50 protein-coding genes and 2 tRNA genes (1 of these 52 only partly in view) are annotated in these 56,109 nt (G+C 67.9%); 33 read left to right on the forward strand and 19 right to left on the reverse strand.

The window, feature by feature from the left end; translation table 11 throughout:
* The 3 genes from ACOJTB_RS01975 to ACOJTB_RS01985 all read left to right on the forward strand — a co-directional run.
* Window positions 1-1,212: class I tRNA ligase family protein (locus ACOJTB_RS01975; protein ID WP_420100838.1), on the forward strand; the 1,212-nt coding region annotated here is incomplete at its 5' end.
* A gap of 159 nt (window positions 1,213-1,371) precedes the next feature.
* Complete coding sequence (locus ACOJTB_RS01980) at window positions 1,372-1,953, forward strand: YqaA family protein (RefSeq protein ID WP_420100839.1); 582 nt, start codon at window positions 1,372-1,374, stop codon at window positions 1,951-1,953.
* A 526-nt stretch (window positions 1,954-2,479) separates the two neighbouring features.
* Window positions 2,480-3,463, forward strand: coding sequence for a tetratricopeptide repeat protein (locus ACOJTB_RS01985; RefSeq protein ID WP_420100840.1), 984 nt, complete (start codon window positions 2,480-2,482; stop codon window positions 3,461-3,463).
* Between the two features lie 17 nt (window positions 3,464-3,480).
* Here the strand turns inward: ACOJTB_RS01985 and xth are convergent, their stop codons facing one another.
* Both xth and ACOJTB_RS01995 read right to left on the reverse strand, forming a co-directional pair.
* A complete protein-coding gene (gene xth / locus ACOJTB_RS01990) occupies window positions 3,481-4,260 on the reverse strand; it encodes an exodeoxyribonuclease III (protein ID WP_420100841.1) in 780 nt (259 codons plus the stop codon).
* Window positions 4,261-4,456: 196 nt separating this feature from the next.
* The gene (locus tag ACOJTB_RS01995; RefSeq protein ID WP_420100842.1) at window positions 4,457-4,885 is read right to left on the reverse strand and encodes a BA14K family protein; all 429 of its coding nucleotides are present in this window, start codon (window positions 4,883-4,885) and stop codon (window positions 4,457-4,459) included.
* 248 nt (window positions 4,886-5,133) lie between these two features.
* Here ACOJTB_RS01995 and ACOJTB_RS02000 point away from each other — a divergent pair, with 248 nt between their 5' ends.
* On the forward strand, window positions 5,134-5,709 hold the full coding sequence (locus tag ACOJTB_RS02000) for a TIGR00645 family protein (RefSeq protein WP_420100843.1): 576 nt from the start codon (window positions 5,134-5,136) through the stop codon (window positions 5,707-5,709).
* 106 nt (window positions 5,710-5,815) lie between these two features.
* Here the strand turns inward: ACOJTB_RS02000 and trpE are convergent, their stop codons facing one another.
* Together trpE and ACOJTB_RS02010 are read right to left on the reverse strand one after the other, a co-directional pair.
* On the reverse strand, window positions 5,816-7,336 hold the full coding sequence (gene trpE / locus ACOJTB_RS02005; RefSeq protein WP_420100844.1) for an anthranilate synthase component I: 1,521 nt from the start codon (window positions 7,334-7,336) through the stop codon (window positions 5,816-5,818).
* Complete coding sequence (locus ACOJTB_RS02010) at window positions 7,333-9,243, reverse strand: SurA N-terminal domain-containing protein (RefSeq protein WP_420100845.1); 1,911 nt, start codon at window positions 9,241-9,243, stop codon at window positions 7,333-7,335. The genes trpE and ACOJTB_RS02010 overlap by 4 nt, the downstream gene beginning before the upstream one ends.
* A 200-nt stretch (window positions 9,244-9,443) precedes the next feature.
* Between ACOJTB_RS02010 and tpiA the strand changes: the two genes are divergently transcribed.
* The 4 genes from tpiA to ACOJTB_RS02030 all read left to right on the forward strand — a co-directional run bounded on the left by tpiA (window position 9,444) and on the right by ACOJTB_RS02030 (window position 13,528).
* Window positions 9,444-10,205 carry a triose-phosphate isomerase gene (gene tpiA / locus ACOJTB_RS02015; RefSeq protein ID WP_420100846.1) on the forward strand — a complete coding sequence of 254 codons (762 nt, stop codon included), beginning with the start codon at window positions 9,444-9,446 and terminating at the stop codon, window positions 10,203-10,205.
* Window positions 10,206-10,374: 169 nt separating this feature from the next.
* Complete coding sequence (secG, locus tag ACOJTB_RS02020) at window positions 10,375-10,797, forward strand: preprotein translocase subunit SecG (RefSeq protein ID WP_420100847.1); 423 nt, start codon at window positions 10,375-10,377, stop codon at window positions 10,795-10,797.
* A gap of 154 nt (window positions 10,798-10,951) precedes the next feature.
* Window positions 10,952-12,580 (forward strand): CTP synthase, encoded by a 1,629-nt coding sequence (locus tag ACOJTB_RS02025; RefSeq protein ID WP_420100848.1) that lies wholly within the window; start codon window positions 10,952-10,954, stop codon window positions 12,578-12,580.
* A gap of 69 nt (window positions 12,581-12,649) precedes the next feature.
* Window positions 12,650-13,528, forward strand: coding sequence for a VOC family protein (locus tag ACOJTB_RS02030; protein WP_420100849.1), 879 nt, complete (start codon window positions 12,650-12,652; stop codon window positions 13,526-13,528).
* A gap of 88 nt (window positions 13,529-13,616) precedes the next feature.
* Here ACOJTB_RS02030 and mdoH read toward each other — a convergent pair whose 3' ends face one another.
* Window positions 13,617-15,803: a glucans biosynthesis glucosyltransferase MdoH gene (gene mdoH / locus ACOJTB_RS02035; protein WP_420100850.1), complete on the reverse strand. Its 2,187-nt coding sequence runs from the start codon at window positions 15,801-15,803 to the stop codon at window positions 13,617-13,619.
* The gene (locus ACOJTB_RS02040) at window positions 15,791-17,290 is read right to left on the reverse strand and encodes an OpgD/OpgG family glucan biosynthesis protein (protein WP_420100851.1); all 1,500 of its coding nucleotides are present in this window, start codon (window positions 17,288-17,290) and stop codon (window positions 15,791-15,793) included. The genes mdoH and ACOJTB_RS02040 overlap by 13 nt, the downstream gene beginning before the upstream one ends.
* Before the next feature lie 320 nt (window positions 17,291-17,610).
* Here ACOJTB_RS02040 and glmU point away from each other — a divergent pair, with 320 nt between their 5' ends.
* Window positions 17,611-18,975, forward strand: a complete 1,365-nt coding sequence (glmU, locus tag ACOJTB_RS02045; protein ID WP_420100894.1) for a bifunctional UDP-N-acetylglucosamine diphosphorylase/glucosamine-1-phosphate N-acetyltransferase GlmU — start codon at window positions 17,611-17,613, stop codon at window positions 18,973-18,975.
* A gap of 123 nt (window positions 18,976-19,098) precedes the next feature.
* Window positions 19,099-20,925 (forward strand): glutamine--fructose-6-phosphate transaminase (isomerizing), encoded by a 1,827-nt coding sequence (gene glmS, locus ACOJTB_RS02050; RefSeq protein WP_420100852.1) that lies wholly within the window; start codon window positions 19,099-19,101, stop codon window positions 20,923-20,925.
* A 23-nt stretch (window positions 20,926-20,948) separates the two neighbouring features.
* On the opposite strand, the gene mazG is transcribed toward glmS, so the two are convergent.
* On the reverse strand, window positions 20,949-21,785 hold the full coding sequence (gene mazG / locus ACOJTB_RS02055) for a nucleoside triphosphate pyrophosphohydrolase (RefSeq protein WP_420100853.1): 837 nt from the start codon (window positions 21,783-21,785) through the stop codon (window positions 20,949-20,951).
* Window positions 21,786-21,822: 37 nt separating this feature from the next.
* On the opposite strand from mazG, the gene arfB reads away from it, so the two are divergent.
* Together arfB and ACOJTB_RS02065 are read left to right on the forward strand one after the other, a co-directional pair.
* Window positions 21,823-22,242, forward strand: coding sequence for an alternative ribosome rescue aminoacyl-tRNA hydrolase ArfB (gene arfB, locus ACOJTB_RS02060; RefSeq protein WP_420100854.1), 420 nt, complete (start codon window positions 21,823-21,825; stop codon window positions 22,240-22,242).
* Complete coding sequence (locus ACOJTB_RS02065) at window positions 22,242-22,817, forward strand: regulatory protein RecX (protein ID WP_420100855.1); 576 nt, start codon at window positions 22,242-22,244, stop codon at window positions 22,815-22,817. The genes arfB and ACOJTB_RS02065 overlap by 1 nt, the downstream gene beginning before the upstream one ends.
* A gap of 58 nt (window positions 22,818-22,875) precedes the next feature.
* On the opposite strand, the gene ACOJTB_RS02070 is transcribed toward ACOJTB_RS02065, so the two are convergent.
* Entirely contained in the window at window positions 22,876-23,850 is a 975-nt protein-coding gene (locus ACOJTB_RS02070) for a Bug family tripartite tricarboxylate transporter substrate binding protein (protein WP_420100856.1), read from the reverse strand.
* A gap of 239 nt (window positions 23,851-24,089) precedes the next feature.
* Between ACOJTB_RS02070 and ACOJTB_RS02075 the strand changes: the two genes are divergently transcribed.
* A complete protein-coding gene (locus ACOJTB_RS02075) occupies window positions 24,090-24,578 on the forward strand; it encodes a class I SAM-dependent methyltransferase (RefSeq protein WP_420100857.1) in 489 nt (162 codons plus the stop codon).
* A gap of 6 nt (window positions 24,579-24,584) precedes the next feature.
* Here the strand turns inward: ACOJTB_RS02075 and sseA are convergent, their stop codons facing one another.
* Both sseA and ACOJTB_RS02085 read right to left on the reverse strand, forming a co-directional pair.
* Window positions 24,585-25,442 carry a 3-mercaptopyruvate sulfurtransferase gene (sseA, locus tag ACOJTB_RS02080; protein WP_420100858.1) on the reverse strand — a complete coding sequence of 286 codons (858 nt, stop codon included), beginning with the start codon at window positions 25,440-25,442 and terminating at the stop codon, window positions 24,585-24,587.
* 16 nt (window positions 25,443-25,458) lie between these two features.
* The gene (locus ACOJTB_RS02085; RefSeq protein WP_420100859.1) at window positions 25,459-26,175 is read right to left on the reverse strand and encodes an alanyl-tRNA editing protein; all 717 of its coding nucleotides are present in this window, start codon (window positions 26,173-26,175) and stop codon (window positions 25,459-25,461) included.
* Window positions 26,176-26,331: 156 nt separating this feature from the next.
* Here ACOJTB_RS02085 and ACOJTB_RS02090 point away from each other — a divergent pair, with 156 nt between their 5' ends.
* Window positions 26,332-27,120 carry an SDR family NAD(P)-dependent oxidoreductase gene (locus ACOJTB_RS02090; RefSeq protein ID WP_420100860.1) on the forward strand — a complete coding sequence of 263 codons (789 nt, stop codon included), beginning with the start codon at window positions 26,332-26,334 and terminating at the stop codon, window positions 27,118-27,120.
* A 15-nt stretch (window positions 27,121-27,135) separates the two neighbouring features.
* Here the strand turns inward: ACOJTB_RS02090 and ACOJTB_RS02095 are convergent, their stop codons facing one another.
* Both ACOJTB_RS02095 and ACOJTB_RS02100 read right to left on the reverse strand, forming a co-directional pair.
* A complete protein-coding gene (locus tag ACOJTB_RS02095) occupies window positions 27,136-28,587 on the reverse strand; it encodes a cryptochrome/photolyase family protein (protein WP_420100861.1) in 1,452 nt (483 codons plus the stop codon).
* A 175-nt stretch (window positions 28,588-28,762) separates the two neighbouring features.
* Window positions 28,763-28,837 (reverse strand) — tRNA-Asn (locus ACOJTB_RS02100).
* A 163-nt stretch (window positions 28,838-29,000) separates the two neighbouring features.
* Between ACOJTB_RS02100 and ACOJTB_RS02105 the strand changes: the two genes are divergently transcribed.
* The 11 genes from ACOJTB_RS02105 (at window position 29,001) to queA (ending at window position 36,919) form a co-directional block, all read left to right on the forward strand.
* A tRNA-Cys gene (locus tag ACOJTB_RS02105) sits at window positions 29,001-29,074 on the forward strand.
* Between the two features lie 205 nt (window positions 29,075-29,279).
* Entirely contained in the window at window positions 29,280-29,912 is a 633-nt protein-coding gene (locus ACOJTB_RS02110; protein WP_420100862.1) for a protein-L-isoaspartate O-methyltransferase family protein, read from the forward strand.
* A gap of 161 nt (window positions 29,913-30,073) precedes the next feature.
* Window positions 30,074-31,492: a TolC family outer membrane protein gene (locus ACOJTB_RS02115; protein WP_420100863.1), complete on the forward strand. Its 1,419-nt coding sequence runs from the start codon at window positions 30,074-30,076 to the stop codon at window positions 31,490-31,492.
* A gap of 190 nt (window positions 31,493-31,682) precedes the next feature.
* Window positions 31,683-32,252, forward strand: coding sequence for a PopZ family protein (locus tag ACOJTB_RS02120; RefSeq protein WP_420100864.1), 570 nt, complete (start codon window positions 31,683-31,685; stop codon window positions 32,250-32,252).
* A gap of 183 nt (window positions 32,253-32,435) precedes the next feature.
* On the forward strand, window positions 32,436-32,840 hold the full coding sequence (gene mce / locus ACOJTB_RS02125) for a methylmalonyl-CoA epimerase (protein WP_420100865.1): 405 nt from the start codon (window positions 32,436-32,438) through the stop codon (window positions 32,838-32,840).
* Window positions 32,841-32,843: 3 nt separating this feature from the next.
* Entirely contained in the window at window positions 32,844-33,236 is a 393-nt protein-coding gene (locus tag ACOJTB_RS02130) for a RidA family protein (RefSeq protein WP_420100866.1), read from the forward strand.
* The gene (locus ACOJTB_RS02135; RefSeq protein WP_420100867.1) at window positions 33,233-33,463 is read left to right on the forward strand and encodes a DUF1467 family protein; all 231 of its coding nucleotides are present in this window, start codon (window positions 33,233-33,235) and stop codon (window positions 33,461-33,463) included. The genes ACOJTB_RS02130 and ACOJTB_RS02135 overlap by 4 nt, the downstream gene beginning before the upstream one ends.
* Window positions 33,464-33,970: 507 nt before the next feature.
* Window positions 33,971-34,522 (forward strand): peptidylprolyl isomerase, encoded by a 552-nt coding sequence (locus tag ACOJTB_RS02140; RefSeq protein ID WP_420100868.1) that lies wholly within the window; start codon window positions 33,971-33,973, stop codon window positions 34,520-34,522.
* Window positions 34,523-34,532: 10 nt separating this feature from the next.
* On the forward strand, window positions 34,533-35,183 hold the full coding sequence (locus ACOJTB_RS02145; protein ID WP_420100869.1) for a hypothetical protein: 651 nt from the start codon (window positions 34,533-34,535) through the stop codon (window positions 35,181-35,183).
* Window positions 35,183-35,653, forward strand: a complete 471-nt coding sequence (locus tag ACOJTB_RS02150) for a peptidylprolyl isomerase (protein ID WP_420100870.1) — start codon at window positions 35,183-35,185, stop codon at window positions 35,651-35,653. The genes ACOJTB_RS02145 and ACOJTB_RS02150 overlap by 1 nt, the downstream gene beginning before the upstream one ends.
* 159 nt (window positions 35,654-35,812) lie before the next feature.
* Window positions 35,813-36,919: a tRNA preQ1(34) S-adenosylmethionine ribosyltransferase-isomerase QueA gene (gene queA, locus ACOJTB_RS02155; RefSeq protein WP_420100871.1), complete on the forward strand. Its 1,107-nt coding sequence runs from the start codon at window positions 35,813-35,815 to the stop codon at window positions 36,917-36,919.
* Here queA and ACOJTB_RS02160 read toward each other — a convergent pair.
* The 5 genes from ACOJTB_RS02160 to ACOJTB_RS02180 all read right to left on the reverse strand — a co-directional run bounded on the left by ACOJTB_RS02160 (window position 36,913) and on the right by ACOJTB_RS02180 (window position 42,995).
* Window positions 36,913-39,381 (reverse strand): glycosyl hydrolase 2 galactose-binding domain-containing protein, encoded by a 2,469-nt coding sequence (locus ACOJTB_RS02160; protein ID WP_420100872.1) that lies wholly within the window; start codon window positions 39,379-39,381, stop codon window positions 36,913-36,915. The genes queA and ACOJTB_RS02160 overlap by 7 nt on opposite strands.
* Window positions 39,382-39,383: 2 nt before the next feature.
* A complete protein-coding gene (locus ACOJTB_RS02165) occupies window positions 39,384-40,385 on the reverse strand; it encodes a DUF1839 family protein (RefSeq protein WP_420100873.1) in 1,002 nt (333 codons plus the stop codon).
* A 175-nt stretch (window positions 40,386-40,560) separates the two neighbouring features.
* On the reverse strand, window positions 40,561-41,481 hold the full coding sequence (locus tag ACOJTB_RS02170; protein WP_420100874.1) for an amino acid--[acyl-carrier-protein] ligase: 921 nt from the start codon (window positions 41,479-41,481) through the stop codon (window positions 40,561-40,563).
* Window positions 41,482-41,487: 6 nt separating this feature from the next.
* The gene (locus ACOJTB_RS02175; protein ID WP_420100875.1) at window positions 41,488-42,750 is read right to left on the reverse strand and encodes an acyl-CoA dehydrogenase family protein; all 1,263 of its coding nucleotides are present in this window, start codon (window positions 42,748-42,750) and stop codon (window positions 41,488-41,490) included.
* Entirely contained in the window at window positions 42,750-42,995 is a 246-nt protein-coding gene (locus tag ACOJTB_RS02180; RefSeq protein WP_420100876.1) for an acyl carrier protein, read from the reverse strand. The genes ACOJTB_RS02175 and ACOJTB_RS02180 overlap by 1 nt, the downstream gene beginning before the upstream one ends.
* Before the next feature lie 381 nt (window positions 42,996-43,376).
* Between ACOJTB_RS02180 and ACOJTB_RS02185 the strand changes: the two genes are divergently transcribed.
* Window positions 43,377-44,567 carry an acyltransferase family protein gene (locus tag ACOJTB_RS02185; protein ID WP_420100877.1) on the forward strand — a complete coding sequence of 397 codons (1,191 nt, stop codon included), beginning with the start codon at window positions 43,377-43,379 and terminating at the stop codon, window positions 44,565-44,567.
* Here ACOJTB_RS02185 and ACOJTB_RS02190 read toward each other — a convergent pair.
* Together ACOJTB_RS02190 and ACOJTB_RS02195 are read right to left on the reverse strand one after the other, a co-directional pair.
* Entirely contained in the window at window positions 44,537-45,805 is a 1,269-nt protein-coding gene (locus ACOJTB_RS02190) for a UDP-phosphate alpha N-acetylglucosaminyltransferase (protein ID WP_420100878.1), read from the reverse strand. The two genes, ACOJTB_RS02185 and ACOJTB_RS02190, sit on opposite strands and share 31 nt — an antisense overlap.
* 2 nt (window positions 45,806-45,807) lie before the next feature.
* Window positions 45,808-47,877 carry a GumC family protein gene (locus tag ACOJTB_RS02195; RefSeq protein WP_420100879.1) on the reverse strand — a complete coding sequence of 690 codons (2,070 nt, stop codon included), beginning with the start codon at window positions 47,875-47,877 and terminating at the stop codon, window positions 45,808-45,810.
* 448 nt (window positions 47,878-48,325) lie between these two features.
* Here ACOJTB_RS02195 and ACOJTB_RS02200 point away from each other — a divergent pair, with 448 nt between their 5' ends.
* From ACOJTB_RS02200 to ACOJTB_RS02230, 7 genes are all read left to right on the forward strand, one after another.
* On the forward strand, window positions 48,326-49,252 hold the full coding sequence (locus ACOJTB_RS02200) for a glycosyltransferase family 2 protein (RefSeq protein WP_420100880.1): 927 nt from the start codon (window positions 48,326-48,328) through the stop codon (window positions 49,250-49,252).
* The gene (locus ACOJTB_RS02205; protein ID WP_420100881.1) at window positions 49,249-50,775 is read left to right on the forward strand and encodes a lipopolysaccharide biosynthesis protein; all 1,527 of its coding nucleotides are present in this window, start codon (window positions 49,249-49,251) and stop codon (window positions 50,773-50,775) included. The genes ACOJTB_RS02200 and ACOJTB_RS02205 overlap by 4 nt, the downstream gene beginning before the upstream one ends.
* Complete coding sequence (locus tag ACOJTB_RS02210) at window positions 50,772-52,568, forward strand: alpha/beta fold hydrolase (RefSeq protein ID WP_420100882.1); 1,797 nt, start codon at window positions 50,772-50,774, stop codon at window positions 52,566-52,568. Before ACOJTB_RS02205 ends, ACOJTB_RS02210 begins: the two co-directional genes overlap by 4 nt.
* Window positions 52,565-53,599: a glycoside hydrolase family 5 protein gene (locus ACOJTB_RS02215; RefSeq protein ID WP_420100883.1), complete on the forward strand. Its 1,035-nt coding sequence runs from the start codon at window positions 52,565-52,567 to the stop codon at window positions 53,597-53,599. Before ACOJTB_RS02210 ends, ACOJTB_RS02215 begins: the two co-directional genes overlap by 4 nt.
* Window positions 53,596-54,729: a glycosyltransferase family 4 protein gene (locus tag ACOJTB_RS02220; protein WP_420100884.1), complete on the forward strand. Its 1,134-nt coding sequence runs from the start codon at window positions 53,596-53,598 to the stop codon at window positions 54,727-54,729. The genes ACOJTB_RS02215 and ACOJTB_RS02220 overlap by 4 nt, the downstream gene beginning before the upstream one ends.
* A 63-nt stretch (window positions 54,730-54,792) precedes the next feature.
* Entirely contained in the window at window positions 54,793-55,314 is a 522-nt protein-coding gene (locus ACOJTB_RS02225; protein WP_420100885.1) for a hypothetical protein, read from the forward strand.
* A gap of 52 nt (window positions 55,315-55,366) precedes the next feature.
* Window positions 55,367-56,109, forward strand: partial view of a flavin-dependent oxidoreductase gene (locus ACOJTB_RS02230; RefSeq protein WP_420100886.1) — the 5' portion only. It continues 499 nt past the right edge of the window; 743 of the gene's 1,242 nt are visible here — the first part of the coding sequence; the start codon lies at window positions 55,367-55,369; its stop codon lies beyond the right edge, outside the window.

Here is a 56,109-nt window from a genome sequence, read left to right on the forward strand (position 1 = left end):
GCCTTCGACATCATCTTCTTCTGGGTCGCCCGGATGATGATGATGGGCCTCAACTTCATGGACGAGGTGCCGTTCAAGGACGTCTACATCCACGCCATCGTTCGCGACGAGAAGGGCGCGAAGATGTCGAAGTCGAAGGGCAACGTCATCGACCCGCTGACGCTCGTCGATCAGTACGGTGCCGATGCGCTGCGCTTCACGCTGGCGGCGATGGCCGCGCAGGGGCGCGACATCAAGCTCGCCACCTCCCGCGTCGAGGGCTATCGCAACTTCGCGACCAAGATCTGGAATGCCGCGCGCTTCGCCGGGATCAATGGCTGCGCCCGCGCGGAAGGCTTCGACCCGGCCGCGGTGAAGCTGCCGCTCAATCGCTGGATCCTGAGCGAGGCGGCGACGGCGGCCGAGGAGATCGCTGCCGGCATCCCGAGCTTCAAGTTCAACGAGGCCGCCGGCGCAGCCTATCGCTTCGTCTGGAACCAGTTCTGCGACTGGTATCTCGAACTCGCGAAGCCCCTGCTGCAGGGCGAGGGCGTCGATGCCGCCGAGAAGGCGGAGACGCAGGCGACGGTCGCCTTCGTCATCGACCTGATCTGCCAACTGCTCCACCCCTTCATGCCGTTCCTGACCGAGGAACTCTGGGCCCAGAAGGCCGGCGTCGGCGCGCCCCGCAAGCTCGCAGCCGGCGACGACGCGCTGGTCTGCCTGACGCGCTGGCCGGATCTGTCCGCGCTGAAGGATGCGGCGGCGGAGGCCGAGATCGGCTTCGTCGTCGATCTCATCTCCGACATCCGCTCGGTCCGCTCAGAGGTGAACGTGCCGGCTGCGACGCAAGCGCCGCTCGTGCTGGTCAACGCGTCGGAGGCGACGCGCGCGACGATCGCCGCCTGGGCTCCGATGATCGGCCGGCTCGCGCGCGTCTCGGACATCGCCTTCGAGGCGGCGGCGCCGGCCCAGTCGGCCCAGATCATCGTGCGGGGCGAGGTGGCGGCGCTGCCTTTGGCGGGGCTGATCGACCTCGATGCCGAGCGCGCGCGCCTGACCAAGGAGCTCGCCAAGCTCGCCCAGGACATTCTCGTCGTCGAGAAAAAGCTCGGCAATCCGGACTTCATGGCGCGCGCGCCAGAGGAGATCGTCGAGGAGAACCGCGAGCGCAAGGCAGCCGCTGAGGCGCGCAAGCTCAAGGTGGCGGAGGCGCTGGAGCGGCTCGCATAAGCCGCAGCGTTCCGCATTCACGCCACGCCGCTGTCGTCAAATCGACGTTGCGGCATGAGAAGGACTCGCTTTCGACACGGTGCGCCGGTTATATGCGCGGAGCGCAGCGCTGCCATGCGTGGCGTCCCGGCGTGAACAAGGATCGGCTGACCCACACCCATGCTCAAGCGTGCTTATGACTGGTGCGTCTCCTATGCCTCGCACCCGGCCGCTCCCTGGCTGCTTTTCGCACTGACCTTCGTCGAAAGCTCGGTCAGCCCCCTGCCGCCATTGCCGCTGCTGCTGCCGATGTGCATCGCCCGGCCGGACCGGGCCTGGTTCTATGCCGGGGTCTGCTCCCTGGGCGCGATCCTGGGCGGTTATGTCGGCTACGGCATCGGCTTCCTGCTCTACGACTCGCTGGGCGCTTGGCTGATCGGCATCTACGGCCTGCAGGACAAGGCCGCGCAGCTGATCGCCACCTCGCAGGATTACTGGTTCTGGGTGCTGGTCACGAAGGGCCTGACGCCGATTCCGTTCAAGATCGTGACGATCATGTCCGGCTTCCTGCATTTCGACCTCTGGAAGTTCACGATCGGCATGGTGGTCTCGCGGGCCAGCTTCTTCCTGATGATCGCCCTGGCGCTGCGCTTCTATGGCGACGACATCCGCATCTTCATCGAGAAGCATTTGCCGGCGGCGGCGCTCGGGCTGCTGGTCGTGGTGGTCGGGGGGTTCTTCGTGCTGCCGATGGTGCTTTGAGGCCGCAGCGCTCACGTCGTTTGTGGCCCGACTGCAACAGCGGGCCATCATCGAAAGGGTTGCGGCCCCCATGTGCCGCATTCGCCGCGAAGCCGCCACAAACCGACCTCAGCAAAAGTGCCTGTTGAGCCCGCTCGATGAATTCGAACAGGCACAACGCGGGTCGCCCGGAATGGTTCCGGGCAGCCTGGACCTTTCGGCGATGGGCCGGGAGGCGGACCGGCAGAAGCCGGGCCGGAACACGGATCGGGATCGATGCAGGCCAGCGTCTGGCGCAGCACGGATCGGAAGGGCCGGATCACCGGCCTTCATTCCGATTCAGCGGCCTTCCCTGCTTCTGTCCGCTCCCCGATCGGCCGCCTGATCACAGGATTGATCGGAGTCGGCCTTTCTGGCGCCGAAGTTGCAACATGTTCTTCCCGTGTAAAGGCTTGTGGCAGCGGCAGGGCCGCGGGGCTCGAGGAGCTCCGGCGCGTCGTACCTCTGGCAACGTCACTCCCAGGAAGGGCGGCAGACATCCATCGTCATGCGGATCGCTGAGCTTACCATAGCCTGCCTGGTTCTGACCTTGGGCGGCCTGCAGGCCGGCCGGGCGCAGGACTTCGCCAATGGCCAGCCGCCGCTGCCGCCGCGTCCGATTCCCGGAATCGCTTTGCCGGAGCCGGGCGACCCGGTGCCGGCCTCGCCGCTGGCCGGCGCAGCGACCGTCGCCCCCGCGCCCAACGCGCCGGCGGCCCATACCGCCCTGCCGATGATGCCCTTCACCAATGCCCGCGACGCGCTGCGGGCTTGGATGCGCGATTCCACGGCCGGCGATCAGGCGGGCGCCATGCGTGCGCTCGAATATGCCGCCTCGCAGGGGCATGTCGCCGCGCAGTTCAAGCTCGGCCGCATCTATGCCGGCGGCGAGGGCGTACCGGCGAACGATCTCAAGGCTTTCGAGTATTTTTCGAAGATCGCCGACGAAAATGCCGATGCAGTGCCCGGCACGCCGCAGGGCCGCATGGTCGGCAATGCCTTCGTGGCGCTGGGCGGCTATTTCAGCGACGGCATCAAGGGCACCTATGTGAAGCCCGACGCCAACCGCGCCTTCGACATGTTCCACTATGCCGCCTCCTATTTCGGCGACCCGGACGGGCAGTACAATCTCGCCCGACTCTACATGAAGGGGCAGGGCACCCATCGCGATCCGCGCCAGGCCGCCCGCTGGATGAAGCTCGCGGCAGAGAAGGGCCATGCGCCCGCGCGCGCCGCCTTCGGCGAGATGCTGATCCGCGGCGGGGACGGCGTGCCGCGCCAGCCGGCACTCGGACTGATGTGGCTCGCCATGGCGCGCGAGGGTGCCGATCCGGTGCGCGAAACCTGGATTATCGAGCGGCACGATGCCGCTTTCGCTGCCGCCTCCGCCTCCGACCGCGCGGCCGCGATGGCGCTGGTGGAGCGTCAGCAGGGCGCGGCGAGCCCGTCCGAGCCGGGCCAGCAGCCGACTCTTCAGCGCACGCAGCGCTGAGCGCACCTAGACGGGGCTCAGCCCAGTTCGATCAGCACCGGCACATGGTCCGAGGGCTTCTCCCAGCCCCGGACATGCTTGGCGATCCGCACCCCGGAGAGCCGGTCGGCCGCTTGCGGCGAGAGCAGCAGATGGTCGATGCGGATGCCGTTGTTCCGCTGCCAGGCGCCGGCCTGGTAATCCCAGAAGGTGTAGAGCCCCGGCGCGTCCGTGGTGGCCCGGAGCGCGTCGGTGAAGCCGAGATCGAGCAGCGCCCGAAAGGCGGCGCGGGTCTGCGGCAGGAACAGTGCATCGCTCACCCAGGCGCCGGGATCGCGCGCATCGCGCGGCTCCGGGATGACGTTGTAGTCGCCGGCGAGGACCAGCGGCTCCTCCTGCTGCAGCAGCAGGCCGGCATGCGCCGTCAGCCGCTTCATCCAGTTCAGCTTGTAGGGGTATTTCTCCGTGTTGGGCGGATTCCCGTTCGGCAGATAGATCGAGGCCACCCGGACGACGCCATCGCCGAAGGGCAGCACGCCTTCCAGATACCGCGCCTGCTCATCGCCATCGTCGCCCGGCAGACCCCGGCGCACGTCCTCCAGCTTGCTGCGGCTGAGGATGGCGACGCCGTTGAAGGTCTTCTGGCCGTGGGTTTCGACCTGCCAGCCGGCCGCCTCGATCTCCGCACGCGGAAAATCGGCATCGACGCACTTGATCTCCTGAAGGCAGAGCACGTCCGGCTCCGCCTCCCTCAGGAAATCCAGCAGATGGCCGAGCCGCTGGCGGACCGAGTTGACGTTCCAGGTGGCGATGCGCACGAAACCGCTCCGAGGTCGGATCGCCCGCGGGCGACGCGGGCGTCGGCCTCTGGGCTGCTGTCGTCATCGATTACAGGCTGGGCCTGCCGGGGTCGAGCCATCGCAAGCGCCGAACAAAAAAGCTCCCCGCGACGGCGGGGAGCCCGATGCCATGCGCTGGCGCGCAATCCTGTCAGGTGCGTGAGCCGCCCCCGTCTCAGGGGCAGGAGCGGACCACGCCGCCATTGGCGATATAGGTGCCGGTCTCGGGGTTATAGGTGCGGAAGCGGCGCGAGCAATAGGCGACGGCATCCACATCCTCATCCGTATAGCCATAGGCCGGGGCCGGAGCGGTGTAGACCGGGCGCGGTGCTGCGAGAGCCCCCGCGGCGAGGGCGCCGCCAATCACGCCGGCGGCGATGCCCGCGCCGACCGCAGGCCCACGGCGATAGCCGCCGTAATAGCGCGGGCCGTAATAGCGCGGACCATAATAGCCATAGCGGCGCCACTGCACCTGTTCCACGAGCGGGGCCGATGCGGCGCCGGCGACCGCGGCCTGGGACGGCGAGAGCGGCGCGGCCGAGGCCGGGGCGGCAAGGGCGGTCGCTCCGGCGAGGGCGGAGGCGATGACGAGCGTCTTGATCATGACGGAACTCCTTTCCACTTCAAATGCGAGGGGTGGGACCATGTTCCAAGGACCTGCGAAGATTCTAGCGCTTCCGCCTCCAGCCTCCAAGAAGCGCGAGGGAGGAAGCGGTAATGGCGCCGTCACAAGCGCGTGCTTTTCCTCGCGCGAGACAGGGCAGCGCGCGCTTGCGCGGGGCTGATTCTGCATCCATCTACCTCGCAGCGCCCCCGCTCCCTATCACTGTATCGAAGGACAACGACACTGCCATGGCGTCTCCGGCCGGACCCTCTTCTCCCCGCACGCTGCCCGGCCCGATGAAGCCGCTGCCGTCGCTGATCTTCGGCAGCCGCTGGCTCCAGCTGCCGCTCTATATCGGCCTGATCGTGGCCCAGTGCGTCTATGTGTTCCTATTCCTGAAGGAGCTCTACCACCTCGTCACGCACGCCTTCGAATTCAGCGAGCAGCAGATCATGCTGGTCGTGCTGGGGCTGATCGACGTGGTGATGATCTCGAACCTGCTGATCATGGTGATCGTCGGCGGCTACGAAACCTTCGTCTCCCGCCTGCGGCTGGAAGGCCATCCCGACCAGCCGGAATGGTTGAGCCACGTCAATGCCAGCGTGCTGAAGATCAAGCTGGCGATGGCGATCATCGGCATCTCGTCCATCCATCTGCTGCGCACCTTCATCGAGGCGGGCAATATCGGCGGGTTAGGCCGCACAACGAACTACACGGAAGCCGGCGTGCTGCTGCAGACGATGATCCATGTCGTGTTCATTCTATCCGCCATCGGCATCGCCTGGGTCGATCGCATGACGGCGCATCCCGGCAAGGGGCATTGACCAACGTCATTGCGAGCGTCAGCGAAGCAATACAGGAGACGTAGAGTTCCGCTGCCCCCGGATTGCTTCGTCGCTGCGCTCCTCGCAATGACGCAAAGGGTCCGTTTTACTGCCCACGCTCGCTGCGCGCGGCGAAGCGGATCGCCTCCTCGGCGGCGCGAAACAGCGCGCTGGCCTTGTTGACGCATTCCTGCTGTTCGGAGGCCGGATCGGAGTCGTAGACGATTCCGGCTCCGGCCTGCACATGCATGGTACCGTCCTTGACCACGGCGGTGCGCAGCACGATGCAGGTATCCATCTCGCCATTGGCGCCGAAATAGCCGATGCAGCCGGCATAGGCACCGCGCGCATCCCGCTCCAGCTCGTCGATGACCTCCATCGCACGCACCTTGGGCGCGCCGGAGACCGTGCCGGCCGGAAAACCGGCGATCAAAGCCGCCAGCGAGTCGTGGCCCGGCGCGATGCGTCCCTCGACATTCGAGACGATGTGCATCACCTGGCTGTAGCGCTCGATGAAGAAGGAATCGGTCACCTTCACGCTGCCGATTTCGGCGACGCGGCCGACATCGTTGCGGCCGAGATCAAGCAGCATCAGATGCTCGGCGCGCTCCTTCGGATCGGCCAGCAGCTCGGTCGCCAGCGCCTCGTCCTGCGCCGGATTCGGGCCCCGCCGCCGCGTGCCGGCGATCGGCCGGATGGTGACCGTGTCGTCCCGCAGGCGGACCAGGATCTCCGGGCTCGAGCAGACGATCTGGAAATCGCCGAAATCGAGATAGCAGAGAAAAGGCGCCGGGTTCACACGCCGCAGCGCGCGATAAAGCGCGAAGGGCGGCAGTGCGAAAGGCGCCTCGAAGCGCTGCGACAGCACGACCTGGAAGATATCGCCCGCGCGGATGTACTCCTTCGCCTTCGCCACCATGGCGAGATACTCGGCCTCGCCGGTGTTGGAGGTCGTCACGGGCTCCGGCAGGCCGGCGATGTCGATCGCGGCCTCGGATGGCAGAGCGCCTTCGAGGGCGCGGGCGACCGCGTCCAGCCGCTCCTGAGCCCGCTCATAGGCATGGCGGGCGGCGATGCCCGGCTGATGGCGCACGGGGGTGACGAGATGGATCTCGTCGCGAACCGCGTCGAACACCACCATCAGCGTCGGCCGGGTGAGGATCGCGTCGGGCACGCCTGTACCGGTGTCCTTCGGCTCGGGCAGGCGCTCCATCAGCCGCACCATGTCGTAGCCGAGATAGCCGAAGACGCCGGCCGCCATCGGCGGCAGATCGTCGGTCTCGGGGATCGCGCTCTCGGCCAGCAGCGAGCGCAGGCTCTCGAAGGCGGGGCGCGGATCGTCGAGAAACGCCTCGCCCAGCGCCGGGCGGGAGATGGCGGCCTGCCCGCGATGGCAGCGCCAGATCAGGTCCGGCTCCAGCCCGATCATCGAGTAGCGACCGCGCACGGCCCCGCCCTCGACCGATTCCAGTAGGAAGGCAGGGCCGGTCGTGGCGTGGCGCAGCTTCAGGAAAGCGGCGACCGGCGTCTCGCAATCGCCGACGAGCACGCGCCGCAGCAGCTGGGGCGCGCCGGCATCGTAAAGCGGCGCGAAATGCGCGAACTCGTCGGAGTGAAGCGTCGTCAATTCTGCGCGCCTCCGGTAGCGTTGCGGAAGGCCGCTTCGTTGATGCTGGTGCCGAGCTCCGACTGGCGCCGGGCCACATATTGGCGCAGCAGATCGTCACCGAGCGCCGAGGACAGCGCCTTGATCAAATTTTCGGATTCCTGCGTGGTGCGGATGAAGGGCGGCACGCTCGCCGCATCGACCTTGAACAGCACGCGCCCGCCATCGCTGCCGCCGGCCGAGCCGCTCTTGCCGGCATAGGTGCCGAAGATCTGGCTGACGACATTGGCGGGCAGCTCCGGCCGCTGATCCTGCCGCCCGAGATCGGTCGCGGTCTCGGGCGTGAGACCAGCGGAGGCGGCGACGGCCGCGAAGTCCTCGCCCTTGTCCAGCCGCTCGACCAGCTCGCGCGCCTTGGTGGCGAGCCTCGACGCGGTCTCGTCGGCGCGCCACTGCGTCTCGACCTCGGCCTTGACCTCCTCGAAGGGGCGCTCGCGCGCGGGGTCGATCTTGCTCACGTCGAACCAGACATAGCCGCCGTTCTGGGGCAGGCGGATCGCCTCATTGTCGACGCCGAGATCGGAGGCGAAGATGCCGCGCAATGTCGCATCGCCGCCGGGCAGGGCGGCCTCCTTGCCGCCATCCGGCTTCGTCATCGCCTGGCTGACAGGTCCGACGGGGCGAAGCGCCAGGCCGAACTGCTTGGCGATCTCGGCGAGCGGCTTGGCGGAGGAGCGCTCGTCCTCGATGCGGTCGTGCAGCTCGGTGATGCGGCTCGTGGCGCGGCTCGCCGCGAGCTCCTGCTTCACCTGGGCCTCGACCTCCTCGAAGGGCTTCACATGCTGCGGGTCGATCTTGGTCACGCGCAGCAGCACGATGCCGAAGGCGCTCTTCACAGGGGCGCTGACGGCGTTCTCCTCGAGCGCGAAGGCGGCCTCGCGCACGGCCGGGTCGAAGATCTGGTCGCGCGTGAAGGTGCCGAGCGTCAGGTCGGAGAAGGAGACGTTCCGCTCGGTCGCGATCTCGTCGAAGGTCTCGCCGCCCTCGATCTTGGCCTTGGCGGCCTTGGCGTCCTCCTCGTTGGGGAAGCCGATCTGCTGGACGGTGCGCGTCTCCGCGGTGGTATAGCGGGCCTTGTCGGCCTCGTAGCGCGCCTTGGCCTCGGCATCCGTCACCTTGGCCGGGTCGGCGAGGCTGTCGGCCGTCAGCGCCAGCACCGAAGCGGTGCGGTATTCCGGAGCGCGGAAGGAGATCTTGCGCTCGTTGTAGAAGGTCTTGAGCTGGTCTTCGGTGGGTGTCGGGATCGCGCCGGCCGCGCTCGGGGGCAGGCGGGCGAAGGTAACGGCGCGCTTCTCGTCCCGCAGCCGCGCGCCGATCTCGGCGAGCGCGACGGGGACGGTGAAGCCGCCCGTGACCATCTCGGCCAGCTCCTGGCGCAGCACGGCCTGCCGCTGGATCGCGACATAGCTCTGCTCGGTATAGCCATTGGTCCGCAGCAGCTCGTTGAAGCGCGCCGCGGAGAACTGGCCGGACGCATCGCGGAAGACCTGATCATCGAAGATCAGATTGCGGATCGTCTCGTCGGAGACTGCCAGGCCCATGCCCTTGGCCGTCTGGTCCAGCGTCGCATCGGCGAGCAGGCGCGAGAGCACCTGCCGGTCAAGGCCGAGCGCACGCGCCATCTCCGGCGAGATCGCGCGACGCTGCTGGCGCGTGAGGTTCTGGATCTCGTTCTGATAAGCGGTGCGCATCTGCTCGATGCCGATCTCGGTCTTGCCGACCTTCGCGACCTCGTTGCGGCCATAGCCGCGGAAGATGTCGCCCACGCCCCAGATCGCGAAGGCGAGGATCAGGACGCCGAACAGGAGGCTGATCACCAGCTTGCCGAAAAAGCCCTGGCTCGCCTTGCGGATGCCCTGCATCATCATGAAAACGGTCTTCCCTGAACCTGTTCGCGCCGCGCGACACGGGGCCGCGCGCGTTATGCCGGCGCCGCTTATAGGAACCGCGAGGCAAAGCCGCAATCGCCGCGCTGCCGTGCCGAAGCACGCATCCTGCCCCTTTCCATGCGATTGCGGCGGCGCGCGGGCGTTGCTACAGCCGGCGAAGCCAATTTCGGAGGATCGACGTGACGCGCAGCATCAGGCCGCTGGTTGCCGGCAACTGGAAGATGAACGGGCTCAAGGCCGATCTCGGCATCGCCGCGGCGGTCGCCCAGGGCTACGGCGCCGGCCTCAAGGCGGCCGTCGATCTCGCCATCTGCCCTCCGGCGACGCTGCTCTTCACCGCGAGCGCGGCGCTCATCGGCTCGCGCATCGCCACCGGCGGGCAGGATTGCAGCGTCCAGCCCTCCGGCGCCTTCACCGGCGAGATCTCGGCCGCGATGCTGGCCGATGCCGGCGCCACCTTCTGCATCGTCGGCCATTCCGAGCGACGCACCCTGCATGGCGAGACCGATGCGACGGTGAAGGCCAAGGCCGTCGCCGCCCGCAAGGCGCTGCTGGTGCCGATCGTCTGCGTCGGCGAGACGCGCGAGGAGCGCGAGGCCGGCGAAGCCCTGTCCGTGGTGCGTCGGCAGCTCGAGGGCTCGGTGCCCGAGGGGCTGGACGGCGCCAGCCTCGTGATCGCCTATGAGCCGGTCTGGGCCATCGGCACCGGCCTCACCCCGACCGCGGCCGACGTCGCGGAGATGCACGCCTCGATTCGCGCCGATCTCGGCCGCATCCTCGGCGAGGCTGCTGCCGCAGGCGTGCGGCTGCTCTATGGCGGCTCGGTCAAGCCCTCCAACGCCGCCGAGTTGATGAACGTGCCGCATGTCGATGGCGCGCTGGTCGGCGGGGCGAGCCTCAAGGCCGAGGATTTCCTGGCGATCGCCCAGGCTTGCGCCTGAGCGGGCGGAACTCTTCGCCTCAGCAACTGGACACACTCCGCTTCGGAGAAGGGGCGGGGGTGGCGTGGCGGGAACGCGCATGCTATGTGCCCCGCCGAATTCACCTCGTCCATGAGGAGGAGCGGGTGGTCCCTTGCGGCGGCCCGCGCCACGCCCATTTCGTGAGACCATGCAGAACGTTCTGATCGTCATCCATCTGATCATCGTCATCGCGCTCGTCGGCGTCGTGCTGCTGCAGCGTTCCGAGGGCGGCGGGCTCGGCATGGGCTCGGGCGGTGGCGGCGGCGTCGGCGGCTTCATGACCGGGCGAGGCCAGGCCAATGCGCTCACCCGCGCCACGGCGATTCTCGCCGCGCTTTTCTTCCTGACCTCGATCGTGCTGGCGATCGTCGCCAATCGCGGCCGCGTGCAGCGCTCGATCATCGATGGCGCGCCTGCGACCACGGCGCCCGCCAATCCGGCCGCGCCGAGCGCGCCCAGCGCACCGAATGCCGGTGGCGTGCTCGACCAGCTGCGCCAGCTCCAGAACCAGAACCAGGGTGGCGCCCAGCCGCCGACGCCATCGGCTCCGGCCCCGGCGCCGCAGCAATGACGAAGGCAGGGGCCGGGAAACCGGCCCTTCTCTTTTGACGTGGAGCGGGGCCGGGCGACCGGCCTTCTCTTTTGTGGACAAGCGCTCATGGCAGGGCGGGACTGCTCGGCCGGCGCTTAGCGAATCGATTTCTAGGCGATAGAGGAGAACTCCCATGACGCGGTATGTTTTCATCACCGGCGGCGTGGTGTCCTCGCTCGGCAAAGGCCTGGCGGCGGCGGCTCTCGCGGCCCTTCTCCAGGCGCGTGGCTACACGGTCCGCCTGCGCAAGCTCGACCCCTATCTCAACGTCGATCCGGGCACGATGAGCCCGTATCAGCACGGCGAGGTCTTCGTGACCGACGACGGGGCGGAGACCGATCTCGACCTCGGCCATTACGAGCGCTTCACCGGCCGGCCCTGCAACCGGGGCGACAACATCACCACCGGTCGCATCTACATGGACATTCTCACCAAGGAGCGGCGCGGCGACTATCTCGGCGCCACGATCCAGGTGGTCCCCCACGTCACCAACGCGATCAAGGAATTCGCGCTGGACGGCAATGAGGGCTACGACTTCACGCTAATCGAGATCGGCGGCACCGTCGGCGACATCGAGAGCCTGCCCTTCCTGGAATCGATCCGCCAGATCAACCAGCAGCTGCCGCGCGGGCAGTGCATCTTCATCCATCTCACCCTGCTGCCCTATATCCCGACCGCGGGCGAGCTGAAGACCAAGCCCACCCAGCATTCGGTGGCGGAGCTGCGCTCGATCGGCATCCAGCCCGACATCCTGCTCTGCCGCACCGATCGCGAGATCCCGCGCGAGGAGCGTCGCAAGCTGGCTCTGTTCTGCAATGTCCGCGAGACCGCGGTGATCGAGGCGCGCGATGCCGCCTCGATCTACGACGTGCCGCTCTCCTACCACGCCGAGGGGCTGGACACCGAGGTGCTGGCCGCTTTCGGCATGGACGCGACCGGCGCGCCCGACATCTCGAACTGGAAGCGCATCTCCGACCGGGTGAAGAACCCGGAAGGCGAGGTCACCATCGCCGTCGTCGGCAAATATACCGGCATGAAGGACGCCTATAAGTCCCTCATCGAGGCGCTGACCCATGGCGGCATCGCCAACAACGTGAAGGTCAATCTCGACTGGATCGAATCCGAGGTCTTCGAGAAGGAGGATCCGACCCCCTTTCTCGACCATGTCCACGGCATCCTCGTTCCCGGCGGCTTCGGCCATCGCGGCGCCGAGGGCAAGATCAGGGCGGCGACCTTCGCAAGGCAGCGCAAGGTGCCCTATTTCGGCATCTGCTTCGGCATGCAGATGGCGGTGATCGAGGCGGCGCGCTCGCTCGCCGGCATCGAGAACGCCAACTCGACCGAATTCGGCCCCGCGCAGGAGCCGGTGGTCGGCCTGATGACCGAATGGATGCGCGGCAACGAGCTGGAGCAGCGCGCCGCCAATGGCGATCTCGGCGGCACGATGCGGCTCGGCGCCTATGCCTCGACGCTGGCGGCCGGCTCGAAGATCGCGCAGATCTACGGTTCGACCGAGATCTCCGAGCGCCACCGCCACCGCTACGAGGTCAATATGGGCTATCGCGAGCGGCTGGAAGCCAAGGGGCTGCGCTTCGCCGGTCTTTCGCCGGACGGGTTGCTGCCGGAGACGGTCGAATATCCGGACCATCCCTGGTTCATCGGCGTCCAGTACCACCCCGAGCTGAAATCGCGCCCCTTCGAGCCGCACCCGCTCTTCGCCAGCTTCATCGAGGCGGCAAAGGTCCAGAGCCGGCTGGTGTGAGGCCGGCCAGGCTGGCGTAAGCCCGGTGGCATGCCTAGGTTGACAGGGTCTGTTCTCACGGAGCCTGCCATGCCGTCCTCTTCCAACCCTCGCGGTCTCGATCACCTCGTCATCGCCGTGCGGGATCTCGATGCCGCTGGCGCATTCTATGAAAGGCTGGGCTTCACGGTCGGCACGCGCAACCGCCATCCCTGGGGCACCGAGAATCGGATCGTCCAGTTTCCGGGCTCCTTCCTGGAACTGGTGACGGTCGCAGACGCCGCGGCGATCCCGCCTCATGGCCAGCGTAGCTTCTCCTTCGGGGCCTTCCTGCACGATGCGCTGGCCCGGCAGGGCGAGGGGCTGTCGATGCTGGTGCTGGAGGGGCAGGATGCGCAGGCCGAGGCGGCCGCGTTCCGGGCCGACGGCATCGGCGATTTCGAGCCCTTCTTCTTCGAGCGGCAGGGCAGGCGGCCCGATGGCTCGACCGTGCGCGTCGCCTTCGAACTCGCCTTCGCCGCCGATCCGCAGGCGCCCGAATGCGGCTTCTTCACCTGCCGCCAGCTCGAGCCTCAGAATTTCTGGAACCCGGACTTCCAGAGTCATCCCAATGGCACGACGGCTCTGGCCGGGGCGATCATGCTGGCGGAAGACCCGGCGCTGCATCGCGCCTTCCTGACCGCCTTCAGCGGCGGTGCGGCGGTGCTGGAGGGCAATGCCGATTACATCGTCGCCCTGCCGCGCGGCCGGATCGACGTGCTCGACCCGGAGGCGGCGCAGGCGGCGTATCAGATCGGGCCGGACACGACGCCGGCGCGCTTCCTCGGCTTCTGCGTGGCGGTGCCCGATCTGGCCGCGATCGCGGACCGGCTCGAAAGCGCGGGGCTGCCATTTATCCAGAACGAGGAGCGGGTCTTCGTGGCGGCGGAGGATGCGATGGGCTGCCTGATCGCGTTCGAGCCGGCTTAGACCTCGCTGCGGGCCGGTCTTTACAGCCATCCTTCGAGACGCCGCTTCGCGGCTCCTTAGGAGCAGGGCTCAAGAAGGATCGCAGCCATCACGCCGCCGCGCTCGTCCTCTCCGCCGGCAGGGAGGCGAGCAGCCCGATCAGCGCGCGGTCGTGCAATACGACCATGCGCTCCTTAGGCTTCAGCCAGATCGCTGCGTCCTCGATCGCCTCGGCATCGACGAGCTTGGCCTGGGCGACGGCGCGGTCGGGCTCGATCTCGCCGCGGCGGCGCGGCTGCGATTCCGGCAGCATCAGCTCATGGGCGTGGCGCAATTCGGCATCGGCATGCAGCGCCTTGAGGCCGTCGGCATCGTCGAAGCCCGCCTCGGCGAACTCGGCCTGGAGCGCGTTGGCGCGCAGCACGATCGGCGGCGGCTCGCCTTCCTCCGGGGTCAGCAGGAGCTTGCGGCGCTTCAGCCAGAGGCCGATGGCGAGCTGGCCCGAAGCCCAGGACAGCGGGATCGCCAGCACGAGGCCGACGATGGTCGGCGACATCCAGGCGAAGAGCGAGGTCGCGATCAGGAAGGCGGAGAGGCCGGCGACCAGCCCCAGCAGGGTGTGGGTGCGATGGCGCCGCACGATGTCCCTGAACGGGATCGAGCCGTCATCGCGCCGCTGCGGGTTCCAGCCCGTGTCGCGCCCGAGCAGGATCTGGAAGACCGAGCCGGACTGGATCAGCATCATGATCGGCGCGAAGAAAGCCGAGAACAGCACCTCGATCAGCGCGGACAGGATCAGCCGGATCGCGCCGCCGCCGGCGCGCCGCAGTCGCGTGCGGAACAGCGTCAGCAACAGGCCGAACAGCTTGGGCGCGAGCAGGATCGCCATGGTCAGCGCAAAGAGGCGCAGGGCGCGCTCGGGGTCGAAGCGCGGCCAGACCGGGAAGAGGGTGAATTCCTGCGTGAAATACTCCGGCCGCGCGTAGTTCACCTGCAGCACGATCAGGATGCCGACGACGAGCTGCATCAGCCAGAACGGCGAGGCGAGATAGCCCGCGATGCCGGTGGCGAAATGCTGGCGCGTCGGCAGGACGAATCCCTTTGCGCCGATGATGCGCGAATGCTGGAGATTGCCCTGCGCCCAGCGCCGGTCGCGCACCGAGATGTCGATCAGCGAGGGCGGGCTCTCCTCATAGGAACCGGTGAGATCCGGCAGCATGTAGACCGACCAGCCGGCGCGGCGGATCAGCGCCGCCTCGACAAAGTCGTGGCTCAGCACATGGCCGCCGAAGGGCGGCTTGCCCTTGAGATCCGGCAGACCGCAATGATCGGCGAAGGCCTTGGTGCGAATGATCGCGTTGTGGCCCCAGTAGTTGCCGTCGCGGCCGGACCACATGGCGAGCCCCGTCGCGATCACCGGTCCGTAGACCCGTGCCGCGAACTGCTGGAGCCGGGCGAAGAAGGTGTTGCGGTTGATGATGAGCGGCAACGACTGGATGATGCCGGCATCTGGGTCCGCCTCCATCGCGGCGGCGAGGCGCACGATGCAGGTTCCGGTCATCAGGCTGTCGGCGTCGAGCACGACCATATGCTCGTAATGGCCACCCCAGCGCGTGACGAAATCGGCGATGTTGCCGGCCTTGCGGTGGTGGTTCTTTGGCCGGTGGCGATAATAGACCCTTGAATTCGGGCCCAGCCGCTCGCGCAGCGCGAGGAAGGCCCGCTCCTCGGCCACCCAGATGTCCGGATTGGTCGTGTCCGAGACGATGAAATAGTCGAAATGCGCGCCCAGCCCCGTGGCCTCGACCGATTCGCGGATTGCGGCCAGCGCGGCGAAGGTCCGGGCGGTCGACTCATTGTAGACCGGCATCACGACGACGGTGCGCTGGGTGAGGCCCTCGGCATGCGGCGCCTTGCCGGCGCCGAAGAGGACGCCGAAAAAGCCCAGAACCGCACTGGTGAAGGCCAGTGCAATCCATGAGAAGTTGAGCGTGAACAGCGCCAGCAGCACATATTGCAGCGAGGTCGTCCGGCTGACCGAGACGACGTGATACATCTCATAGGCGCCATAGGCTGTGAGCGCGAGGCCGCCGCCGAAGACGAACAGCCGCATCAGCCAGGGCGTCGTCCAGTTGGCGGGGTTGGCCGGGGCGCGACGCTCGGCCTTGGACCAGACGCGGAAGGACTGCACCGGCATCACCAGCCGGCTTTCCGGCGGCGTGGCCGGCTCATGGGCGGGGTTGTAGCGCATCTCGGCCCCCGAGGCCTCCGGCCGCAGGTCGCTCACCACGTCCATCGATTCAACCAGGTTTCCGAAATCGGCTGATTGCCGGATTGCAGGACGAGCCTGAGCTCGCAGAGGGTTTCGTTGCCGGGGTCGATCTCGAAGCCGACCCGCATCAGCTTGCGCTCCGGATAGGGCCAGATGCGCAGGTTCTGGACGGTTCCGGGCTGGGTCGTGACCATCGCCTTGGCCGCCGCGACCAACGCCGCGTCACCCAGCTTCTCGCCGGCGAATTCGACGACGAAGCGGCGCCGGCGCCCTTGCGAGCCGCGGCCCTGGCGCATGCGGGTAGCGATGGCCAGTTCCGGCCGCTCCGGCGGCTGCCAGCACCAGGCCTGGCGGTAGCTCACCGTGATCTCGCCGCCCGCCGGCACCGCCTGCTTGGGCCGCCAATACATGATGATGTTGTCGTTCTGCTCGGAATCGCTGGGGATCTCGATGAGCTGGACCGAACCCGCCCCCCAATCGCCCAAAGTCTGCATCCAGATGCTGGGACGCGATTCGAAGCGCTGGTCGTCGTCGAAGAAGGCGCCGGGGTCGCGCTCGCGCTGGACGAGGCCGAAGCCCTTGGGGTTGTCGTCGACGAAGGACGAGACCTGCAGCGCCGAGGGGTTGCTCACCGGCCGGTAGATCCATTCGCCGCTGCCGGCCTGCATCTGCACGCCCGAGACCTCGTAGATGGAAGGGCGGATATCGTCGAAGGTTCGCCGGCTCTGCGGGCCGGCGAAGAAGGTGCCCATCGCGCAGCCGAAGCCGATATGCTCCAGCGCCTGACGGGCGAAAAGCGTCGTCTCGACATCGATGAAGGTGACGTCGCCCGGCCGCAGCGTCATCCGCACCGCCCCCGTGACGCTTTCGGAATCGAGCAAACCGTGGATGACGAGGGCGGCGGTCGCCGGGTTCGGCCGCTCGATCCAGAAGGCCCGGAAGAACGGGATTTCCTCGCCGCGCTGCTCGCCGGGCCGCACGATCAGGGCGCGGGCGATGGCGCCGAAATTCTGGCCGCGCGCGATCGCCTTGAAGAAGGTCGCGCCCTGGAAGCTCGCCACGTCGAAGGGCCGCTCCAGCCCGGTCGAGATCCGCATGCCGGAGAATTGCAGGTCGGCATTGGTCGGCGGCGGCGTGATCTTGCCGTAGTCGAACTTGCTGCGATCGAACCCGACGCGGCGGATGACTTCGTCCTCGACCGTGAACAGGCTCACCGGATTGGAGAAGACATAGCCGCGATGCAGCGGCTCCACGGTGAAGCCGCGATTCTCCCCGGCCCAGATCGCGGCGGCGGGCTGCAGGCGGATGCCGGAGAACTGGTCGAAGGGCAGGCTGGCATAGCCGTCCGGCAGGTCGCTCGCGATGAGCGGAATCAGCGGCTTCTGCGCCAGCATCTTGGCCGCCTCGACCACCTTGGCGGGGTCGAAACGCTGCCCGTCGGTCAGCGTCTGGATGGTGAAGGCGCCGGCCCCCGTGGGGGTCTGCGCGGCGGCGGGTGCGGCAACGCTCATCATGGCGGCGCCGGTCGCCGCAACTTCGAGAAATTGCCTGCGATTCAAGGACTTCGACATCTCACCCAAACTGCGTGGGACCCGGTCCGGATCCACGGCGCTTCTAGAACATTTCCGATGGGGCTGGAAGCAGCCGGCGCAGCAAAAACCACGCCGCCGGCATGGCGCCGCACCCGCTCCGCGATCGGCCCCACGCGATCGCGATGCGACTTTGGCAAAAGCCGCGAGGATCGGCTATCCACGGCGCCTGCGACTCCCGCATGCGGGAATTGCGGGCTGACGCGGTCACGGGCCGACAGGAAACCAGAAACATGACGGAAATGCAGTCTGCGCGCTCCTGCCTCGCCATCATTCTCGCGGCCGGGGAAGGGACGCGGATGAAATCGGCCCGGCCGAAGGTGCTGCACGAGGTCGCCGGGCGCTCGCTTCTGGGCCACGCGCTGGCGGCCGTCGAGGCGGCGGGCGCCTCGGCCGTCTGCGTGGTCGTCTCGCCCGAGCGGCCCGAGGTCGGGGCCGAGGCGCTGACCCGCTATCCGGCCGCGACGCTCGCCTTTCAGACCGAGCGGCTCGGTACCGCCCATGCCGTACTGGCCGCGCGCGAGGCGCTCCAGGCGGGCTACGACGACGTCATCGTCGCCTTCGCCGATACCCCGCTCGTGAGGCCGGAAACCTTCCGTGCGCTACGGGACGAACTGGCCGCGGGTGCTGCGGTGGCCGTGCTCGCCTTCGCGGCGAAGGACCCCACAGGCTATGGCCGTCTCGTCCTGTCCGACTCGCAGCTGGAGTCGATCGTGGAGCACAAGGACGCCACCCCCGAGCAGCGCCGCATCGTGCTCTGCAATGCCGGGCTGATGGCGCTCTCTGGCGCCCAGGCGCTGCCCATTCTCGAATCGATCGGTGACGACAACGCCCAGCGCGAGTTCTATCTTCCCGATGCGGTGAAGGTCGCGCGCTCGCGCGGGCTTAAGGCGACCCATACGCGCGCGCCGGAAGACGAGGTGATGGGCGTCAACGACCGCCTCCAGCTCGCCGCCGCCGAGGCGCGGTTCCAGGCCCGCAAGCGTGATGAAGTGATGGCGCAGGGGGCGACGCTGATCGCCCCGGAAACGGTCTTCTTCTCCCACGACACCGCCATCGGCCGCGATGTCGTGATCGAGCCGCATTGCGTTTTCGGCCCTGGCGTGAAGGTGGCCGATGGCGCGGTGATTCACGCCTTCTCGCATCTGGAAGGCGCCGAGGTCGGCCCCGGCGCCAGCGTCGGCCCCTATGGCCGCCTGCGTCCGGGTGCGAGGCTGGCGCAGGGCGCCAAGGTCGGCAATTTCGTCGAGATTAAGGCGGCCGAGATCGGCGCCGGCACCAAGATCAGCCATCTGACCTATATCGGCGATGCGAGCATCGGGGCGGGCGCCAATATCGGGGCCGGGACGATCACCTGCAATTACGACGGCTTCAACAAGGCGAAGACCGTCATCGGCGCAGGCGCCTTCGTCGGCTCCAACTCGTCGCTGGTCGCGCCGGTCTCGATCGGGGAGGGGGCCTATGTCGGCTCCGGCTCGGTCATCACCGAGGACGTTGCCGCCGATGCGCTGGCGGTCGGCCGGGCGCGGCAGGTCGAGAAGCCGGGCTGGGCCAGCCGGTTTCGGGCCGCCGCCGCGGCGCTGAAGGCGCGTCGCGCCAAGGCCTGAGGCCACGGCGTTCGGCCACCGTTCAGCCTTGGGCGGTCACAGTTCGACATGCAGATTGATTAGGCGGGCTGGCGTTTCGCGGCTATCTCCTGCCGCATCGTCACGTTTTCAAGAGGTTCGCCCATGTGTGGCATCGTCGGGATTCTCGGCAAGGAAGCGGTCGCGACCCAGGTCGTCGAGGCGCTGCGGCGGCTCGAATATCGCGGCTACGATTCTGCCGGTGTCGCGACGCTGGAAGCAGGCCGGCTGGCCCGCCGCCGGGCCGAGGGCAAGCTGAAGAACCTGGAAGTCCGGCTTTCGAACGAGCCGCTCGACGGCATGATCGGCATCGGCCACACCCGCTGGGCGACGCATGGCAAGCCCAACGAGGTCAATGCCCACCCGCACGCGACCGAGAAGCTCGCGGTCGTCCATAACGGCATCATCGAGAATTTCCGCGATTTGCGCGCCGAATTGCAGGCCGACGGCTATGTCTTCGAGACCGAGACGGACACCGAGATCGTCGCTCATCTCGTTACCCGTGAGCTCGATCGCGGCAAGACGCCGGTAGATGCGGTGGCGGCCAGCCTGCCGCGCCTCAACGGCGCCTTCGCGCTCGCCTTCCTGTTCCAGGGCGAGGAAGACCTGCTGATCGGCGCCCGCAAGGGCTCGCCGCTGGCGGTGGGCATCGGCGATGGCGAGATGTATCTGGGCTCTGACGCGCTGGCGCTGGCGCCCTTCACCAATCTCATCGCGTATCTCGACGAGGGCGACTGGGTGGTGCTGCATCGGCGCGGCGCCACCTTCTACGACAAGACCAATGCGATCGTGCAGCGCCGCGCCCAGCGCGTCGCCTCCGGCGCCTTCCTGGTCGAAAAGGGCAATCACCGCCACTTCATGGCCAAGGAGATCTATGAGCAGCCCGAGGTCGTCGGCCATACCTTGACGCAATATCTGGACATGGCCGCCGGCAAGGTGCGCCTGCCCTTCGGAGACAAGATCGACTGGAAGAGCCTCTCGCGGCTGACGATCGGCGCCTGCGGCACCTCATTCTATGCCGGGCTGATCGCGAAATACTGGTTCGAGCGTCTCGCCCGCCTGCCGGTCGAGATCGATGTCGCGTCCGAGTTCCGCTATCGCGAGGCGCCGCTGCCGGAGAACGGGCTGGCGCTGTTCGTCTCGCAATCGGGCGAGACGGCCGACACCCTGGCAGGGCTGCGCTATGCGCGTCAGAACGGGCAGGGCATCCTGTCCATCGTCAACGTTCCGACCTCGAGCATCGCGCGCGAGAGCGATGCGGTGGCGCAGACGCTCGCCGGCCCGGAGATCGGCGTCGCCTCGACCAAGGCTTTCGTCTGCCAGCTCGCCGTCTTTGCCGCATTGGCGCTGGCTGCCGCGCGGGCGCGCGGCACGCTTTCGGCCGAGGACGAGGCCCGGCATGTCCAGAACCTGATCGCCCTGCCGGGGCTGATGGCCAAGGCGCTGGCGCTGGAGCCGCAGATCGAACAGCTGGCGCAGAAGCTCTCGCGCGCCAGAGACGTGCTCTATCTCGGGCGCGGCACCAGCTTTCCGCTTGCCCTGGAAGGCGCGCTGAAGCTCAAGGAAATCAGCTATATCCACGCCGAAGGTTATGCGGCGGGCGAGCTCAAGCACGGGCCGATCGCGCTGATCGACCCCGAGATGCCGGTGATCGTCGTGGCGCCGCATGATGCGCTCTTCGAGAAGACCGCGTCGAACATGCAGGAGGTCGCCGCGCGCGGCGGGCGCATCATCCTCATCACCGACGAACAGGGCGCCGCCGAAGCCGGCATCGAGCCCGAGGCGACGATCGTGATGCCCGATATGGACCCGGTCTTCGCGGCGATCGTCTATGCGCTGCCGGTGCAGATGATCGCCTATCAGACGGCCGTCTATATGGGCAAGGACGTCGACCAGCCGCGCAACCTGGCGAAATCCGTCACGGTCGAGTGACGGGAGGCGGCACCCGCCGCCTCTCAGCCGCTTGCTTTTTCCTGGCGTTTCATCGCCTGCCAGAGGGCTTCCATCTCCTTGAGGCTCGCTTCGGCGGGGCTGCCGCCCTGTGCCTCCAGCGCCGCCTCGATCCCCTTGAAGCGGCGCTCGAATTTGGCATTGGCGGCGGCCAGCGCGCCTTCCGGCTCGGCGTCGAGATGGCGTGCCAGGTTGGCGACGGCGAAGAGCAGGTCGCCGACCTCCTCGCGCATCGCGGCCTTGTCGCCGGCGGCGAGCGCCTCGTCGACCTCGTCGATCTCCTCCCGGATCTTGGCGAGGACGAGCCTTGCATCGTTCCAATCGAAGCCGACGCTGGAGGCGCGCTGTTGCAACTTCCAGGCACGGGTGAGCGCTGGCAGGGTCTCGGCCACCCCCGCCAGCACGCCGCGATCCTCCTGCCTCGGCGGCAGGCCGGCAGCGGCGCGGGCAGCGGCCTTCTCGGTCTTTTCCGCGAGCTTGATGCGGTGCCAGAGCGTTTTCACCTCGGCCGGCGTCAGGTCGCGGGTCTCGCCGAAGACATGCGGGTGGCGGCGGATAAGCTTGGCGGTGATCGCCTCGACCACGTCCGGAAAGGCGAAAGCGCCTTCCTCTTCGGCCATGCGGGCGTGGAACACCACCTGCAGCAGCAGATCGCCGAGCTCGTCCTTCAGATCGACGAGATCGCCGCGCGCGATCGCATCGGCGACCTCGTAGGCCTCCTCGACCGTAAAGGGGGCGACCGAGGCGAAGTCCTGTTCCAGATCCCAGGGACAGCCGGTGCCGGGCGTGCGCAGGGCGGCCATGATCTCGATCAGCCGGGCGATGTCGCGAGAGGGCTGCAACGCTGCGAAACTCCGTGAACTGCGCTAGTCTCCTCCCATGATTCAAGTCACGCCGTCCATCGCGATCGACGAGAGCGAAATCGAGGAAAGCTTAGTGCGCGCCTCCGGTCCCGGCGGTCAGAACGTCAACAAGGTGTCGAGCGCGGTGCAGATCCGCTTCGACGCCCGCCATTCGCCGTCTCTGCCGAACGATGTCGCGATCCGGCTGATGAAGCTCGCTGGCAGCCGCCTGACGCAGGACGGGGTGATCGTCATTGTCGCGCAGAGCCAGCGCAGCCAGAAGCGCAACCGCGAGGAGGCGGTCGAGCGGCTGGTCGAGTTGATCCGCCAGGCATCCGTCAGGCCCGAGATCCGCCGCGCCACCAAGCCGACCAAGGCCTCCAAGGAGCGGCGCCTTGCCTCCAAGGAACGACGCTCCGGCGTGAAGGCGGGCCGGTCCCGGCCGGTGTCGGATTGATGGAGAGCGACGAGAAACCACGCCTGCAGAAATCGGCTCACGAAAAGCCGCGCAGGGTTCCCCGGCGCATCAGCGCCGATTATCTGCAGCGTGCCGCGATGCATTATCTGGAGCGCTATGCCGCGCCCGCCGAGCAGGTGCGGCGGGTGCTCCAGCGCAAGATCGTGGCCAGTTGCCGCCATCACGAACAGGACCCGGCGGCCTTCGCGGAGATGCGGGATGCGATTGTGGCGCGCTGCGTCTCGTCCGGTCTGATCGACGACGAACGCTTTGCGCAGGCGCGGGCCGCCAGCCTGCGCCGGAAAGGCCAGTCGGGCCGGGCGGTGGCGGCCAAGCTCGCGGCCAAGGGCGTTCCCCGCGACCTTGCCGCACAGGCCGGCGGCGATGACGAGGCCGCCGAGCGCTCAGCCGTGATGATCGCGGCTCGCCGCAAGCGCATCGGCCCTTGGCGCCGGCCCGACCGGCCCTTCGATCGGCAAAAGGAGGTCGCTGCCCTGGCGCGCGCCGGATTTTCAGCCGCGCTGGCCCGCGCCGTCGTCGATGGCGAAATCTCGCCCGAAAAGGCCGCCGGCTGAGCCCGGACGGCGGACGTCGAATCCGTCTGACGCCGGCAACCCGCCTGGCTCCGGCGATTCACTCCAGCTTGACCTGCGCTTCCCTCACAACCGCTCCCCAGCGCGCGACCTCGGCCTTGACGAAGGCGGGCAGGGCCTCCGGCTCCATCGTGGGGATCGGCGAGCCGTTGCGGGCCCAGGCGTCGGTCACCATCGGGGTCTTCAGGGCTTTGGCGACCTCGTTGCGCATGCGCGTGACGATCTCGGGCGGCGTGTTCTTCACCGCAAAGAGTGCATACCAGGTCGCGACCTCGAATTGCGGCAGACCGGCTTCCTTCGCGGTCGGCACATCCGGAATGGCGTCGGATCGCGTCGCCGCTGCCACCGCCAGCCCGCGCAGCCGCCCGGTCTGGATCTGCGGCGCGGACGAGCCGAGGCCGTCGAACAGCAGATCGACCTGTCCCGCGACGATGTCCTGCAGCGCGGGGCCGGCGCCGCGATACGGAACATGGGTCAGCCTCGTATGGGTTTGCAATTGGAACAGCTCGCCCGCGAGATGGTGCGTCGTCCCTGCTCCGGCCGAGGCGAAGTTCAGTTTCTCCGGATTTTTCCGGGCATAGTCGATCAGCTCCGACAGTGTTTTCGCGGGAACCGCGGGATTGACCACCACGACTTGCGGCGGCACCGCCACGAGGGCGATGGGGATGAAGTCAGTCTCGATATTGTAGTCGAGCTTCGGATAGAGCGCCGGTGCGATGGCGTGATGAGCCGCGCCGACGAAGAAGGTGTAGCCGTCCGATGCCGCTTTCGCCGCCGCCGATGCGCCAACCGTCCCGCCGGCACCGCCGCGATTCTCGATAATGACGCGCTGCCCCAGCAGAGGATCGAGCGCTGTGGCGAGCGGCCGGGCGAAGGCATCCGTTCCTCCGCCCGCGGGGAAAGGCACGATGAAGGTGATCGGGCGCTGCGGCCAGGACTGGGCCAGCGCAGGCGCGCCGGGCATGGCCGCACATGCGGCGAGCGCGGCCAAGGCCGCGCGGCGAGTGGTGGTCATGGGCGCTCTCCCTTGCACATGCAAAGCGGCTCTTTGCGGCCGATGGCCCATTGCGACACCAGGCGCGTGCCGCGGGCAACCTGCGGCGTCTACGACTTTAGATGCGCGCGACCGGCGCTGAACCCGAGCCTGTCCCGGGCGTTGCCTGCCACTCCGGCGCATGATCTGTGGAAGCGAGCGCAACTTCGGCCGGCGCCATCATCTTCGGCCGCTTGTGCCCATCGGGAAAGGATCCAAGCTTGAGCAGGCTCGACAGCTTCATCCGCCGCCTCGAGGCGCAGCGCCTCTTGCTGAACTGGGCGGCGGCGAGCATCGCCGGAACGCACGGGCCGGTGCTCGAACTCGGGCTCGGCAATGGCCGCACCTACGATCATCTGCGCGAGATGCTGCCGGGCCGCGACATCTATGTGTTCGAGAAGAAGCCGAGCCCCAATCCGCGCTCGATGCCGCCGGCCGACCGGCTGGTCGTCGGCGACATGGCCGAGACTCTGCCGATCTTCGCGCGCGATCATGCAGGTACGGCGGCGCTGATCCATGCCGACGTCACCACCGGCGTGCCGGAGAACGATGTGGTCGCCTTCGCCTGGCTGCCGGCGCAAATCGTCGCGCTGGCGCGGCCGGGCGCGCTCGTCGTCAGCGGCTGGGCGCTGACCGAACCGGCACTCCAGGCGGTCAGCCTGCCGGAGGGCGTGCCGGCCGGGCGCTATTTCGCCTATCGCGCCGGCTGAAGCCTGTCAGCGCGGCTTGGCCGGACCGGTCGCGATCGGCCTGTCGCTCGCGCCCCATTCGCTCCAGGAGCCGTCATAGAGGGCGCGCACCGGCTTGCCGATGGTCTCCAGAGCCGTGGCGAGGATCGCGGCGGTGACGCCCGAGCCGCAGCTGGTGATCACCGGCCGATCGAGATCTGTGCCCGCGTCTGCGAAGGCGGCGGCGAGGGCAGGCGCGTCCTTGAAGCGGCCATCCGCCACCAGCGCCGTTGCCTGCACGTTGAGCGCGCCCGGCATATGGCCGGAGCGCACGCCCGGGCGCGGCTCGGCCGCCTCACCGCGAAAGCGGTCGGCAGGGCGCGCATCGATGATCTGCGCCGAGCCGGCATCGAGCGCGCGCGCCACATCGTCGGCCGTGGCGACGGCTGAATGGTCGAGCCTCGCGGTGAAGCTGCGGGCGGCGCGGGCGCGCGGCGCGCCGTGCTCGATCGGCCGGTTCTCCTTCTCCCAGGCGGCGAAGCCACCTTCGAGAATCACCACGTCGCGGGCGCCGCAGGTCTTGAAGGTCCAGCGCACGCGCGGCGCCGAGAACAGGCCCGGCCCGTCATAGACAACGATCCGCATGCCGTCGCCGATGCCCAGCGCGCCGACGGCGGCGGCGAACGCCTCCGGGCGCGGCAGCATATGGGGCAGGTCGCTCGCGCTGTCCTTGACCGCGTCGATATCGAAGCGCACCGCGCCCGGAATGCGACGCTCGGCATACTCCGCAGCAGCGTCCCGGTTCTGTGCCGGCAGATACCAGGAGCCGTCCACCACCACGATATCGGGCGCGTCCAGCCGCTCGGCCAGCCAGGCGGTGGAAACGAAAACCGCGTCGTAAGCCATGATGTCCTCGAAAGCCTCAGGCCAGCGCGATACGCACGCGCCGGTTCTGCTTGCCCTTTTTCTCGATATCCGTGACAGCGACAAGGCCGATCTCGGCGGTGTTGCGCACATGCGTGCCGCCGCAGGGCTGCAGGTCGATATCGCCGATCGCGACGAGACGGACCCGGCCCGAACCGCGCGGCGGCTTAACCGACATCGTCTTGACGAGGCCGGGATTGGCGTCGAGCTCCTCGTCGCTGATCCACCGATCGGAGATATCGGCATGGCGGGCGATCAGCGCGTTGAGCTTCTCCGCCACCTCGGCCTTGTCGAGCCCGCCCTCGGGAATGTCGAAATCCAGCCGGCCGTCGCCCTCGCCGATCGAGCCCCCGGTCACGGGATAGGGCAGTACGACGCTGAGCAGATGCAGCGCGGTGTGGATCCGCATGCGCTTGAAGCGCCGCTCCCAATCCAGCACGACCGTGACCGTCTCGCCCGGCTGCGGCACCGGCTGACCTTCGAGAGGCACATGCAGCACGCGGCTCTTGTCCTGCGGGTCGTAAATCGCAGTGCCGATCGCGATCGCGCTGCCATCGGAGCGGCGCAAGCTGCCGGCATCACCCGGCTGCCCGCCGCCGGTGGCGTAGAACACCGTGCGATCGAGTTCGATGCCGCCGCGCTCGTTGACGGCGATGACCGAGGCCTCAGCCTCCCTGAGATAGGCGTCGTCGCGGAAGAGCAATTCTGTCGGCATCGGCATGGTCTCGCGTGCAGGAAGGCGGGCGGGAAGACTGCCTGAAGCGATAGCGCCGCGCCACAGGGCTCGGCGCGGGGCCGAGGCGTGGAGCCTGCACATCTTTCCGCAATCTCTGTGGGTCTATAGTCGCTGCCGGGGAAGACGAGGTCCACCATGGCGCTGCCACGCATGACACCGCAGGACGGTGTCGCCTGGATCACGGGCGCGAGCTCGGGAATTGGCGCAGCCGTCGCGCTGGAACTGGCGCAACGTGGATGGACGGTCACGGCGACCGCCCGGCGCCTCGATCTGCTGGAAGGGCTCGCTCGGAAGTCGGAACATCTGCCGGGCCGGATCGTCGCTCACGCGGGCGACGTGACCGATGCCGCGGCGATGGCCGGCCTCGTCGAGACGATCGAGGCGGTCCACGGCCCGATCGCGCTCGCCTTTCTGAATGCGGGCGTGGCGACGGGCACGCGCGAGCGGGGCAGGGGCTTCGACCTCGCCGCGGCGGAGGCGACCTTCGCCGTCAATGTGCTGGGGGTGCTGCGGTCGCTGGCGCCGGTGCTGCCGGCCATGACGCGCCGGGGACGGGGGCAGATCGCAGTCACGGCCTCGCTCGTCGGCTATCGCGGCCTGCCGGGAGCTGCCGCCTACGGCGCCTCGAAAGCCGCCATGATCCATTTCTGCGAATCGCTGCGCGGCGACTGTGCTGCCGACGGCATCACCCTTCAGGTGGTCAACCCAGGCTTCGTGGTGACGCCGATGACCGAGGGCAACGGCTTTTCCATGCCCTTCCTGATGCCCGTCGAGGCGGCGGCGCGGCGGGTTGCCGACGGCCTGGCCGGCGGCGGCTTCGAGATCACCTTTCCGCGCCGTCTCACATGGCTGCTGAAACTGGCGCGGATCCTGCCCTATCCGCTGTATTTCGCGCTGATGCGGCAGGTCGCGCGCCGGATCTGACCCGGCCCCGTTGCTTCAGCTACCCTTGATCGCGGCAAAGGCCTCCAGCGCCCGCTGCCGGCCGAAGGCGAGATCGACCATCGGCTTCGGGTAGGTCTCGCCGAGTGTGATTCCGGCCGCGCTTAACTCGGCTTTCCTCGCCTCCCAAGGCTGGTGCAGCAGCGAATCGGGCAGCGCCGCGATCTCGGGCACCCAGCGGCGGACGTAATCGCCCTTCGGATCCCAGGTCTCGCCCTGCGTGACGGGGTTGAAGACCCGGAAATAAGGGGCGGCATCGGCGCCTGACCCGGCCACCCATTGCCAGCTCGCCGCATTGTTGGCCGGGTCGGCGTCCACGAGCGTGTCCCAGAACCAGTCCTCGCCGGCGCGCCAGTCCTGCAGCAGATGCTTGATCAGGAAGGACGCGACGACCATCCGGACGCGGTTGTGCATCCAGCCGGTGGTCCACAATTCGCGCAGGCCGGCATCGACCAGCGGCACGCCGGTGCGTCCGCGCTGCCAGCGCCTCAGCGCCTCGTCGTCGCGGTGCCAGGGAAAAGCGTCGAAGCGCGAATCGTAGTTCCGGCTCGCCAGCTCCGGATTGTGGAAGAGCAGGTGATAGGAGAATTCCCGCCAGCCCAGCTCGGAGAGGAATTTTTCGGCGTCCTTGTCCGAGCCCGCGGCCTCTCCCGTCTCGCGCGCCATGGCCAGCGCGTGCCAGATCTGCCGCGGCGAGATTTCGCCGAAGCGCAGATGGGGAGAAAGCCGCGAGGTGCTGCGCTTGTCGGGGCGGTTGCGATCCTCGGCATAGCCGGCGAGCCCGTCGCCGATGAAATCCTCCAGCTGCGCCTGCGCGCCGGCTTCCCCGGGAGTCCAGGCCTCGCGCATCCCGCCGGTCCAGTCGGGCTTTTGTGGCTCGAGGGCGAGATCGGCGAGATCGAGAGCTTGGGAAGCCAGCGCCTTCGGCAGTTTCAACGGGCTGACCCTCGCCGGTGCGGCCAGCGGCTGGCCGGGCTCGCCGCGTTCGCGCGCGGCGCGCCAATAAGGCGTGAACACCTTCATCGGCTGGCCGGCCTTGCTGACCACCTCCCAAGGCTCGTTCAGCAAGTGGCCATTGCAACTGGTCACCGTCACGCCCGCATCCGACAGGGTTTCCTTGATGCGCTTGTCGAGCGTGATCGCGGCCGCCTCGTAGCGCCGCGTCCAGGTGACATGGCTGATTCCGGCGCCCTCGACGACATCCGGCAGAATCGTCGCCGGGTCGCCCCGCATCAGCACCAGTTCCCCGCCCTTGGCGCGAAGCGATTCGAACAATTGCGCCAGCGAACGCGAGAGCCACCAGCGCGCGGCGCCCCCGAGCGGCCGGCGATTCCCGCCCTCGTCGAGAATATAGAGGCACAGAACCTCGCCATCATCGGCGGCGGCGTGCAGCGCCGGGTTGTCGGCGAGGCGCAGATCGTCCCGGAACCAGTGCAGACGGCGTGTCATGAAGCCTCGCGAAACCACCGCGCCTTCCTGCGGGCGCGCCCGAAACCATCTACCGCGCGGACGCGGTTTCGGATCACCGGCAAAGGCGCATGATCGCCTTTTCGCTCCGGATTTTAGGAACGAAAGCTCGTTTTTAGGTGGAGGAGGGCGCCTGTGGCGCGAGGCTCTGAAGAGCTGGCTCCCGGAGCAGGATTCGAACCTGCGACCAATCGATTAACAGTCGATTGCTCTACCGCTGAGCTATCCGGGAACGGTGGCCGGGGTAATAGCGGCGACCGGGCAGGGGCGCAACCCCCTTTTCGCCGGCAATTGACAATCGTCTTCACAGCGTCGCGAAACGGGCCTTGCGGCTTGCAGCCATGCGCGGCTTGTGGTTATTGCGTCGTCGCGGGCAGGCAACGCCGCCTGCGGATGGCCTCGTGGCGGAGTGGTTACGCAGAGGACTGCAAATCCTTGCACCCCGGTTCGATTCCGGGCGAGGCCTCCAATAATCCAGCAATGCCGCAGCAGATCGCCGAAACCTCCGTTCGGACACGAATGAGCTGCGCCTGCGGCAGCATGACGGCGCGCTTGCCTTTTGCGCTGCACTCGAACAGAAAGCTGCCATGATCGGTGCCGATGGGACCGTGCCGGCGGGGCTCCGCGCCCGGCCGCGCGATCGGCGCCCATGTGCCGCTGACGGAGAATTCGGCATGGAAGGTTTTCTCGCGCTTCGCCGCAACATGGTGGACTGCCAGCTGCGGACCTACGACGTCACGGACCGCGCCGTGCTGGCCGCCGCCGACGCCGTGCCTCGCGAGGCTTTCGTGCCGGCGGGCGCGGCGCATCTGGCCTATCTCGACCATCCCATCGCCCTGCCGGGCACGGGCCGCGCGCTCATGGCCCCGATGGTCGTCGCCCGCATGATCCAGACGCTCGATGTCGAGCCGGGCGAAGACGTTCTCGAATATGCCGGTGGCAGTGGCTATGGCGCCGCGCTGATGGCTCATATCGGCGCCAAGGCCGCACTCTGGGAGCCCGAGGAAGCCGCCCGCGCCTTCGCTGCGGACGCTCTGGCGTCCGCCGGCGTCACCGTGCTCGACAAGCCGCCGGCCGCCGGCTCCTTCGACGCCATCCTGGTCGGCGGCGCCTGCGAGATCCAGCCTGCGAGCCTGTTCACGCTGCTGCGCGACGAGGGCCGCCTGGTGGTCGTCGAGGGTGTCGGCCGGGCCGCGCGGGTGCGGCTCTACCAGAAATCCGGCGAGGTGGTGTCGGGCCGCACCGTGTTCGATGCCTACGCGCCCGAACTGCCGGAATTCCGGCGGCCCGCCGCCTTCACCTTCTGATGGTAAGGGTGTCGCATTTTTGCGGCACCTGTGGGTGGAAGCCTGATTGAAACCCGGCATGCGTTGGCGGGCCGGCCTGATCGGGCTATGAAGGATTCTCTTTACTGCCGAGGCTGGGGCGATGCCTGGGCGCGACGTTGAGTGCGCACGAGAGGCGTCCAGTGGACACACGAATCGATAGAACGAAGCTGGCCCTCGCCGCGACAGCGGCCCTGGCCGGCATGCTCGCGGTCGGGCCATCCGGCGCCGCCATGGCGCAGACGATGGAGGCCGCGCTGGCGCGGGCCTACAACGCCAATCCGACCCTGAATGCGCAGCGTGCTTCGGTGCGCGCGACTGACGAAAACGTGCCGCAGGCCCTGTCGGGCTACCGCCCCAGGATCACCGCCTCGGCCGATATCGGCGCCAGCATCACGCAGAGCGAAATTCCGGGCGGCGCGACCTCCTCGCCGTTCCACACCAGCAGCACCTCGAAGCTGGGCCCGCGCGGCGCCGGCGTACAGATCACCCAAAATATCTTCGATTCGGGCAAGACGCGCGCCCAGGTGAGCCAGTCCGAATCGCAGGTGCTCGGCGCCCGCGCGACGCTGCGCAACACCGAGCAGAACGTGCTGCTCGACGCCGCCACCTCCTATATGAACGTGCTGCGCGACACCGCGATCCTCAATCTCAACCGGAACAACGTCGAGGTTCTGGAAGAGCAGCTTCGTCAGACGCGCGATCGCTTCCAGGTCGGCGAAGTAACCCGGACGGACGTCGCCCAAGCGGAGGCCAGCCTGGCCGCGGCCCAGTCTCAGGCGATCCTGGCCGAATCCAACCTCAAGACCTCGGTGGCGCGCTACCGGCAGAATGTCGGCGCCGAACCGCGTCAGCTTGCGCCGGCCCGGCCGGTCGAGGCGCTGCTGCCCAAATCGCTGCCGGTCGCCCTCAATCAGGCGCTGGTCAACCACCCCGCCATCGTCGCCTCCCAGCATGGCGTCGATGCCGCCGAGCTTCAGGTCAAGGTGACCGAGGCCAGCCTCTACCCGGTCTTCGGCGTCACCGGTACCGTCCAGCAGCGCTATGACAGCCAGTATTACGGCGACAACCGCGTCTCTGCCAGCGTGGTCGGCTCGCTGACGATCCCGATTTACGAGGGCGGTCAGGTCTATGCCGCCACGCGGCAGGCCAAGGAAACAGCGGGCCAGCGGCGCATCGAGGTCGACACCCAGCGCGACACGGTTCGTGCCGCTCTGGTCTCGGCCTGGGGCGGCCTGGAGGCCGCCAAGGCGCAGATCACCGCTGCGCAGGCGCAGGTGCAGGCCGCCACCACCGCTCTTGCCGGCGTGCGCGAAGAGGCGAAGGTCGGCCAGCGCACCACACTCGACGTGCTCAACGCCCAGCAGGCGCTGGTCAGCGCGCGCTCCAGCCTCGTCAGCGCCCAGCGCGACCGTGTGGTCGCCTCCTACTCTGTTCTTTCCGCCACCGGGAAGCTCTCGGCGCAAACGCTGCGGCTGAAGGCCGAGGCCTATGATGCGCGCCAGCACTACGACCAGGTCAAGGGCCTGCTCTGGGGCACTCAAACGCCCGATGGCCGTTGAAAGCCGCGCGCGCCACGCCAACGATCGGCGGCAGCGCGGATTTCTCCTGTGGGAGAGGGGCCTGGCAGCTTGTGCGCTGCGAGTCTGATGGAATACTGCCGTTATCGAGCGGCGTTGATTCAATCGGCGCGCGCGCTGTCGAACGGTCCAGACTGTCATGAACGCGCAAGCGAAGCCTAACGAACCGTCGATGGAGGAAATCCTGGCCTCCATCCGTCGGATCATTTCCGACGATGAGGCCAAGCCCGCCGAGGAGGCGCAGGCCCCTGCCGTCGAGCCCGCCCCGGTGGCCGAAGAGCCTCCCGAGCCGGTGCCGCTGGACGAGGACGTGCTCGATCTGGGCTCCGAAGCGGCCTTCATTGCGCCGCCGACGCCGGATCCCGAGCCGGCTCCGGCGCCCGACGACGGCGATTTCGACCTCGATTTCGCGCAGCCCGAACCTCCGCCGGTCATGGCGCTGCCTGAGCCGGAGCCCGCGCCGCTGCCGCCGCCGATGCCCGAGCCTGTCATGGCCGCACGGCCGCAGCCCGCGATGGACATGGCCTCGCTTTTGTCCGACCAGGCGAGCTCCGCCGTGACCAGCGCCTTCGGGCAGCTGGCGAACACGGTGCTGAGCAACAATGCCCGTACGCTCGAAGACCTCGTCAAGGACATGCTCAAGCCGATGCTGAAGGCCTGGCTCGACGACAATCTTCCGACGATGGTGGAGCGTCTGGTGCGCGCCGAGATCGAGCGCGTCGCACGCGGCGGCAGAGGTTAGTTCACCGGAGCGAGAAACGGCATCCGTTTTCGGGGTGATCCGATGGCCCGTCTCGAGCGGTCGGCACTCCCGCGAGACGGCGCTTGTCGTCGCTCGATGCCGGCCGCATGGTGGTGCGGCGCCGGAGCGGCGTTGCGGCGCGGCCTTATCGTAAGCCCGGCCTGAATCAGTTCGGAGGGACGGATGATCGGACGGCTCAACCATGTCGCCATCGCTGTGAAGGACCTCTCGGCCTCGACGGCCCTGTATCGGGACACGCTCGGCGCCCGTGTTTCGCAGCCCCTCCCGCAGCCGGAGCATGGCGTCACTGTGGTCTTCGTCGAATTGCCGAACACGAAGATCGAGCTGCTGGAGCCGCTGGGAGCGGAGTCGCCGATCGCGAAATTTCTGGAGCGCAACGCCGATGGCGGCATCCACCACATCTGCTACGAGGTCGACGACATCATCGCCGCACGCGATCGACTCAAGGAGCAGGGCGCCCGCGTCCTGGGTTCGGGCGAGCCGCGCATCGGGGCCCATGGCAAGCCGGTGCTGTTCCTCCACCCCAAGGACTTTCTCGGCACGCTCGTCGAACTTGAGCAGGCCTGACCGATGTCCGACATCGCCTTTCTCGGCCCGCCGGAGCCGGATTCGCCCCGCCCCTTCAGCGCCGCGACGGTCGCCGCCGGGTTAGTCTTCGTCTCGGGGCATTCGGCGCCGCATGATCCGGCGGCCGGTATCCATCGCGGCGAGACCCCGGCCGAGGAGGTGCGCAACGCGCTGGGCCGGATCGCCGAAATCCTGGGGGAAGCCGGCTCATCTCTCGACCGGGTGGTGCAGATGACGATGCTGATCAGCGATCCGGCCGATTACGCCGCCTGCAACGCGGAATATGTCCGGCATTTCCCGGGCGGATTGCCGGCGCGCCACACTGCCCGTTTCGGCGTGCCGACGCCGGCGCGTGTCGCCTTTTCCTGCATCGCGCTGGCTGGGCGGCCATCATGAGCATCGCGAGCGGGCTCGCCGTCTATTTCGTGATCTGGTGGACGGTGCTGTTCGCCGTCCTGCCCTTCGGCGTGCGCAGCCAGCACGAAGCGGGCGAGACCGTGGCCGGCACCGAGCCGGGCGCACCGGTTCTGCCCGGCCTGCTGAAGAAGGCCGCCATCACATCGGTGATCGCGGCGCTCGTCTTCGCTTTCGTCTGGTATGGCTGGTCGCATTTCGACGTCTGAGGCAGCGTCGGGCGCTGTCTCGATCCGGCAAAAGAAAAAGGCAAGGCTTTCGCCTTGCCTTGTTTAGTGCGCTTATGTCCACCGTATCGGCACACGTCTGAGCGCGTAAGGCTCATATACGGCAGTGCGCTTTTCCTCCCGAGACCTGGTCCGCGGCGCCTTGGTCAACAAAGCGTGCCCAGCGAGGAAATGACTAGCCGATTGTGACGGAGCTGTCACCCATTTGAGCAGGTGCAGCCGCAACTTTTTGCAAATTTAATCTCCGCTGCACTTGTGCAGTGCAACATTCACCGAGTCGCAGACGCCGAAAGCGAAAGGATTGTCCCAGGACAACGCATGCGGTCGTGCGGCAGAAACGAGTCTGCGGCAGGCGCCGGGCCCATCGAGATCGCTTCCGCCGGCGAAAGATGGCGTCACGCACAGTCTCGATAGGGTGCCTTGTTCCTGTCAAAGCTTATGGCTATCGGGGCTAAGGACCGCAGAATCCCTGCGGCGATGGAGATTTTCATGCTGCGCAGCACGTTTGCCGCTCTCGCCTTCCTGGCGTCCCTCGGGCTCGCCCATGCTCAGGCGCCCAAGGCCGATCCGGACAACACGGTGGTGCTGACGACGAAGGACGGCCCGGTCACCATCCAGCTGCGCCCGGATCTGGCGCCCAAGCATGTCGCCCAGATCAAGGCTCTGGTGAAGCGCGGCTTCTACGATGGCATCGTCTTCCATCGCGTGATCGACGGCTTCATGGCGCAAACGGGTGACCCGACCGGCACCGGCACCGGCGGCTCGGACCTGCCTAATATTCCGGCGGAATTCGGCCAGACCCCGTTCAAGGTCGGTTCGGTCGGCATGGCCCGCTCGTCCTCACCGAACTCGGCCAATTCGCAGTTCTTCATCTGCTATGAGGGCTGCGGCTCGCTGACCGGCCAGTACACGCTCTTCGGCGAGGTGGTCTCCGGCATGGATGCCGTCCGCAAGATCAAGAAGGGCTCGTCCGCCAATAACGGCGTCGTCTCGAGCCCCGACAAGATCGTGACCATGCGGATGCAGGCCGACGCCAAGTAAGGCGCCGCGCATGATCGGCCGGGCCGGTGTCATTCTTCTTCTGTTGCTGGTGGCCCAGACCGCTATGGCGCAGCAGACGCATGATCTCGGCCTGCCGCCCCCGTCCGGTTCGCAGAACCCGGTGCTGCCGCCGCCTTCCGGCTCGCAGAACCCGGTTTTGCCGCCGCCGAGCGGGCAGCGCTACGATCCCGGCATCGGCGGTCGCTTCGGCGGGTCCAGCGATATTCCGGGCCTGCAGCAGCGGCCCGTCGGCGGGCAGGGTGCCTTGCGCCGCGGCTCCGGCGAGTTGGGGCTGGTCGGCAGCGTGGCCCCGGCCGAGTCCGCCGACGGTGGAGAGCCTCTCGCCAGGCTCGATGCGATCGGCCCCGCCATTGCCCGCTGCTGGTCGCCGCCGCCCCTGCCGGGGGATTTGACCGGCGCGATGGTGACCGTCCGCTTCAGCCTGCGCCGCGACGGCACGTTGTTCGGCCAGCCGCGCATCGCGTGGGAAACGCGGCGCGGCGATGCCGGCTTTCAGAACATTTTCGCCCAGTCCGCCATCGCGGCGGTCAAGCGTTGCACGCCGATGAGGTTGTCGAAGGACCTCGGAGCGAGTATCGCGGGGCGACCCTTCACCCTACGCTTCCACGGCCGCGTGCCGTCCAACGAAAGGCAGAGCTGATGTCGCTCGATCCGGAAAACACCATCGTGATGGAAACCACCAAGGGCAAGGTGGTGATCCAGCTGCGCCCCGACCTCGCCCCCAAGCATGTCGAGCGCATCAAGCAGCTCGCCCGCGAAGGCTTCTATGACGGCATCGTGTTCCACCGCGTGATCGACGGCTTCATGGCCCAGGTCGGCTGCCCGCACGGCACCGGCACCGGCGGCTCGAAACACCCCGATCTCGCTCAGGAGTTCAATGCCGAGCCGCATGTGCGCGGCATCTGCTCCATGGCCCGCGCCCAGAACCCGAACTCGGCCAACAGCCAGTTCTTCATCGTCTTCGACGACGCCCGCTTCCTCGACAAGCAGTACACCGTCTGGGGCCAGGTTGTGGAAGGCATGGAGAATGTCGACCGCATCAAGCGCGGCGAACCGGTGCGCGATCCCGATTCCATCGTCTCGATGAAGGTGATGGCCGACGCGGCCTGAGCCGTTCGATCAAGGGCGAGCCCTCGTCCTGAGGAGCCGCGCTCGCGCGGCGTCGCGAAGGGCGGTTCCAGTCGATGCTGGACCATCCTTCGAGACACGAGCTGCGCTCGTTCCTCGGATGAGGGCTCGCTTCGTTTTGAGAGGCGGGCTCGCTAGGCCATGAACGTCGATCTTTTCGATTTCGAGCTGCCCGAGGAGCGGATCGCATTGCGGCCGGTCAGCCCGCGCGACTCGGCGCGCCTGCTGGTTGTCCGTCCCGGTCAGGCCTTGTCGGATCGAGTCGTCCGCGACCTGCCCTTGCTGCTCCAGCCCGGCGATGCGCTGGTGCTCAACGACACCCGCGTCATCCCCTCGCGGCTGCGCGGCCGGCGCTGGCGCGGCGATGTCTCCGCCGCCGTCGAAATCATGCTGCACAAGCGCGAAAGCGGTGATAGCTGGCTCGCCTTCGCGCGGCCCGCCAAAAAGATCGCGCTCGGCGAGACGCTCGTCTTCGACGGTGAGGGCGCGAACAATGCCTGCGAACTCGCGCGCCTCCAGGCGGAGGTCACCGCCAAGGGGGAGGGCGGCGAAGTCGCGCTGCGCTTCAATCTCAGCGGCGCCTATCTCGACGAGGCCATCGCCCGACTCGGCGAATTGCCGCTTCCGCCCTATATCGCCGGCAAGCGACCGGCCGATGCCGCCGACGCGGCCGACTACCAGACTGCCTATGCCAGGCACGAGGGCGCCGTCGCCGCGCCGACCGCGGGACTGCATTTCACGCCGGGATTGTTCGATGCGCTGGAGGCCCGCGGCGTCTCTCGCCATTTCGTCACCCTCCATGTCGGGGCCGGCACGTTCCTGCCCGTCAAGGCCGAGGATACCGCCGAGCACCGCATGCATGCCGAATGGGGCTCGGTCTCGGCCGAGACCGCCGAGGCACTCAATGCCGTGAAGGCGCGAGGCGGACGCATCGTCGCTGCGGGCACCACCTCTCTGCGCCTGCTGGAAAGCGCGGCGGGGGAGGACGGCACGCTCCGCCCCTTCAGCGGCGACACCGCGATCTTCATTACGCCCGGCTATCGCTTCCGCTTTGTCGATGTCCTGATGACGAATTTCCACCTGCCGCGCTCGACGCTCTTCATGCTCGTCTCGGCGTTTTGCGGGCTCGACGTGATGAGGCGCGCCTATGCCCGCGCGATCGGCGAGGGCTATCGCTTCTACAGCTATGGCGATGGCAGCCTGCTGTTCCGCGCCGGCCTTGGAGAGCCGGCTGCTGGCGATCAGTAGCCGGCTTCTCTTCGTCCGTTCACGGCCCTGGCGAAGCCGCTCGGACGGCCGAGGCCAGTGCGACGGGGTTTGAGGGCGACGAGCCGTTCTTCGCCCGGCGCGAGGTGGAACCAGTTCTGCGCTGGCCGCCAGCCGGCATCGACGATCTCGACCGATTGCGCGAAGCGCTCCGCCGCGATGCGCACAGACCAACTCTCTCCATCAGCCTCGAGCGCGGCCGACAGACCGAGTTCGTGCCGCTCATGGCCGCGCCCCAGCGGGAAATGGAAGGCCTCCGCCAGAACCGCGCCGCTCACCGCATCGCGCAGCAGGACAGACGTCGCGTCATGCCCGGGCGGGCCGAAGCGATAGGCGTAGGTGATGTCGAAGAAGCGCCCGATCAGCTCGAAGGCGGACAGTGTCCGCGCCGAGCGCGCGTCCAGCGTCACCTCGCGCGAGGCCTTGACCACGGCGAGGTGCCCCTCGCGCCAACAGGTCAGTTCGACAATGGCGGAAACAGCCTCGGGCCGTTCATTAATCAGATGCAGCGCCAGCCCGTTGACGCCTTCGTCGGTGATGGTGAGCTGGACCGGCCGGAAGGCGCGCTGGAGCCCATACCAGGCGGATTTCGGTTCGCCATCGCTGGCGATAACGCCCCAGCCGGCGCCGGGCCGAAGGTCCTGCAGCAGCCAGACCAGGGCGCCGCGCGTCGGCGAGGCCGGGCGGCGCCATTCGGCGAAACTCGCCTCCATCACCTCCGCGACGGTGGCGCGGGAGAGGGCGAAATAGCGCTCCGGGTCCTCGCGACGCAGCCGGGCGGGATCGAGCCCGTAAAGGCGTCCGAGATAATGATCGCGCACATCCTCGAAATCCCAGGATGCGGAGGCATCGCGCGGCACGCCGCGCTTCCACTCGGGGTGATGCGTGATGGCAGGCATATGGCCGCCGGCCAGCGAAACCTCTTCGGGCACATTGGCGAAGGCAAGGCATTCCGCCGCGAAACGAACCTCTGCCCGGCGGGCATCGTCGAGATCGCGCATATAAGCGCCGACGCCGTAGTAATGCGTCACGCCGGCATTGGCGACGAAGGGCAGGGCGCCCCCGGAAGGCGAGTTCGGGACATAGGCGATGTCGGGGCGCTTCGCGGCGACGACGGCGGGCAGGAGCTCGTCGAAGACCGGCCCCGACCACGCCTCGGGCGGTGCGCCGAGCATCGCCGCCTGCTGGAACACCTCGCTGCCGCCGCACAGCACGACGAGAGATGGCGAGCCCTGTGTCCGGTCCAGCAGATGCTCCGCCTCGGCCCGGATCGCGTCGCGGAAGCCCTCGTCAGCCTGCGGATAATCGAAATTGGCGAGCGCCATCTCCTGCCAGACCATGATGCCGAGCTCGTCGCAGAGCGCGAAGAAGGACTCGTCCTCATAAGCCATGACGCCCGGCACGCGGATCATGTTCATCCCCGCTTCGCGCGCCATCCGGAGCCAGGGTTCATAGGCCGCGCGCCCGCAGGCCAGCGTGGTCACATCGGCGCTGCTCCAGCAGGCGCCGCGGCAGAACACCGGCACTCCGTTGACGATGAGGCCGAAGCCGTCGCCATCAGCGCGGCGATCGACGGTGAGCGAGCGAAAACCGATGCGGCCGAGATCGAGGGTTTCGCCGCCGAGCGTGACGGTCAAACCGTGCAGGGCCGGCTCGCCATGGGTGTGCGGAAACCAGGGCGCTATTCCAGGGAGGGAGAGGGTGCCGGAGAGGGTATCGGGGTCGGTGGGGCGGAGAGGGGCTTCCGCGCCAGCGCAGCGCAGCAGCGCATCGGTCGGAGCAGGCGAGCTTTCGCTCAGCCGGATCGTGAGCGAGACCGTGCCGGTGCCCCCCTCATAGCCCGTTCGCAGATCGATGCCGCCGATGGCGCGAGCGCAGGTCTGGCGCTCGACGCGCGTGACCGGCCGATAGGGCCCGGTCGGCAGGCCGGGCGGACACCAGCCGGGAGCCGAGCCCAAAGCCGTGGTGCGGAACCAGCGCAGCCCGTTGGGTTGGATCATCGCCGGCCGCCAGCGCGAGCGGCGCGGCGCGGAGGCGAGCTTGGGGTTCAGCGCACGGAAGCAGAGGGAGATGGCGGTGCCGGCGTCCGCCTTCACCGTCAGCTCGACCGGCAGAAACATGGAGGCGCTCTCGGCTCGCTTCTCGCCACCGATCCAGATCTCGGTGATCGTGGCGAGTCCTTCGAAGCGCAACGCCCCCGCAAGCGGCGCATTCAGCCGCGTCACATACCAATGGTCCTGATCGGCGATGGAGGCCGCGCCGGCTTCGTCGAGGCGACCTTGGTTGCGCAGCGTCCCGGCGACCGTGCCGGGCGCGGCCGCCTCATGCCAGCCCTCGCCGGGCAGGGTCGCAGGGCTGTCGATGGCGCCGGCCGGGGTGGCGAGCCATTGCCAGTTCGCAAGACGCGCGATGCTTTCGCCGGAACGGGCGAGGATGCGGGCCATGCTCAGGCGGGCAGGCGATGCGCCAGCGCCTCGCCCACCGCGTCCCAGGCCGCCGCGAGTTCGCCCAGCGCGGTGTCGAAGCGCTCGAAGCGCTTCTGCTTCATGGCACGAGCCAGATGGAACTGCGCGATCTTGGCGCCTCCCGCGATCCGCAGGGCGGCATCGCGCGCTTCCGCGAACGCCGCCTCGTCCAGCCAGGCGAGATGGCTCGCCAGCAGTTCGAAATTCGCGCCGAGTTGGCGCAGCGTGTTGAAGGCGTAGAGATGGAAGGCGTTGCCGGGCCGCTCGGCCAGCGCCGCGGCCTGCGCCATCGCCACGGCGCGATAAGCCGTAACGGGGTTGGCCTCCGGGCGCCGTGCGATGTGGCGGGCCAGAAGCCGGCGGGCGGTCGCCTTCAAGGCCTCCTCGTCCGGCAGGCGGGCCGGCAGGCGCGCCATTTCCGCATAGGGAAACAGCGTATCCTCGCGCTGCTGGCCGGGCAGCAGGCGGAACAGACCGTCGAAATCCTCGGCCACGGCGCGGTGAAAGCCGTCATTGTGGAAATAGTCGAGCTGCCGCCCGGCGCGGTCGAGCCGGTTGACCGCGATCGTCGTCTTGCCGTGGCTCTCGCGATAGGACAGCCCCTTGGTGTCGGGCATGTAGTAGGAATCGAGTTCGAGCAGCACGAGCCGCCCGCGCGCGATCTGCTGCTCGATATGGCCGATCAGATCGTCATAGAGCGCGAGTTCCGTCACCTGTAGCCCGTAGAGTGCTTCCAGATCGTCGAGCGGCGGCTTGAAGAAGGTGAACTGGTCGCCCTCGAAATCCTGCGCGACCGTGAAGCCGAAGGCCGCCGCCGGCTCGCTCCCGAGCGCGTGAAGAATCTCGATCCACAGATCCGCATAGCAATTGGTCTGCGGCCAATGCCGCTCGCCCTGATGTATCGCATGGGGGCGATAGGCCAGCGGATCGACCGGCAGCAGGGCCTTGGCGGCCGGCTGTTCGATGACGGAATGGGCGGTCATGCGCCGCGTCCCTTCGTTTGTCGCGTCGCTTCGACGCCTATTACATCCGCCCCGTCATCCCGGGTTTGCCCCGGGATCCATCGAAAAGCTCCGGCGCCCTCCGATGGATCCATGATCGGCGCCGCTTCGCGGCTTGTCCGGGATGACGCAGCGGCTCCAAAGCCAATGGGGATTGTCACCCCCAGAGCACGTCGCGCACGGCCTCCGGCCATGATTCCACGTCGGTGCCGTGATGCTTGAACAATGCGAGCGCGACGCGCTCCATGCCGAAGCCGACGCAGGCGGTATGGGCCGTCTCGCCGGCCGCCGTCTGGATGCCCCAGGTCGTGCCGAAATGGTCCTGATGATAGTTGAAGGAGAGGCAGGCGGTCGGCTTCTCCTGGCTCTCGATCGGGATCAAAAGCTCGAATTTCAGCCGCTGGTCGCGCTGGTTGTTGGCGAGCATGCGGCCGGCCCTGCCGAAGAAGGGGTCGTTGGCGACATCTACATCGAGCGGCACGCCGAGCGATGTCATCATCTCCTGCCCGCGCTCGAGCCATTGCGCGCGGAACTCGGTGACCTGCTCGGGCGTGCCGAAGCGGACATATTCGCGCATCCGGAACAGCTGCATCCGGGCCGGGTCCTTCGAGGGCTCGTGGCGGAAGCAGTAGGATTGCAGGTCGAACAGCGCGCCGTCTTCCTTGAGCGGTCCGCGCTTGGCGACGACCGGGTAGAGCGGGTAGCAGGCGGCCGGCGTCAGCACGACCTCGGTCGAGACCTGTCCGTCGGTCCAGTCCACGCCATCGGCGAGATCGTGCAGGAGCTGCGCATGGGCCTTCTCGTCTCCGGCGAAGGAATGCACCGTACCGGCGAGCTGCGGGAAGCTCTTGAGATAGCCGCTCTTCTCGAAATGCTTGCGGTTCATCGCCGGGGGGAAGCGAACCACCTCGGCCCCGTCTTGCGCGCCATAGCGGGTGATCAGATCGTCGAACCGGGCGATCACCTCCTCGAACAGGCCGCTGCGGCCATAGAGGCCATCGACGCCTGTATCGATCAGCAGGCCGTCATCGATCAGCTGCGCGAGGAAGCCCTGCGGCTGGTTGCAGTTCTGGCACATGCGGGATCACCGGGAGAGGCTGGAATCGTGCTTGTACACGGCCAGCAGGTTGGAGGTGTTGCCGAGAATACGGTCGTTGTTGATCATGATCGGGGCCGAGAGCGCGTCGCGCATCAGCCGCGCCAGGCTCAAGGGGCTGTCGTTGCGATAGCCCTGGATGCCGCAGATCGGGAAGGCCTGGCACACGATCTCACCGAGGCTCTGCGAGGCAGTGATCTTGATGCTGTTCATCGCGACGACGAAGCCCATCGAGGAGAGCTCGTCGGCATCGCCGCGGGCGCGCTCATAGCTGTCGAGCCCGGCGACGATCAGCGCCTTGAAGGCCTGCAGCTTCGCCAGCAATTCGGCGAGACGCAGGGCGCCTGGCGGGGTCGAGCCCGGCTTCTTGCGCGCCTCGGCCCGGACGAAGGTCTCGCAGCGATGGACGGCCTCCGACGCGATCCCGTACCAGATCGACGCCCAGAGCAGGTGCGCATGGGCCAGCATGGACTGGGCCGCGATCTCCGCGAAGGGCGTCGGGATGATTTGCGCCGCCGGCGCGCGGCCGGCGAAGGTGAAATTGTCCGAGCAGGTGCCGCGCATGCCCATCGTGTCCCAGACATGGCTGCGCTCGAGCCGGTACTGGTCGCGGGTGATGACGGCCATCACCTGGTCGGAAGGCGGCGCCTCCGGCGTGCGCCGGGCGGTGATCAGGATGGCGTCGGCCTGTGCGCCATAGGAGATCAGGCAGCCTGCCTTCTCCAGCGTGAAATCATCGCCGTCGCGCACGACGCCGCAGACGGAACTCCGCAGATCACCGCCTACGCCGCCCCCTTCGGTGGTCGCCGAGGCCAGCAGCAGCTGCTCGCGGGCGACCCGCTCCATGAAGCCGCGATGCCAGGCGTCGCCGCCGCAATGAACGACGAGGCTCGACGCCTTGATCTGGTGCATCGCATAGACCATGCCGGTCGAGGAGCAGGCCTGCGAAAGAATGCTACAGATTTCGGCGATGACCGGCAGGCTCGCCTGCTCGCCGCCCTGCGTCGCGGGGATCATGATCCCGAGCAGGCGCTCGCGCTTCAGCGCATCGAAAGCTTCGTGAGGGAAGCGCGAACGCGCATCGACATCAGCCGCATGCTCCGCCGCGATCTTCGCGACCCGGCGTGCGGCGCCGATCAGCGCCTTATCGGCTGCGGCGCGGCCGGCCAGATCGACCAGCACGGCGGAAGGAGCCGGGGCGGCCTCTTCCTGCGACGGAGCGGGCTTGGCCCGGCGGGCGGGCGCGTTCATCAGGCGTGCTCGCTCAGGATGCTCTGCAACGCCTGCTCGATGCCATCGATCGAAGCGAAGTTTCGCCGGTTCATCATCTTATCGGGGAATTCGAGATCGAACGCCTCTTCCAGCGCCATCATCAGCTCGACCGTGCCGAAGGAGGTGAGGCCGGCGTTGAACAGGTCGTCGTCGTCGCGCAACGTCGCGACATCGACGGGCAGCTTGGCGGTCTTCGCCAGGATCGCGCGGATCTTGCTCTTCATGGTCCTGCTCTGTCCTCTCGCCGGAGCGGCTGGATGCGGGCGGTCGCGGCCAGGCGGCGGCGCCCGCAGCGCGGCCAAGGGCCGGTCGCGGAAATTCGGGTTTGGTATGACGCCTTTATTGTCGTTCATGCCGGTCTAGCCGCTGGTCTTTAATGCGGTCTTGCCGAGATCTGTGAAAACGCTGCGGTTCCGCAAGATAAGCCCAAGATCGTGGGCCGTGGTAACGGCAATAGCCACGATTCCCGCTCAATTTGACTGTGAGCCGTTTACGATATTTTCAGAAATGACGGCATCGGCAGCGTGTTCGCGCCTTCGTCGGCCGCGCGGTCTGCTATATCCCCGGTCTCGACGCTATCCAGCGCCTCGCTGACGAGGAAGATCATGGCCACGTTCGGATCGCGGCTTTCCGACCACAAGGGCATCGGACCGGGTTTCGACGCGATGCGCATCGCGCTCGCCCTCTCGGTTCTGTACACCCATACCTGCCTGATGCGGCCGGCCTCGCTCGAGGCCGAGCTGGCACCGGTGATGCCATTCGCGCCGCTGCAGCAATGGGCGTTCGATTTCGCGATCCTGCCGATGTTCTTCGCGCTCAGCGGCTTTCTGGTCGCGGGCAGCGCCGAGCGGCTCTCCGTCGGCCAGTTCCTGATTAATCGCGGCCTGCGCATCGTGCCGGCGCTGGCGGTCGAGATCGTCCTCTCGGCTCTCGTGCTCGGCCCGCTTCTGACCGTCTACGGGCTGTGGCAGTATTTCACGGACCCCGCCTTCGCGCGCTACTTCCTCAATATTCTCGGCAGCATCCATTACGATCTGCCGGGCGTCTTTCTGTCCAACCCCCAGACCAGCATGGTCAATGGCTCGCTCTGGACCGTGCCGCACGAGCTCGCCTGCTATGCTCTGCTGGTCGGCTGCCTGATGACGGGGCTCTACCGGCGGCGGGCGCTGATGCTGGCGCTGACACTCACCCTGTTCGCCATCTCGATCATGATCTTCCTGTGCGGGCATTTCGGCATTGCGCTGCCGCATCAGGAAGCCCTCGGCTACATCTTCGTGACGCGCGGCGCGGCGCGGCTCGTTCCGCTCTTCCTCGTCGGCATTCTGGTCTACCAGTACCGCGACAATATCCCGTATCGCGCCGATCTGCTCGTCGCTGCGATCATCGGATACGTCGCCCTGGCCGCCTTCGGCTCGCCGGACTGGATGGCGAACCCGATCTTCTCCTTCGTGACGGCGCCGCTCTTCGCCTACATTGTCAACTATGCCGGCCTCTCGGAGCGCTTCGTCTTCAAGCCGCTGTCGCGCGGGGATTACTCCTACGGCATCTATCTCTACGGCTATCCGCTGCAGCAGGCGATGATCCAGACGATGCCGGGTCTCGACAACCGCGCGGCCTTCTTCGCGCTGTCCGTGGCGGCCGCCAGCGCCATGGCGATCTTCTCCTGGCACGTCATCGAAAAGCCGGTGCTGCGGCTGCGGCGCAAATTCTCGCTGACCGCCCGGATCCATACCGGCGAGCCGGTCGCCGAGACGCGCGGCGCCGTTCAGGCCCGGCCGATCGTCGCCGCCGAATAGGCGCCCATAGGATCGGGGGCAGGGATCTGCTCGGCAGCGCTGGCGTGGGCCGGTGCCAGCCCCTCGTCTCCGTCGCTCGAGCCCGTCATGAACCAGAGCAGCGCGGCGGTCTTGATCGAATACACCGAGTCGCTCACCAGCAGCAGCAGGCAGATATAGGTCGCGACGCAGACCTTGAAGCGCCAGGCGCGGGGTGAGCGTTCGGGCAGGAAGATGAACAGGCTCCAGAAGCCGATCGTCCCGATCAGCCCGATCTGGTTGAGCGAATAGGCATAGCCTGAATCGGCGAGGAAGGGTTTTTCCGTCGAAAGCCCCCAGACCGCTTCGCGCGAGAGCGACGTGATCAGCCGCGCGGTCCAGAGCAGGCGCCCGACGAGGTTGTTCTGCCAGCTCACCTCGGCACTCAGATAGCCGTAGATCGCCAGGCCCGAGAGGATGAGGAAAGGTGCGCAGAGCCAGACGATGCGCGGCGTGAGCGGCGCCGCGAAGGACGCGGCCGTCGCGATGAGGCAGACATTGGCGCCGAAGCGGGAGTCGCTCAAAACGATGGCGCCGGCGCCGCACAGCATCGTCAGCCAGCGATGCCGCATTCCCTTGCGCACCAGAGCCCAGATGTAGAGCACCGCGCCGAAATTGCCGGTCGAGACCGGCTCGAGGAAGACGGAAGAGGCGCGATGCGGCCCCAGGAAGGGCAGCAACGTGCGCGCATCGGGCCGCACCCCGCTGACGAACAGCGTGCTGTCCTGCTTCACATCCGTCGGCGCGACCGTGCCGCGCGCGACATAGTATTTGATGATGTTAAAATACTTCACATAGACGTCGAGCGCCACGAACTCGAAGATGCCGAAGGCGACGACGATCAGCCCGCAGATCAGCGCGGCCCGGTCCGCGATGCGGATATCGTTGCAGGTGCGGCCGAGCAGGTAGAAGGCGATCGGGATCAGGAAGTCGCGCACCGCCTTGGGGTCGATCAGCGGGCGCAGCGCCATCAGCAGCACGGCATAGGAGACGAACACCGCCAGCACGATCCAGGGGCCGGCATTGCGGCTGAGGCCGAGATAGAGCGCGGTCGAGACCAGAACGACCTCGCAGCCCATCACCATCGTGTCGTTCACCGCGAGCACATTGGTGTTCAGGAAGCACAGCGCCATGTTGAAGGTCAGCGCGCCGACGAGCAGCGCCAGCACCAGCGTGGGCGGCGCTCCAGAACCGTGCGCCGCGGGGCGAAGGCCCTCCACGGTCAGCCCGCCTGGCGCAGCCGGCCGAGCCAGCGCACACCCGCGCTCTTGGGCTCGGCGGCCGGCGCTTCTGCATCGGCCGCCAGAAGCGCGATGATCCGGCTGCGGTCGCCTGTGACGGCATCGGCCAGCGCAACCAGATCCGCGCTCGTGCGGCCGGCAAGCGACACCGCCAGCACGACGGCATCGGCATCGGCCGGCGCCTTCGCCTCGCCCGAGGCCGGCCGCATGATGATGAAGCTGTGGCGCCGCCGCGAGGGCTGCGGCTCGTCGGGGCCGACGCGCCTGATGCTGAGATGCCGGCTGCCGACATCGCCCTGATAGATCAGCACGCTCTGGCCGCGCAGCGCCAGTTCCTGCGCCAGCTGATCGGCGACGGAATCGAGCAGATGGGCCGGCAGCGGGCCCGTGACGGTGATCGTCGCCGGCAGGCGCCTCGCGAAGCGCTGCTCCAGCGCATCGGCGACAGGCCGCAAGGCGGCGCGGCGCTCCGATGGCGCCGTCGGCAGGGCCAGCGCCGTGGCGACGCCGAGCGCGGCCGCGGCACTGGCCGGCGTGAGAGGCGCCGGTGGGGCCGGGCGGGCCGCGCGCTTCGGCAGGGTCGGCAGGGCCGGCCATTTCGGCAGGCGTGGCCAGGCGGGCCTGCTCGCCGTGCCGGCGAGCTGGCCACGTCTGGCGGGCATCAATTCAAGCAGATAGGCGAGGCCAAGACCCGCGCACAGGCCGAACAGCAGCGCAGCGCCCAGCACGATCGGCAGAGGCGGCGTGCTGCCGGTGACGGGAGGCACGGCCTCCGAAAGCAGTCGCGAATTGTTGGTTTCGATCTTTTTCTGCTGGTCGAGCTCCTTGGCGCGCTGGAGCGAGGCATTGTAGACGACGCGGATCGCATCCGCCTCACTCTGCAGCTGGCGCAGCCGGATCTGGGCGGCGCTGCTGACCTCCTGCGTGCGCGTGAGTTCCTTGGCGCGCTTCTGGAGATTGGCGAGATTGGCTTCGGACTGGCGATAGCTCTCCTGGGATGCGGCCCGGATGCGGCCGAGTTCGCTGGCGATCAGCCGTTTGGTCTCGGCCAGTTCCGAGCGAAGCTCGACCATGCGTGGGTGCTGCGGCGCCAGCGTGCGGCCCTGGCTCGCGATATCGCGGGCCGACTGCGCATACTGGGCCTTCAAGGCGTTGAGCGTCGAGGAGGTCGCGGCCTCTGGTAGCGCCTCGATGGCCGCTTCGGGATCGGCGCCGGTGCGGGCCAGCTGGTCACGGCGCGCCTGCTGGCGCGCCACATCTGCGGTGGCCTGGCCGATCTGGCTGTAGAGGTCTCGCAATTGCTGGGTGACGATGAGCCCGTTCTCGCCGACGCTGATCAGCCCGTTCTGGCTGCGGAACTCGTCGGCCGCGCGCTCGGCCCCGTCCAGCTGGGCGCGCAGGCCCGAGATCTGGCCGATCAGCGAGGAATTCGCGCGCTCCACCGCCGAGCGGCGCCCGTCGATGCCCTGTTGGAGATAGGCCTGCGCCAGGGTGTTGGCGATCTCTGCCGCCTTCTGGGCGTTGGGATGCGAGACGATGATCCGGAAGACCAGCGAATTGTCGACGCGCTGGATGACGATGGCGCGCTTCAGCGCTTCGATCGTGGCGGCGAAGCGCTCTTCCGGCGAAGGCTGGAGAATCTTGCCGAGCGCGCGCGACAACAGGCCGGGGGCTCCGGCGAAAGCCGGATCCTCGGTGAGCTTCAGATCGTCGACCACCTGCTTCAGCACGCCGGACGAGACCATCACCAGCGCCTGGCTGTCGACATTCGCGAAATCGATCGAGGCGGAGGTGTCGGTGCGGACGATGTCCTTGCCGACGACCTGCAACGCCAGCGGATCGACCAGCAGCTCGGCCGTGGCACGGTAGATGGGCGGCCTGCTGGCGGCATAGAGAAAGGCGAGCGTCATGCAGATCGCGACGCTCGCCAGCACGAGCCGGCGATGCCGCCCGAGAAGCCGAAGCATCTCGGCGAGGCTGAACGCCATGGGGGCGCGGCCGGGCGCGGTCGCGACCGTCTGCTCGCCTGCATCCAGGGCCGCAGCCTGCACTCTGACGTCTCCTCAAATCGGCTCCTGCGCCGACAGGCCGCAGCGCGCGGGGCTATCGGCATTCGAAGCCGCGCCGCGATGCTGGCCGGTCGCGGTTAAGATTCGCATAATCGCCCCTTCGGTCCGCCTGCGCGTCGCCGCCGGCATGTCGCTGATTTTCATTGTGAATCGCGATCGGGCTCGGCTGGCGGGCAGGGACTGCGCCCGTACGCCTGCGAGAGATCAGCCTTCCTCGCCGATCCCGGTCATGCGGCGTTTACGATCCAGACGAAAAGCCCCGCCGGCCTCACCCTTGATTAAGCAGCGCGCCCGATCCTGCAACGGACGAGCGGCGCACAGACGCCAAGGCCGTCCAACAGGGCGAAGAGATGCGAATGATGAGGGCCGGCGCGGCTGTTTCATCGAAGGGCCTCCGGACGAGCGGTGTGGAGCCGTTCGGCGGAACCGCATGGCGCGTCGCCGGCCGGTCATGACCGATCTGCGGGATATTCCGACTTTCTCTCTGGTTGTCGCGACGCTCGGCCGCACGGCCGAACTCGACCGGCTGCTCGGCTCGCTGGCGGCGCAGGAACGCGCCGATGTCGAGATCGTCATCGTAGACCAGAACGGCGACGACCGGCTGGGCCCCGTGCTCGACCAATGGTCCGGACGCCTGCCGATCACATGGCTGCGGAGTGAAAGCCTGGGCGTCTGCCGGGCCCGCAATACCGGCGCCGCCGCGGCGCGCGGGGAGTGGCTGATCTTTCCGGACGATGATTGCTGGTATCCGGCCGATTGTCTCACCCGCCTCGAAACGCTGACCGGCCGACATCCGGCCGCCTTCCATGGCGGCCGCGCGGCGGATCGTAACGGCCGTACCATCATGGGTACCTTCGCAGCACAGGCGGGGCCGATCACCCGGCAGAACGTCTGGTCCACGATGATCGAGTGGATGCTGGCGATCCGCGCGCCGGCTTTCGCCGAGGTGGGCGGGTTCGACCCCGCCATTGGGCCGGGCGCCGGCACGCCTTGGGGCGCCTATGAGGCGCAGGATCTCGCGCTGAAGCTGCTGGAGGCCGGCCATCGCGGGCATTACGACCCGGCCTGGTTCGGCCATCACCCGGACGATCGCTCGGACCAGACCACAGCCTCGGCCATCGCCAAGATCCGCCTTTACAGCCAGGGGCTGGGCTATGTGATGCGCCGGCACGGCTATGGCTTCGGCGACTACCTGCCGCGGCTGCTAAGGCCGCTGGCCGGCATGATCTCTTATGGCGCGACCGGGCGGATCGGCATGGCCAGGCGCTCGCGGGCGATCCTCGCGGCGCGCTGGATGGGGTGGACCAGCGCCCCGTTACGCGAGGGGGGCACCCCAAAAACCCCGGCGGCGCCATGAGCAGCAACATCATGTCCAATTCGCTGCTCAATGCGGCGGCCGGGCTGCTGCTGCTGGTCGGCGGCTTCTGCTCCTCGGTGATCGTGGCGCGCCTGTTGGGACCGGAAGCGAACGGCACGATCGCCTTCGCGCTCTGGCTGGCCGCGACGGGAGCACTCGTCGCGGAACTCGGGACCGGCGTGATGCTGCTGCGCATGCTGCCGCAGTTGCGCGCGCAAGGGCTCGACGAAGGGCAGCGCCGTGGTTTCGCGGCCTATCTGGCCGTGCCGGTCCTGGTCGCGACCACGCTTCTCGTGGCGCTGTTCTATGTGTTCTGCTGGCTCGGGGGCGCGAAATGGCTGGATGCGACGCCAGCCGTGATCCTGCTGACCGGAGTGCTGATCTTCGTCCAGTCGGTGGCCTCCTTTGCGAAGAACTATCTCATCGGCGAGCAGCGGCTCGCCAGCTTCTTCCGCCTGACCTGTCTGGTCTCAGGTCTGCAACTCGCTGTCGTGCTCGGTGGGGCGCTGCTGCGCGGCGTCGAGGGCGCGCTGTTCGGCTATATCGCCGGCCAGGCTGTGCTCGCGCTCTACACCGTCGGCATTTTGCGCACCCGGCCGGATAGCGTCGGACAGCCGGCGCGGGCGCTGGCCGGTAGTTCGGCCGTGCTGTTCCTGGAGTTCGTGCTGACCTCGATCTTCCTGACCCGGTCGGAACTCGTTTTTCTCCAGCATTTCCAGGGCATGCAGGATGTCGGCTTTTACGCCGTCGCCCTGACCCTCACCAATCTCGCCCTGCAGATCCCGGTGCAACTGACCGGAAGCCTGCTGCCCTTCTACGCCGAGCGCCAGAGCGACGGCGCGCCCGACGCCGGCGCGACGATGTTCGCGGGCGTGATCCGCAACTTCGCCTATCTGACGCTGCCGCTCTGCTTCGGTCTGGCGGCGATTGCCCCAGTGCTGGTGTCCACCATCTATGGGCCTGGCTTCGCCTCGGCGGGCCTGATCCTCGCGATCATGGCGGCGGGCGCCCCGGCGCAGGTCTTCATCCAGCTGGTGACGCAATATCTCTATTCGATCGACCGCATGAAGCACCGTCTCGCCATCAGCGGCCTCGGCGCGATGCTGATGGTGGGGGGGTGCCTGATCGCCGTGCCGCTCTGGGGCGGCGTCGGAGCCGCCATCGTCCGCAATCTGGTTTTCCTCGCGATGAGCATCGCGCTGGTGATGGCGGTTGGCCTGCCGGGCCAGCTGCGCGGCTCCGCCGGCGTGCTCGCCGGGGTGACAGCCGCCGGCTTCGGCTGCGGGCTCTCCGCATGGGGTGTCACTCAGGCGCTGCCGGGGCCAGCGGGCCTCGCCCTGGCGATTCCGGCCGGCGCGATCGCCTATGGCGTGTTGCTGCGCCTGCTCGCGGTGGTGCCCGCGCCCGATGCCGAAATCCTCGGACGTCTCGTCGGCAGGCTGCCGCCGCACCCGGCGCGCTGGCTGCGGCCGGTTCTGCGGCTGATCGTTCCCGAGGCCCTGAAACCGAGGACCGTGAAGTGACCGCTTTCGCCCGCTCCTCTCAGACGGTTCCGGCCGGATCGGCGCCTGCGCCCACGGTCCGGCGGGCCCTGTCGCCCTTCGGCGAGCCCGTCGTCTTCGCCGGCAGCATGGGCTTGCTCTATCCGGGCCGGAGCGACGTCGCCGTGCTGATGCTCGGCCCGGTCGGTTACGAGGAGTTGTGCCTGCGGGCGAGCTGGCAGCGCCTCGCCGAAGGCTTCTCGCAGGCCGGCATCGCCTGCCTGCGCTTCGACTATCCGGGGCAGGGCGCTGCGCCCGAGCCGGAGGCGACCGCAGGCCTCGACGACTGGTTCGCGACCATCCGCGCTGCGGCGGCGCTCCTGCGGGACGCCAGCGGCTGCGAGCGGCTCGTCCTCGTCGGCCACGGGCTCGGCGCCGCGCTCGCCCTGCAGGTCGCGCAGGCGCTCGCGCCTCTCGCGGGGATCGTGCTGATGGCACCCGTCGCCCAGGGGCGGCGCTACCGGCGCGAATTGTCGGTCTGGTCCCACATGCTCTGCGACCGCATCGGCATCGGGCCGGATCCAGACGACGACACCGGCTGTGCCGTCGCCGGCATCCGCATCGCTCCGGGGCGGCTTAAAGCCATCGTCGCCCTGACGACGGAGGGGACGGAGCTGCCAGCGGGAACCGAGATCCTGCTGGTCGAGCGGCCGGGCCATGCCGGCGACGAGGCGCTCGCCGAGACCCTGACCGCAGCCCTTGCCGATCCCGGCGGCGCCGTGACCCGCATGCCCTATCAGGGGCACGATCTTCTGACGATCGATCCCACCGCGGCCCGCCCGCCCCTGGCCACGCTGGAGGGCGTGCTGGGCTGGGTGCGCGCCCGCGCCACGGCCGCCGCCGTGTCGATGGCCTCCCCGAGGACCGATGCGGTGCTGCGCGGCGACGGCTTCGTCGAAACCCCGTTCCGGTTCGGCCCCGGCGGGCGCCTGCTCGGCATCCTCTGCGAGCCGGCCGGGATGCTAGTCGGGGCGCCGGTCCTCTTCGTCAATGCCGGCCGCGATTACCATATCGGCTGGGCGCGCGTGACGGTCGACCAGGCCCGTTGCTTTGCCCGGCTCGGCATCGCATCGCTGCGCTTCGACTTCGGCGGCGTCGGCGACAGCCCGGCCGCGAGCGATGCCCCCGCCGAATTCCTTTATTCACAGTCGCAGATTGACGATGTCGTCAGCGCCATCGACGCGCTCGAAGCGCGCGGCCTCAGCGAGCCGATCCTGATCGGGCGGTGCAGCGGCGCCTATGCCGCCTTCAACGCCGCCGTCGCCGATGCGCGGGTGCGCCGGCTCGTCCTGATCAACAATGAGCGCTTCGTCTGGGATCCGGACGAGAGCGTCGACGACGCGATCCGCTATGCCCATCGCAGCGTCGGCGATTTCGGCGCCACACTTCGCAGCCGGGCCGGGCTGCGCCGCCTGCTGACCGGCCAGCTCAGGGTCGGACCCGCCGCCCGGCATATCCTCTACCGCTGGCTGAAACGGGTCTCGGTCAGCCTCGCCCCTCTGCTAGGCCCGCTGACCAAGCACGGCCGGCTGCATCGCGAATGCCACCGCCGCATGGCGGTTCTGGCAGCGCGCGAGGCGGACGTGCATCTGCTCTATGCCGATGGCGATGTCGGGTTGAAGGAATTCGCGACCTATTTCGGCGCCGGGGGCGAGAGGCTCGCGGCCTATCCCCGCACGAGCCTCGGCATCATCGCCGGCGCCGACCACAACTTCACACATCGCGCCGCGGCAGGCCGGCTGCTGAGCGCGCTTTGCGGGATTGTCACGCGATGAAGCCTCTTGCGACCGCGCTCGCTCTCCTGCTGCTGGCGACGCCCGTCGTCGGCGCCGAGACCTGCCTGCGTGGGGTCAACATCTCAGGCGCCGAGTTCGGGGAGATTCCCGGCAAGCCCGACAAGGATTACACCTATCCGGCGGAAGCGGCGTTCCAGCGCCTCGGCAAGCTGGGCGCGACCACGGTGCGGCTGCCCTTTCGCTGGGAGCGGCTTCAGCCGGTCCTCGACGAGCCGCTCGACATCATGGAGCTGGCGCGGCTCGATCAGGCGGTGCGGCAGGCCAACGATGCCGGCCTGATCCCCATCCTCGACCTGCATAATTTCGGCTATTACGACAAGCGTCAGCTCGGCTCCAAGGAGCTGCCTGCCGCACGGCTCGGCGATGTCTGGCGCCGGCTCGCCTCGCATTATCGCGACCGGCCGAAGCTCGTCTTCTCGATCATGAACGAGCCGCACGACATTCACAGCGCCGCCTGGGCGAAGATCCAGAACGTCGCGGTGGCGGAGATCCGCAAGGCCGGCGCCGCCCAGCTCATTTTGGTGACAGGCACCGCCTATGGCGGAGCGCATAGCTGGACGGCCGATCTTCCGGTCGGCAACAACGGTCGCGATCTCGTGGATATCGCGGATCCGCTCGGACGCTACGCCTACGACTTCCACCAATATCTGGACGCCGATTTCTCGGGCCGAGCGGCCGAATGCAGCGCGGCACCGCGCGCGGTGAAGGCGATCGAGGACGTGACCGCCTGGCTCGCCCGCCATGACCGCCGCGGCTTCCTCGGCGAGGTCGCCGGATCGACCCGGCCGGAATGCCTCGCGGCCTTGAAGCAGGTCCTCGCCAAGGTCGATGCCAGCCCGCGCCAATGGCTGGGCTGGGCCTATTGGGGGGCAGGGGCCTGGTGGCCGCCTGACTATGTCTTCAATCTCGAGCCGACACCGCAGGGCGAGCGCCCGCAGATGTCGGTCCTCACCGAGCGCTTCAAGGCCGGCAAAAGCCGCGCGCAATGCGGCAGGGAAGGCGGGCCGTGAGCCAGGATGCCCCTCGTACCCTGAAGCCCGGCACGCGCATCGTCCATGTCGTGCGCCAGTTCCTGCCCAATCGCGGCGGGCTGGAGGATGTCGTGGCGCAGCTCTGTCGGGCGCAGCTAGCGGCCGGACTCCGGCCTTCGGTGGTGACGCTCGACCGCCTGTTCCGCGATCTCAAGCGGACTCTGCCCGCCCGGGAGCAGATCGACGGCATCCCGGTGACGCGAATCCCCTTTCGCGGCTCGACGCGCTACCCTCTGGCGCCCAGCGTCTTCGCGCATCTGGGCGAGGCCGATATCGTCCATGTCCACGCCATCGACTTCTTCTTCGATGCGCTGGCCTGGGGCTGGCCGCTCCATCGTAAGCCGCTCGTGGCGACCACCCATGGCGGCTTTTTCCACACCGGCGACCATGCGCGGCTGAAGCGCTTCTGGTTCAACGTCGTCACGCGCCTCTCGGCGCTGGCCTATCGCGGCATCGCCGCTTGCAGCGCCTCGGACGCCGAGCGCTTCCGGAGCATCGCCGGCAGCCGCGTAATGCTGATCGAGAACGGCGTCGACCTGAGCAAATTCGCGGGTGCTGCGAGCCTGGAACCGCGCAAACGGCTGATCAGCCTCGGCCGCTTCTCCAAGAACAAGAGGCCCGACCGGCTGATCGCGACGATGGGCGAGCTTTGTCGCCGCAACCCCGACTGGCGTCTCGACCTCGTCGGCGTTCCTTCCGACTGGACGGAGCAGGATCTGCGCGGGGCCATCCGCACGGCTGGTCTCGATGATGCGATCAACCTTCATCTGGGCCCGGCCGACGCGGCGGTGCGCGCTCTCATCGGCGAGAATTCGCTGTTCGTCTCGGCCTCCGAGTTCGAGGGCTTCGGGCTCGTGCTGATCGAGGCTCTGAGCGCCGGGCTTCAGCCGGTGGTCCAGCCCAATGCCGCTTTCGCCTCGCTGGCAGCGAAGCTGCCGGCGGTGAGGCTCGCCGACTTCGCCGATCCCGCCGGCGCCGCCGATTCGATCGAGGCAACGTTCGCCGCGCTTGCGACGGGGCAGGGCGCTCCTGCCGATCTCGCCCGGCAAATCGAGCCCTATTCCTGGGAAAGGGTGGCCCGGAACTACGCCGCGCTGTATGCCCGCTGATACGGTCGGTGGTGATTTTGCCCCGATCCGCATCGGTGAAGGCGGCTGTCCGGGAGAGCGTCGATGGGGCTGCTGAACGAGGTCGCATCATGGTTTCGCAAGCGCCCGGCCGCCGGACCGGCACCGGATGCCAGCGCGCATCGTGAGATCGTTTCCCTGCTGACGCCGGCGCAGGTCCAGACGCTCGGTGTCTTGCCCAGCTTCGCCATCTGCGGAGCTTACGAAGAATGTCGCGGCGAGCGCGTCTTTCGAGAAAACCGCGCCTTTGTGATTCTCATGCAGGCGGCGATTGCCCGTTTCGGCGCGGGGGACGCTGCGCTGGCCGAAGCCGCCAGGCGCCAGCGGCAAGGGTACGTCTACGTCATCGACGGACGCACTCCCGAGGGCGCTGCCGGAGCTGTTCCGCCACAGGACATTGTCGGGGGCTTCGCCATTCGTGACGGGGCGCTCTTGCCGGGCGGCTATGAGCCCAATCCCGCGCATCGGCTGGTCACGGCCGATGGACTTTTCAAATTGCCGGGCGCGATGGAGGCCTTCATCGTGGCCGAGATCTTCCGGGCGGCGACCGAGCTGGCTCGCGATTGACAATCCCGCCGCCGATATTTCAAGCTTGAAATATCGGGTGGGGACGGACTCAATGAAGGCGATCATCGTAGGCGGCGGCATCGGCGGCCTGACGTTGGCGTTGATGCTCCATGCGCGGGGCATCGCCGCCACGGTCTATGAGCAGGCCGGTGAGATCCGCGAGGTCGGGGTCGGCATCAACACACTGCCCCATGCCATTCGCGAACTGGCGGAGCTGGGCCTCCTTCCGGCCCTTGACGCGGCCGGGATCCGCACCCGCGAACTCATCTATATGAACCGCTTCGGCCAGACCGTCTGGCGCGAGCCGCGCGGCGTCCATGCCGGAGCGCCGGTGCCGCAGTTTTCGATCCATCGCGGCCGCCTGCAGAAGCTGATCCGCGACGCGGTGGCCGAGCGGCTCGGCGAGGACGCGATCCGCACGGGGCGCCGGCTGCAGGGCTTCATCCAGGACGAGGCCGGCGTCACCGCCCATTTCGCCGATGCCCGCTTCGGCGAGCAGGGCGAGACCGCGCGCGGCGACATCCTGATCGGCGCCGACGGCATCCATTCGGCTGTCCGGGCCTTCTACTTCCCCCATCAGGGCCCGCCGCGCTGGCAGGGCGTGCAGATGTGGCGCGGCGCCTGCGACTGGCCCGTCTTCCTCGATGGCGAGAGCATGATCATCGCCGGCGGCATGGCGGGCAAGCTCGTGCTCTACCCGATCGCGCCCGGGGCCACGCCCGGAAGGCGACTGCTCAACTGGGTCGTCAATATCCGCAGCGGCGACCCGGAGCGTCCCCCGCCGAAGGAGGCCTG

Source organism: Allobosea sp., assembly GCF_048595345.1.
In the GTDB taxonomy this organism is placed as follows: Bacteria; Pseudomonadota; Alphaproteobacteria; order Rhizobiales; family Beijerinckiaceae; genus Allobosea.

Coding starts and splice junctions, on each gene's coding strand:
- ACOJTB_RS01980 (WP_420100839.1), top strand. CDS start 1,372: ATGCTCAAGCGTGCTTATGACTGGTGCGTCTCCTATGCCTCGCACCCG.
- ACOJTB_RS01985 (WP_420100840.1), top strand. CDS start 2,480: ATGCGGATCGCTGAGCTTACCATAGCCTGCCTGGTTCTGACCTTGGGC.
- ACOJTB_RS01995 (WP_420100842.1), bottom strand. CDS start 4,885: ATGATCAAGACGCTCGTCATCGCCTCCGCCCTCGCCGGAGCGACCGCC.
- ACOJTB_RS02000 (WP_420100843.1), top strand. CDS start 5,134: ATGGCGTCTCCGGCCGGACCCTCTTCTCCCCGCACGCTGCCCGGCCCG.
- ACOJTB_RS02010 (WP_420100845.1), bottom strand. CDS start 9,243: ATGATGATGCAGGGCATCCGCAAGGCGAGCCAGGGCTTTTTCGGCAAG.
- secG (WP_420100847.1), top strand. CDS start 10,375: ATGCAGAACGTTCTGATCGTCATCCATCTGATCATCGTCATCGCGCTC.
- ACOJTB_RS02025 (WP_420100848.1), top strand. CDS start 10,952: ATGACGCGGTATGTTTTCATCACCGGCGGCGTGGTGTCCTCGCTCGGC.
- ACOJTB_RS02030 (WP_420100849.1), top strand. CDS start 12,650: ATGCCGTCCTCTTCCAACCCTCGCGGTCTCGATCACCTCGTCATCGCC.
- mdoH (WP_420100850.1), bottom strand. CDS start 15,803: ATGGACGTGGTGAGCGACCTGCGGCCGGAGGCCTCGGGGGCCGAGATG.
- ACOJTB_RS02040 (WP_420100851.1), bottom strand. CDS start 17,290: ATGAGCGTTGCCGCACCCGCCGCCGCGCAGACCCCCACGGGGGCCGGC.
- glmU (WP_420100894.1), top strand. CDS start 17,611: ATGCAGTCTGCGCGCTCCTGCCTCGCCATCATTCTCGCGGCCGGGGAA.
- glmS (WP_420100852.1), top strand. CDS start 19,099: ATGTGTGGCATCGTCGGGATTCTCGGCAAGGAAGCGGTCGCGACCCAG.
- arfB (WP_420100854.1), top strand. CDS start 21,823: ATGATTCAAGTCACGCCGTCCATCGCGATCGACGAGAGCGAAATCGAG.
- ACOJTB_RS02065 (WP_420100855.1), top strand. CDS start 22,242: ATGGAGAGCGACGAGAAACCACGCCTGCAGAAATCGGCTCACGAAAAG.
- ACOJTB_RS02070 (WP_420100856.1), bottom strand. CDS start 23,850: ATGACCACCACTCGCCGCGCGGCCTTGGCCGCGCTCGCCGCATGTGCG.
- sseA (WP_420100858.1), bottom strand. CDS start 25,442: ATGGCTTACGACGCGGTTTTCGTTTCCACCGCCTGGCTGGCCGAGCGG.
- ACOJTB_RS02085 (WP_420100859.1), bottom strand. CDS start 26,175: ATGCCGACAGAATTGCTCTTCCGCGACGACGCCTATCTCAGGGAGGCT.
- ACOJTB_RS02090 (WP_420100860.1), top strand. CDS start 26,332: ATGGCGCTGCCACGCATGACACCGCAGGACGGTGTCGCCTGGATCACG.
- ACOJTB_RS02095 (WP_420100861.1), bottom strand. CDS start 28,587: ATGACACGCCGTCTGCACTGGTTCCGGGACGATCTGCGCCTCGCCGAC.
- ACOJTB_RS02110 (WP_420100862.1), top strand. CDS start 29,280: ATGGAAGGTTTTCTCGCGCTTCGCCGCAACATGGTGGACTGCCAGCTG.
- ACOJTB_RS02120 (WP_420100864.1), top strand. CDS start 31,683: ATGGAGGAAATCCTGGCCTCCATCCGTCGGATCATTTCCGACGATGAG.
- mce (WP_420100865.1), top strand. CDS start 32,436: ATGATCGGACGGCTCAACCATGTCGCCATCGCTGTGAAGGACCTCTCG.
- ACOJTB_RS02130 (WP_420100866.1), top strand. CDS start 32,844: ATGTCCGACATCGCCTTTCTCGGCCCGCCGGAGCCGGATTCGCCCCGC.
- ACOJTB_RS02135 (WP_420100867.1), top strand. CDS start 33,233: ATGAGCATCGCGAGCGGGCTCGCCGTCTATTTCGTGATCTGGTGGACG.
- ACOJTB_RS02140 (WP_420100868.1), top strand. CDS start 33,971: ATGCTGCGCAGCACGTTTGCCGCTCTCGCCTTCCTGGCGTCCCTCGGG.
- ACOJTB_RS02145 (WP_420100869.1), top strand. CDS start 34,533: ATGATCGGCCGGGCCGGTGTCATTCTTCTTCTGTTGCTGGTGGCCCAG.
- ACOJTB_RS02150 (WP_420100870.1), top strand. CDS start 35,183: ATGTCGCTCGATCCGGAAAACACCATCGTGATGGAAACCACCAAGGGC.
- queA (WP_420100871.1), top strand. CDS start 35,813: ATGAACGTCGATCTTTTCGATTTCGAGCTGCCCGAGGAGCGGATCGCA.
- ACOJTB_RS02160 (WP_420100872.1), bottom strand. CDS start 39,381: ATGGCCCGCATCCTCGCCCGTTCCGGCGAAAGCATCGCGCGTCTTGCG.
- ACOJTB_RS02165 (WP_420100873.1), bottom strand. CDS start 40,385: ATGACCGCCCATTCCGTCATCGAACAGCCGGCCGCCAAGGCCCTGCTG.
- ACOJTB_RS02170 (WP_420100874.1), bottom strand. CDS start 41,481: ATGTGCCAGAACTGCAACCAGCCGCAGGGCTTCCTCGCGCAGCTGATC.
- ACOJTB_RS02175 (WP_420100875.1), bottom strand. CDS start 42,750: ATGAACGCGCCCGCCCGCCGGGCCAAGCCCGCTCCGTCGCAGGAAGAG.
- ACOJTB_RS02180 (WP_420100876.1), bottom strand. CDS start 42,995: ATGAAGAGCAAGATCCGCGCGATCCTGGCGAAGACCGCCAAGCTGCCC.
- ACOJTB_RS02185 (WP_420100877.1), top strand. CDS start 43,377: ATGGCCACGTTCGGATCGCGGCTTTCCGACCACAAGGGCATCGGACCG.
- ACOJTB_RS02200 (WP_420100880.1), top strand. CDS start 48,326: ATGGCGCGTCGCCGGCCGGTCATGACCGATCTGCGGGATATTCCGACT.
- ACOJTB_RS02205 (WP_420100881.1), top strand. CDS start 49,249: ATGAGCAGCAACATCATGTCCAATTCGCTGCTCAATGCGGCGGCCGGG.
- ACOJTB_RS02215 (WP_420100883.1), top strand. CDS start 52,565: ATGAAGCCTCTTGCGACCGCGCTCGCTCTCCTGCTGCTGGCGACGCCC.
- ACOJTB_RS02225 (WP_420100885.1), top strand. CDS start 54,793: ATGGGGCTGCTGAACGAGGTCGCATCATGGTTTCGCAAGCGCCCGGCC.